Genomic DNA, 56,259 nt, shown 5'->3' on the forward strand with positions numbered 1-56,259 from the left:
TCAGGAAAGCGGCGCTAACTAAACGATTGGCTGTGTCCGGTTATACGGGGGCAAGATCACCCTGCTTCTCGCAGATACTTGGTTTTGAGGGTTGTAAGATAACTGGAAGTAACTTCTGTTTTTAAATCGAATCTCTCTAAATTGTCTCGTAAATCGAGAAGACGTGGGCCATCTTGTACAATCTCGAACGCATGTTGGAAGATTTTAGTGAACACGTCGTCTGGAATCAATGGCGTTAAACCTGCTCCAGAGCTGTTACCACCGCCGGCCAAGACGTCGGCACTTGAATCAATCCAAGGGTGCTGACTCATAGCATCTTGAGTGTAATGGCTTAATTCAAAGACCTTCTCCACTGCAGCGAAGCGTTTGTATAGCGTTGTCGTGGCAACTGTGCGGTTCGAAGGATCGATAGCCCGATTCTTTCCACCGAGGGAGCAAAGTTTAGTACGTGCGAACTGTACATATGCGGAACAGGTCATCGGAGATATGTCGCGTAGCTTCGAAATTCCTAAGCTGTGAACAAAATTCAGAAAGTAGCTGATGTCTGTGAAGGTGGCCGAGGCCGTGGCTGCTTGGGGGCGGCGGGCATTGCGCACGCCTCGTCTTAAATAGCGATAAATTATCGCCTTAGTGACGTCCCGCAGCGGTGAGGGTACGGCTGAGAAGTCAATCTTGCACACTGACTTGCTCGTGCTGGCAGGGCTTCCTGTTAGCCACCATACGTCATCTTCATAGATGCTAATTATCTTAGGGAATCCGTCGATCCGACGCATAGATATAATGAGTTTTTCCCGCTCATCAAGTGATGTTGTTATAACATCATCTGGTTGAGATTGAAACTCATTTGGCGCCTCTGTAGCTTGACTGGCATTCGTCATGGCGAAACCTCCGTAAAGGCATCAAGTTCGGCTAGCAGCGATTCATTGCGCCAGAATGGGTGAGGATTTAGGCGTGCACGTCCACGTTCGCGGTCAACGATTTCACGCGTAAAGGCCCCACGAGCGATGCCTGCGTCCGCAATGTCGCGGTCTATGAGTCGTACAATGTGAGAGAGTTGCCGCCGCCAACGTTGGGCATTCATCTTGGCGCGCTCAGCAAGGATCCGCCAGTAGAAACTGAAAACACGGTAGAGGTCGTCGGCAGTGACAACATAGTTACGACAGCGAATGCAGTTCAAGAAGCTCATGCAGACCTCAGCATTCTTTTTCGGTGCATACTCACCTGTGTGTATATCAGAGCATTGGCCAACAGGTGTTCTTTCAGTTGCACCTAGAGTGGCAGTGAGCAGCTCATGAGTGAGGGCGATTCCAAGAAATCGCCAATTTTTAGTAGCGTTTTCGCTAGGGCGAAGATAGCTTACGTCTGTTACGCGGACAGTGTCTCCTGCTGCAGCGGCAGTGCCCGCCACATCGCCATCAAGAATCTCGTAAATGCGATTCACGAAGGTCTTCCTTAGCCGACTGACGTTGATTTGCAGTGGCTTTCCGTCAGTGTTCTTTAATTCATAACGGTTGACGAGCTTGCGAGTGGCGTTACCCAAAATTTTTACACCTACTGCCGAAACATCACCAACCTTGCCTTTGCCATGTCCGGTGGTTTGCATTCGGAAGAGGAAGACCCGGCCTTTGAATTCCTTAGGCGCAAGGTCTTGAAGTGTTTTTGCATGTTCGATCAGAATTCGAACCAAGTGTGCGACAGTAGGTCGCAGTGTGGGAACAGAGTCGAGATTAGGAGAAGGTTCTTCGTCTCTGATTGCAACCTTGCTAGGAAGGTAACCACGGCGCTTGAACAGAACGAGAAATGAAGTATTTGCCTTGGGATGGGGGACCAGACAGTCCAGTCCCATTTCTAGTAGAGGCGTGGTGTTTCTTCCTGTGTGTAATGCTATGACGAGCAACGCGAAGACTAAGAGATCGGCTGTCACTTTGACGTCTGATCGAAACAGGGGGGCGACTGCATCACGTAGTGCTGCCGAGAATGCTTTGCGCTCCGCTGTAGTCAGAGGTTTGGCCCCTCTGTTTTTCCGATGCTTTCCGGGAAAAGGGTTGGGGGGGAAGGTGGCATTGTCACCTCCGCGTACCTCTTCAATCAGACCTCTGTCGCATAGTGCCTTGAGGACGGCTTTAGCTCCATTGTAACGGCAAGCCTTCGTTGTGAGCTCAAGGTCTTCGCCGTCAAATGAACCTAAGTACCCATCGATTGTATCTCGGTTGATCTCCCTCAGTGTCAGTTCTCGTCTCAACGCCGCGCTGCGTAGCAGCAAGTAGCCCAATAGGTATTTGGCGCCTTGATGGCAATATGCGGCAACAGTCGTTTGGGTCAATTCGGCATCCTGTTTGGCCATGAACCGCTCAATCTGACGCTGATACGCATAAGTGATCTGGTCAATTCCGCATCCATACCATGGGCTGAAGTCAAAAGGCCCCATAGGGGTGCCTTTTTGGAACTTAATCACAGTGTTTGATGGAGGAATTTCTGGTGTACCAATGACCGCGCTTGGCTCCTGGAGCGCGCGCTCAATCATTGGAATTGAAAGATCTGTCTGAACAAAGACCTTGCGCTTGGGCATTGCTCAATCCTCTTTCCAAAAACTCAGTTCTTCGTCGTAGGCAAGAGCTGCATCAGTAGCAATCTGGTCGAGTAAATGAAAATATTCCATTGTTGTGTTAAGTGACGAGTGGCCCAGTTGTCGTTGGAGGAAAACCAGTGGCTGAATGCCCTTTCCACTGGAAGATCGCAGTTGTAAAGCGTGGAGGGTATGAGTCGCGTAAGTATGGCGGAGGATGTGAGGGTAAGCAGAAATGCCAATGCTTTTACCCAAATTGCGGACGATGGCCTCAATACCTTTCCCGCAGTCCGTGAAAGGTTGGCCATCCTTATTCAGAAATAAATTGGAGTGCTGGTCGGATGTCAATGATGAGCGTTCGCCACGATAAAGGGACTTGTACCGATAGAGTCCACGCATCACCTCGCGGTCAATATAGATTACTCGTGGTTTAGATCCTTTTGTTCGCATGCCACTGCCATCGGTCGGATCAAGAGTCACGCTGACATTGTTTCCGACGGCCTTGGACTTCCTAGGGTCGAAGACATACGCAGCGGGGAAGGTCGCAAGCTCTGCTCGGCGCATACCTGTAAGCAGGCCGGTGCGAATGATTGCCGCATGATGGACGTTGGTCGCTGCCCTTAACAGCAGGCGCGCTTGTTCCAAGGACAAAAACTTGATCAAAGAACGATGTCGGCGTGGCACTGCGGAAATACCTAAAGCAGTATTGTTGCTGGATGCCAAATGTGCGAAGAAGCCAAGCGGTCGATTAACGTGATGACGCCGATCATATTGATAGGGCAACGTGTCGAGCCAACCTTGTCGCAGTGCGTATTTGTAAAACTCACAGATGTACGTTATGCGCAGGATAACGGTGTTACGGGCTAGTGATGCTGTTCCAAAGCAATAATCTCTATAAGCAGCCAATAGGTTCTTGGTCTCGCCACGGTTTACATCGTTCCACGATAGTCCGTGGGCCTCGAGGAAACCAAAATAGTCGTAAAGCGACCTACTGATGGGCTCCCAGGAGCCCTTTGACTCTATCTGGGCACGAAGTAGATAAAAGCGCAGGAATTCGTTGACTTCCGAGCAACTACTCATGTCGCTGTTCAAAAGAATTGGGAAGCCCTTCCTCGACCGTCCGGCAATCACATACTCGCTAGTGGCGCTTAACAGAATCATGTCACAAACCTTCCTTTGGGCAAGCGTGCTGCTTGTTCAAAAGGAGGTAGTAGCAAACCAGCCTCTGCCATCGTTTGACGAATTGAGGCTGTCCTCCCCCCTGACTCCAACCGACCGTATGCATCAATAAGCTATGAGGCTGATTCTGCTTATCTTAATACCTAACACTATATTAGCACCATAACGAAGCGGCCCGATTCCTTGGGCAAGTCCGCAGGCGCCAGATTGGCCGTGATGCGCCGCGCCGGCATCTCGAAGCCGCAGTTTTGCAGCGCGGCGCGCACGCGGTCGCGCGATTCCTTCACTTCCGTATCCGGCAGGCCGACTATCGTAAACGAGGGCAAGCCATTGGCAAGGTGGACTTCGACACTTACCTCGGGTGCCTCCATGCCGGCCAGGGCGCGGCTTTTCAGGACGGCCAGACTCATCAGACTCCCCTGTGGCGCGAGCGCGGTCAGGATCAGTCTAGCGCTTGAAGCACTGTCAGGCTTGAGATATGCCAGCAAGGCCGTGTAAATCGCGACCTTGCTGGCGGTACTTTATGCCTTTGCTTCGTTCAGGCGCGTTTCCAGTTCGATCAGGCGCAATTCCAGTGCATCGAGCTTGGCGCGGGTCTTGGCCAGCACTTGCGCCTGGATATCGAATTCCTCGCGCGTGACGAGATCGAGGCGGGCGAAGCCCTGGGTCATCATCGATTTCACGTTTTTCTCGATATCCTTGGCCGGCGAGTTCTCGATGGCCTGGTGAATCTTGCCTTGCAAGTCGTTAAAGAAGGTATTCATGTCCATGGTCAGTCCTTTTATGGTGCGGCATGTGCATCGCACCATTGCGGTGCACAGCGGTGTTAATCTGGTGCGAAAATAGGCAAATCCACAACGCTTCAGCAGCCCATTCCCGCATGCCCAAGGGCTTGCAGGGTATGTATGGACGGAAATGCACCTGTCAAGGCGGCTGAGAGCTGGCACGTATTCTGCTAAAGAAGTGATGAACGCTTTGTGATCTCCAGCCAAGATTTTAAACCTCAACCGCTTTAAAAGTTCAATAAAAGGGAATCGCCATGAAGAATCTGTCCAAGAACATGACTTTAGCAGCAGCGTTGACGCTGGCCATGACCGCCTTGTGCGGTAGCGCCATGGCCCAGGATGCAGTGGCAGCGCCTGCTGCGGCCGAAGCCGTACCTGATAACGTGGTGAGCTACAACGTGGCGCTGACCAGCGATTACCGTTACCGTGGTGTGTCGCAAAGCCGCCTGAACCCGGCCGTCAGCGGCGGTGCCGACTATACCCACAATCCGACGGGCCTGTATGTCGGCACCTGGCTGTCGAGCATCAAATGGATCAAGGATGGCGGCGGCGATACCAGCCTGGAATGGGATATCTATGCCGGCAAGCGGGGCGAGATCAGCAAGGATTTCACCTATGACGTGGGCGGCCTGTATTACTTCTATCCCTCGAATGGGCTGAGCACGAATGCCAACACCTTCGAGCTGTACGGTCAGCTTGGCTATGGTCCGGCCTACATCAAGTACTCGCACTCGACGACCAATCTGTTTGGTGTCGCCGACAGCAAGAACAGCGGCTACCTCGATGTGGGCGCGAATATCGATATGTACGAAGGTTATCTGCTGAACCTGCATGTGGGCCGCCAGAAGGTCGCACATAACGATTCCCTCAGCTATAACGATTACAAGATCGGCGTGACCAAGGATTTCGGCGTGGTGACCGTGGCTCTGGCCGCCGTCAAGGCCAACATCACGTCGCTGGCACCGAATGGCAAGAACCTGGCGAAATCCGGTCTCGTGCTGACCGTGTCCAAAACCTTTTAAGCGAGACTGCCATGAAAATGATTACCGCAATCATTAAACCGTTCAAACTGGACGAAGTACGCGAAGCCTTGTCGGCTATTAATGTGCAAGGCATTACCGTCACCGAAGTCAAAGGGTTCGGCCGCCAGAAAGGTCACACGGAACTCTACCGTGGGGCTGAGTATGTCGTTGATTTCTTGCCAAAAACCAAGATTGAAGCGGCCGTCGACGACGCCATTGTCGACCAGGCCATCGAAGCGATCGAAGGTGCCGCGCGTACCGGTAAAATCGGCGATGGCAAGATTTTCGTCTACAACCTGGAACAGGTCATCCGCATCCGTACCGGTGAAACCGGCAACGAAGCGCTCTAAGGGGAATATTGATGCATAAAAATATAACAAAATTGCTCGCCGGGATAGCCTGCCTGTGTGCGTTTGGCGTCGCCACGCCGAGCTTTGCCGATGCGCCCGCCAAGACGGAGGCGGCCACAACCACGGCCGTCGCCGCCCCCGCCGTGACGCCCGTGCCTGACGCCGCGCCCGCTGCCGCCGCTCCGGCCCCGGCCGCTGCCGCGCCCGCCGCCGCGCCCGTCGCCAACAAGGGCGATACCAGCTTCATGATGATCAGCACCTTGCTGGTGATCTTGATGACCATCCCCGGCCTGGCCCTGTTCTACGGCGGCCTGGTGCGCTCGAAGAACATGCTGTCGGTGCTGATGCAAGTGTTCATGGTGTTCGCGCTGGTGATCGTGCTGTGGTGCATCTACGGCTACTCGATCGCCTTCACGGAAAAAACCGCCTTCTTCGGTGGCTTCGACCGCCTGTTCCTGAACGGTATCTGGGATCCGGCCAAGGGCACGTTTGCCGCCGCCGCCACCTTCAGCAAGGGTGTCGTCATTCCCGAGTTCGTCTTCGTGGCATTCCAGGGCACGTTTGCCGCCATCACCTGCGCACTGATCGTCGGCGCCTTTGCCGAGCGCGCCAAGTTTTCCGCCGTGCTGGCCTTCGTCGTGCTGTGGTTCACGTTCGCCTACCTTCCAGCGGCCCACATGGTGTGGTTCTGGACCGGTCCTGACCTGATCACCAATGCCGCCACCTCGGCCAGCGAAGCCCTGAAGGCGGGCTGGATCTGGCAAAAAGGCGCGCTGGACTTCGCCGGCGGCACCGTGGTGCACATCAACGCCGCCGTTGCCGGCCTGGTAGGTGCCATCATGATCGGCAAGCGCGTCGGCTACGGCCGCGAATCGATGGCACCGCACTCGCTGACGATGACCATGATCGGCGCGTCGCTGCTGTGGGTGGGCTGGTTCGGTTTCAATGCCGGTTCCTCGCTGGAAGCGGGCGACGTGGCGGCCCTGGCCTTCGTCAACACCTTGCTGGCCACTGCCGCCGCCACCCTGTCGTGGGTGTTTGGCGAGTGGATCAGCAAAGGCAAGCCATCGATGCTCGGTGGCGCATCGGGCGCCGTGGCCGGCCTGGTGGCGATCACCCCGGCGGCCGGCTTTGTCGGCCCGATGGGCGGCCTGGTCATGGGCTTGCTGGCCGGTGTCATCTGCCTGTGGGGCGTGAATGGCCTGAAACGCCTGATCGGCGCCGATGATTCGCTCGACGTGTTCGGCGTGCATGGCGTGGGCGGCATCCTGGGTGCCTTGCTGACGGGTGTGTTTGCTGCACCACAACTGGGCGGCCAGGGCATCTTCGACTATGTCACCAACAAGATGTCGGCGGATCCGTACTCGATCGGCCATCAGGTGTGGGTGCAGGCGCAAGCGGTCGGCACCACCATCATCTGGTCGGCTGTGGTCTCCGTCATCGCCTATAAACTGGTCGACATCGTCATCGGCCTGCGCGTACCGGAAGAGGAAGAGCGCGAAGGCCTCGATATCACCAGCCACGGCGAGCAAGCTTACCATGGCTAAATGATAATTATCTGGCATGCCAGCGCCCCGGCGCGGCATGTCCGGCTGGAAAAGGCGCCTCATTGAGGTGCCTTTTTTTCGTTGTGGGAATGGAAAAGGTCTTTAAAACAAGGCTTTTGCCCCGATTTGGGGTACTTACACGGTAATATAGTCGGCAGTTCTGTGTGCTTTTTTGAATACTGCACATAATTTAAGGATGTAACTATGGTTCCCCATCTCGTCACGGCCCTGACCGGACCGCTGCTCGACCTCGAAAAAAAGATTCTGGCCGCGACGCCGGCCATTGAGCGCTGGTTCCGCATGGAGTGGCAAGAGCACACGCCGCCCTTCTATTGCTCGGTAGACTTGCGTAATGCGGGCTACAAGCTGGCGCCCGTCGATACCAATCTGTTCCCTGGCGGTTTTCATAACCTGGCCACGGAAATGCTGCCCTTGTCCGTGCAAGCGGCCATGGCCGCCATCGACAAGTATTGTCCGGATGCCCGCAACCTGCTGATGGTGCCGGAATTGCACAACACCACGCCGCAATACCTGCAAAACGTGGCGCGCCTGATGCAGATCTTCCGCCAGACGGGCCTGCACGTACGCCTGGGTTCCTGGTCGCCCGAGATCACCCAGCCGACGCCCTTGGCGTTGCCAGATGGCAACATGCTCGTCATCGAGCCGCTCGTGCGCCTGAACAATGGCCGCCGCCTGGGCTTGAAGGATTTCGATCCGTGCACGATCTTGCTGAATAACGACTTGTCGGACGGCATCCCCGATATCTTGCAAAATATTCATGAACAAAGCCTGCTGCCGCCTTTGCACGCGGGTTGGGCCTTGCGCCGCAAGAGCAACCACTACACGGCCTACGATGAAGTGGTGAAAAAATTCGGCAAGATGATCGATGTCGACCCGTGGATGCTCAATCCCTTCCACGCCAAGTGCAGCGACGTCAATTTCCAGGAAGGCGAGGGAGAAGACGCGCTGGCCGCCAGCGTCGACGTGCTGCTGGCCAAGATCCGCAAGAAATACAAGGAATACGGCATCAAGGAAAAGCCGTTCGTCATCGTCAAGCCCGATGCGGGCACGTATGGCACGGGCATCATGACGGTGCGCGACGCCAGCGAAGTGCGTGACCTGTCGCGCAAGCAGCGCGAAAAAATGTCGATCGTCAAGGATGGCCAGCTGGTAACCGACGTGATCATCCAGGAAGGCGTGCCGACCTTCGAAAGCATCAAGGATGCCGTGGCCGAACCCGTCGTCTACATGATCGACCGCTACGTGGTGGGCGGTTTTTACCGCGTGCATGCGGAGAAGGGTGTCGATCAGAACCTGAACGCGCCCGGTTCGCAGTACGTGCCGCTGGCGTTTGCCCAGCAGCATGCCGTGCCGGATTTGAAGGCCAAGCCGGGCACGGCCGCGCCGAACCGCTTCTATGTGTACGGCGTGGTGGCGCGTCTGGCCTTGTTGGCCGCGTCGCTGGAAATGGAGCGCACGGACCCGAATCCCGAGGTGTATTGATCCCTCCCTGCGGCTGGCCGGGCGCGGTGACCACTGTGCCTGGCGATCTCGGCTAGAATCAAGCATTCCTTATCAGGCTCCCCGATTGGACGCACCATGAAAATTGCATTCCTTGCCGACCCGCTGGCAGGCTTCAAGACTTACAAAGATTCCACCTTCGCCATGATGCGCGAGGCGGCCAGGCGCGGCCACGCCGTGTACGCGTTCGAGCAGAAGGACATGGCGCTGGAAGAAGGCATCGTCACGGCATTGGTAAAACACATCGAGCTGACCGGCGACGAACACGACTGGTACAAGGTCGTCTCCACCGAGGAAGTGCGTTTGTCGACCCTGGACGCCATCATCGAGCGCAAGGATCCGCCGTTCGACATGGAATACGTGTACGGCACGTATTTGCTGGAACTGGCGGAAAAACAGGGCGCCTGCGTCTTCAACAAGCCGTCCGCCATCCGCGACAACAATGAAAAGCTGGCCATTGCCCAGTTTTCCGAATTCACCTCGCCGACCCTGGTCACGTCGGATGAAGCGCGCTTGCGCGCCTTCCACGCCAAGCACCAGGACGTCATCTTCAAGCCGCTCGACGGCATGGGCGGCACGGGCATCTTCCGCGTCAAGGCCGATGGCCTGAACCTGGGCGCCATCATCGAGACCTTGAGCGAGAACGGCGCGCAGACCATCATGGCGCAGCGTTTTATCGCCGACATCGTCAAGGGCGACAAGCGCATCCTCGTCATCGGCGGCAAGCCGGTGCCGTTTTCGCTGGCGCGCATCCCGCAGGCGGGTGAAGTACGGGGCAACCTGGCGGCCGGCGGCACGGGCGTGGCGCAGCCCTTGACGGCGCGCGACCTGGAAATCGCTGAAAAACTGGGCCCGATCCTGGCCGCGCGGGGCCTGATGCTGGTAGGATTGGACGTGATCGGCGACTATCTGACGGAAGTCAACGTCACCAGCCCGACCTGCTTCCAGGAAATCATGCAGCAGACGGGCTTTGATGTGGCTGCCATGTTTGTCGACGCCGTCGAGCATGGCGTTGCGCAAGCGCAGCAGCGTCAGACGGCGAAATGACCATGGTAGGGATTTTGCTCATGACACATGCACCGCTGGGACAGGCGTTCATCGCCGCCTGCGCGCATGTGTTTCGCGGGCCAACGGAACGTTTTGAAGCCATCGACGTCGTCGCCGACCAGGATCTGGCGGAAGTGCAGAAGCTGGCGTCGGACGCCATCTGCCGCCTCGACGACGGCTCCGGCGTGCTGGTGATTACCGACGTGAAGGGCGGCACGCCGTCGAACTGCTGCAACAAGCTGGCCGATGCGGGCCGGGTGGAAGTGATCGCCGGCATCAGCCTGCCGATGCTGCTGCGCGCCATCACGTATCGCCGCGACACGCTCGACGTGGTGGTGGAGATGGCGCTGGCCGGTGCGCAAAGCGGCGCCGTGCGCGTCGATAACCGCATCCGCGTGGGCGAATAAGGAAATGCATGGCCGCCGCCCCGAAGGCGGCGGGTTTTATAGGCCAAGATTGTCATCAGCGTAGCGCATTCAGGGATAGAGACCATACAAAAATGATTCAAAGAGAACTCGAAATCATCAACAAGCTGGGACTGCACGCACGCGCCTCCGCCAAATTTACCCAGCTCGCCGCCAAGTTCAAGAGCGACGTCTGGCTGACCCGCAACGCGCGCCGCATCAACGCCAAGTCCATCATGGGCGTGATGATGCTGGCCGCCGGCAAGGGCGCGAAAGTGACCCTGGAAGCCGAGGGCGATGATGAGCAGGCATGTGTCGATGCCCTCACAGCCCTGATTAATGACAGGTTTGGCGAAGGCGAGTAATGCCCGCCGAACGTAGCCGCAGCCGCATTCCGACAGGTCACCCCATGGCATCTTTCACGCTCCACGGCATCCCGGTCTCCCGCGGCATCGCCATTGGCCGCGCGCATCTGCTGGCGCCGGCCGCCCTTGACGTCAAACACTACCTGGTCGCCCAGGAACAGATCGAAGCCGAAGTCCAGCGTTTGCAAAACGCCATCGCCGCCGTCCACAAGGAACTGCAAACCCTGTGGAACGAGTTGCCGAAAGACGCCCCCACGGAACTGGGCGCGTTCATCGACGTGCACGCGCTGATCCTGTCGGACCCATTGATCGCCGAAGCGCCGCTCGACATCATCCGCTCGCGCCATTACAACGCCGAATGGGCGCTGCTGACGCAAATCGATGAATTATCGGCGCAGTTCGACGAAATCGAAGACCCGTATTTGCGCGAGCGCAAGGCCGATATCCAGCAAGTGGCAGAGCGCGTGCTGAAGGTCTTGCTGGGCACGGAACAGCTGCTGCCCAAGGCGGCCACCGCGGATGAGCAGGTGGCGCAGATGATCGTGGTCGCCCACGATATTTCTCCGGCCGACATGCTGCAATTTCGCGACCGCTCCTTCATCGGCTTCATTACCGACGTGGGCGGACAGAACTCGCACACGGCCATCGTCGCGCGCAGCCTCGATATCCCGGCCGCCGTCGGCATGTCGCAGGCGTCGATGCTGATCGAGCAGGACGACTGGCTGATCATCGACGGCGACGCCGGCGTGGTCATCGCCAACCCCAGCGCGCTGGTGCTGGAGCAGTACCGCGAGCGCCAGGTGGCCATGCAGCGCGCGCGCAAGAAACTGGGCAAGCTGAAAAAGACGCCGGCCGTCACCAAATGCGGTACCCCCATCACCCTGCTGGCGAATATCGAACTGCCCGAGGATTGTCCGTTTGCGCTGGAGTCCGGCGCCAGCGGCGTGGGCCTGTTCCGCTCCGAATTCCTGTTCATGGGCCGCGCCCACAAGATTCCCACCGAGGATGAGCAGTTCGAAGCTTACCGCAACACGGTGCAGTCGATGAAAGGGCGCGTGGTGACCATCCGCACGCTCGACATCGGCGCCGACAAGCCGCTCGACCAGTCCGACCATACAGCCTTGAATCCCGCGCTGGGCCTGCGCGCCATCCGTTACTGCCTGGCCGAGCCGCAACTGTTCCTGACGCAGTTGCGGGCGATCCTGCGCGCCTCGGCGTTCGGCAAGGTGCGCATCCTGATTCCCATGCTGGCGCATGCGTTCGAGATCGACCAGTCGCTGGCCATGATCGCGCAAGCCAAGGCCAGTCTGCGCGAGGAGGGCGTCAAGTTCGACGATGCCGTCGAAGTGGGCGCCATGATCGAAATTCCGGCCGCCGCGCTGGCCCTGCCCATGTTCGTCAAGCGCATGGATTTCCTGTCGATCGGCACGAATGACCTGATCCAGTACACCTTGGCCATCGATCGCGTCGACTACGAAGTGGCGCATTTGTACAATCCGCTGCACCCGGCCGTGCTGCAACTGATCTCGATGACGATCGCGGCCGGCCACAAGGCGGGCATCGACGTGGCCGTGTGCGGCGAAATGGCGGGCGACGTGAAGCTCACGCGCTTGCTGCTGGGCATGGGACTGCGCGAATTTTCCATGCATCCGGCGCAGCTGTTGGCGGTCAAGCAAGAGATCCTCAACAGCGACCTGGGCCTGATCGCACCGCAAATGCGCAAAATTATGCGTTCCATGGAGCCAAATGTGATCGCGGAAGCCGTGCAACAGTTGCAGCTCATGTAAACTGTCACCTATCAGCATCAGGACACATCGCGCGCGGCAAGAGGTGTCCTGATGCTACAGTTGCAGCACCTATCATCGCGGTGCCGCATCGACCATGGCCCGTGGGGCCACCCCCTTTATAAACCGACACACATGTCATCCATTGGAATCGTTTCGCCGCAAACCATGTATTTTGCGCAACCCCTGCAGCTGCAAAGCGGCGCATCGCTGCGCGACTATATGTTGATGTATGAAACCTACGGCACCCTGAACGCCGACAAATCGAACGCGGTGCTGGTCTGCCACGCCCTGAACGCCTCGCACCACGTGGCCGGCGTCTACGCGGACGAACCGAAAAGCACCGGCTGGTGGGACAATATGGTGGGACCGGGCAAGCCGCTCGACACGGACAAATTCTTCGTCATCGGCGTCAACAACCTGGGCTCCTGCTTCGGCTCGACTGGCCCCATGCACACCAATCCCGCCACCGGCAAGCCATATGGCGCCTCTTTCCCCGTCGTCACGGTGGAAGACTGGGTCAGCGCGCAGGCGCGCCTGGCCGATGAACTGGGCATCGCCCAGTTCGCCGCCGTGATGGGAGGATCTTTGGGTGGCATGCAGGCGCTGGCGTGGAGCATCATGTTTCCCGAGCGGCTGCGTCACTGCGTGGTGATCGCCTCGACGGCCAAGCTGTCGGCGCAGAACATCGCCTTCAACGACGTGGCGCGCCAGGCCATCCTGTCCGACCCTGACTACCGTGGCGGTGACTTTTATGCGCACGGCGTGGTGCCGAAGAACGGCTTGCGCGTGGCGCGCATGGTGGGCCACATCACGTATCTGTCGAATGACGACATGGCCGAAAAATTCGGCCGCAAGCTGCGCGACGCGGCGCAGACGGGCGACTACAAATTCGGCTTCGGCATCGATTTCGAGATCGAATCGTATCTGCGCTACCAGGGCGACAAGTTCTCCGAGTACTTCGACGCCAACACGTATTTACTGATTACCAAGGCGCTCGATTATTTTGATCCGGCGCGCGCGCATGGCGGCGACCTGGCCAAGGCCCTGTCGGGCACGAAAGCCAAGTTCTTCCTCGCCTCGTTTTCCACCGACTGGCGCTTCTCGCCCGAGCGCAGCCGCGAAATCGTCGAAGCGCTGGTGTGCAACCGCCGCCAGGTCACCTATGCCGAAATCGACGCTCCGCATGGCCACGACGCTTTCCTGCTGGAAGATGCGCGCTACATGAACATGGTGCGCGCCTATTATGGCCAGGTCTGGCACGACATCGGGACGGGCTTGCCCGTTCCTGCACCGCATACCGCCGTCCGCCAGGGCGCCAAGGAGACCGCATGACTTTTGACGAATTGAGCGCACTGCGCCCCGACCTGGCCTTCATCGCCCACTGGGTGCCGAACAACGCGCATGTGCTGGACGTGGGCTGCGGCGAAGGCGTGATGCTGCAGTATCTGCAAAGCGACAAGGAATGCAGCGGCTATGGCATCGAGATCGCCGACGACAAGGTGCTGGCCAGCACCCTGCGCGGCGTGAACGTGATCCAGCAAGACATGGAAAAGGGCCTGGCCATCTTTGGCGACAACAGTTTCGATACGGTGCTGTGCCTGTCGTCCTTGCAGATGATGAAGCAGGTCGAGCCGCTGCTGCGCGACATCGTGCGCGTGGGCGCCGAGGCCATCGTCTCGTTCCCCAACTTCGCCTACTGGCCGCACCGCGTGGCGCTGCTGAAAGGACGCATGCCCGTGTCGAAGTCGCTGCCCTACCAGTGGTACGACACGCCCAACGTGCGCTGCGCCACCATCAACGACTTCCGCGAACTGGCCGAGGAATGCGGCCTGGAAGTGATCGACTGCGTGGCCCTGGCCGAAGGCAAGATGGTCTCCGTGCTGCCGAACCTGCGCGGCGACCTGGCCGTCTTCCGCCTGCGTAAAAAAGCGGTGCATTGATGACCACAAGCCCGGCGCCTGGCTGGCGTTCCTACGTCAGCGGCCGCATGCTGGCCGTGCTGGTGCTGGGCTTCAGTTCCGGCCTGCCCCTGTTCATCCTGCTGTACCTGCTGCAGGCATGGCTGGCCAAGTCGGGACTGAACGTCAAGGCGCTGGGGCTGTTCGCCCTGGTGCAGTTCCCGTACATCTGGAAATTCCTGTGGGCGCCCCTGATGGACCGCTACCGCATCCTGGGCCTGGGACGCAGGCGCGGCTGGATGGCGCTGACGCAAGTGGCGCTGTTTTTTGCCATCGGCGCCATGGGCATGCTCGATCCGCTCACGCAGATCGGCCTGATCGCCGCCGCCGCGGGCGGCGTGGCTTTTCTGTCGGCCAGCCAGGATATCGTCATCGACGCCTACCGGCGCGAAATCCTGGACGATAACGAGCAGGGCCTGGGCGCCGCCGTCATCGTCAACGCGTATAAAGTGGCGGGCATGGTGCCGGGCGCGCTGTCGCTGATCCTGGCCGACCGCATGCCGTGGCAGCCCGTCTTCTGGATCACGGCCGCCTTCATGTTGCCGGGCCTCGTCTGCACCCTGCTGATCAAGGAACCGACCGTGTACGGCTCGCCGCCGAAGACCATGCGCGAAGCCATCATCCTGCCATTCCAGGAGTTCATCGCGCGCGATGGTTGGCGTAACGCAATGTGGATACTCGCCTTCGTATTACTCTACAAGATCGGCGACAGCATGGCCACGGCGCTGGCGACGAAGTTTTATCTGGACCTGGGTTTCAGCATGACGCAGATCGGCCTGGCCGCCAACACCACGGGTTTCTGGGCCAGCCTGGCCGGCGGCGTGGTGGGCGGCGTGTGGATGCTCAAGCTGGGCATCAACCGGGGTCTGTGGGTGTTTGGCGCGCTGCAGGCGATCGCGATTCTGGGATTCGCCTGGCTGGCGCAGGTGGGGCCGAACACCATGCTGCTCAGCGCCGTGATCGGTTTTGAAGCGTTCGCCAGCCTGGGCCTGGGTGCGGCCGCCTTTGTCGCGTTCCTGTCGCGCACCACGGACCCGCGCTACACTGCTACGCAATATGCCTTGTTTTCCAGCCTGAGCGCCGTGCCGCGCACCCTGATCAATGCCTCGGTGGGCTTTCTGGTCGCGGAACTGGGCTGGTTTTCGTTTTTCATCGTGTGCTTCTTCCTGGCCTTCCCGGCCATGATGATGCTGCCTAAAATCGCTCCATGGAGGTCTGCCAATGGCACCAATATCCCTTAAACGTTACGCCGTCCTGGCCAGCCTGTGCGCGGCCACCGCCCTGGCCCCCCTGTCCGCCCACGCCCAGCAGGCGACGATGCAGGATGGCATCAAGGTGCGGCCCTTGTCGACCTCGCGCATCTTTGCCGGCGGCGCCGACTTCAATGCAGAATCGAAGCAGCAATATACGCAGCTGGTCAACGAAGCGAAGGAAAAAAACGCGCTGGTGCCCGACAGCGACCCGCAGGTCAGGCGTTTGCGCGCCATCGCCCAGCGCATCATCCCGTTCGCCACGCGCTGGAACGAGGCGGCGGCCAATTGGAACTGGCAGGTCAACCTGCTCAACTCGGACGAGGTCAATGCCTTTTGCATGCCGGGCGGGCAGATCGCTTTTTACAGCGGCATCATCACTAAGCTCAATTTGACCGACGATGAAGTGGCCATCGTCATGGGGCATGAAATTTCGCACGCGCTGCGCGAACACTCGCAGGCGCAGGCCGGCAAGGGCAACCTGGCCGCCGTCGGCGCCAAGCTGGCCGGCGCCGGGCTGTCAGCCTGGCTCGGCGTCGATCCGAACATCACCAGTACCGCCACGAATATGGCGGCGCAGGGCGTGATGCTGAAGTTCTCGCGCGACGACGAACGCGAGGCAGATTTGATCGGCATGGACCTGGCCGCGCGCGCCGGCTTCGATCCGCGTGCGGGCGTGATCCTGTGGCAGAAAATGGCCGCCGTGAGCAAGGGCGCGCCGCCGGAATTCCTCTCGACCCATCCGTCGGGCAAGGACCGTATCTCGCAGATGAACAGCCACATGGCGCAAGTGCTGCCCTTGTACGCGCGCAGCAAGGGCGTCAGCGTGGACGCCTTGCCGCCGTACCGCAGCACCGCCATCGCGCAGCGCTAGGATGGCGAAACGTCACGCCGCCGCACCGTTGCCCCTGCGCGACGGCGTGGCGCCCAGTTATCTGTGGCTGCCGGAAGGGCAATGGCCGGACATGCTCACCTTTCTGATCGAGCGCTATCCGCAGATCGGCGCCGCGCAATGGCTGGACCGCATGGCGCGCGGCGAAGTGCTCAATGGCGACGGCGCCGTGCTCGGTCCCGGCAGCGCGTACAAGCGCGGCATGCGCATTTTTTACTACCGCGAGCTGGAACGGGAAACGCCGATTCCGTTCCACGAAGAGATCCTGTTCCAGGATGAACACCTGGTGGTGGTCGACAAGCCGCATTTTTTGCCCATGACGCCGGCCGGGCGCTTCGTGCAGGAGACCCTGCTGACGCGCCTGAAGAAAAACCTGGACTGCGCCGAGCTGACGCCGATCCACCGCCTCGACCGCGAGACGGCTGGCGTGGTGATTTTTTCGCGCCAGGTAGACAGCCGGGGCGCCTACCAGTCGCTGTTCCAGCGCCGCGAGGTGCGCAAGACGTATGAGGCCCTGGCGCCGCACCTGGATGGCCGCGATTTTCCATTCACCTATCGCAGCCGCATGGTCGAGGGCGAGCAGTTCTTCCTCATGCGCGAGGAGGCGGGCGAGCCGAACTCGGAAACCGTCATCGACGTGATCGAACGGCGCGGCGGGGTGAACCTGTACCGGCTGCACCCGCACACGGGGCGCAAGCACCAGCTGCGCGTGCACCTGGCTGCACTCGGCATCCCCATCGTCAACGATGCGTTTTATCCGCTGGCCCAGCGATGCCAGGAAGACGACATGTCGCACCCGCTGCAGCTGCTGGCGCGGGCGATCGATTTCACGGATCCGTTGAGCGGCGAGCCGCGCCACTTTGAAAGCCGGCGCATGCTGGCGTAAGCCGACACCCCCATTGGCGTGTCAAAGATCAGCCCTTGACCGTGTAATCGATGATCAACGGTGCGTGGTCGGAAAACCGCTCGTCCTTGTAGACGCTGACCGTATGCGCCTGGGCCGCGATGCCGGGGGTGGCGACGTGATAGTCGATGCGCCAGCCCACGTTCTTCGCGTAGGCTTGTCCGCGGTTGCTCCACCACGTGTACTGGTCTTCGCGCTTGTCCAGGCCGCGGTGCACGTCGACAAAGCCCACTTCGTCGAAGACGCGCGTCAGCCATGCGCGTTCCTCTGGCAGGAAGCCGGAATTCTTCTTGTTGCCCTTCCAGTTTTTCAGGTCGATTTCGTGGTGGGCGATGTTCCAGTCGCCGCAGATGACCACTTCGCGCCCCAGCGCCTTCAATGCCAGCAGGTGCGGCAGGAACAGTTCCATGAAGCGGAACTTGGCTTCCTGGCGCTCCGGGCCGGATGAGCCGGACGGGCAGTACACGGAAATGACGGACAGGTTGCCAAAATCACAGCGCACATAGCGGCCTTCGGCATCGAATTCGGGGCTGCCGAAGCCGATATGCACGGCGTCCGGCTCCACCTTGCTGTACACGCCCGTGCCGGAATAACCCTTTTTCTCGGCATAGTGGAAATGGCCATGATAGCCGTGCGGGTTGAGGAATTCCGGCGTCATGTCGGGCAGTTGCGCCTTCAATTCCTGCACGCAGATGAAATCGGCCGTTTGCGTGCCCATCCAGTTGAAAAAGCCTTTTTTGGCGGCGGAACGGATGCCGTTCAGGTTGGCGGAGATAATTTTTGGCATAGGTCGAGAGTAAAAGGACGCTGGGCGGGGCCGGCGGGCGCGGCATGGCGATTGTCTCGCCGCTGCGCGCGGATTAAAATACAGGCACTTTTAAAAAATGAGGCTAATGTGAATAATTTACGCCAGCAGTTTATCGCGTTTTCAGTATCCAAGGGCGTCTTGCGGTTTGGCGAGTTCACCACCAAGGCCGGACGCCAGTCGCCGTACTTCTTCAATGCGGGCCTGTTCCATGACGGCGCCACCCTGGCCGAACTGGCGCAGTTCTACGCGCAGACCCTGCTCGACTCGGGCGTCGAATTCGACATGCTGTTCGGGCCCGCCTACAAGGGCATCACCCTGGCGTCGGCCACCGCCGTGGCGCTGGCCGGCAAGGGCCGCAACACCTCGTTCGCCTTCAACCGCAAGGAAGCCAAGGACCATGGCGAAGGCGGCACCATCGTCGGCGCCAAGCTGCATGGCAAGGTCGTCATCATTGACGATGTGATCTCGGCCGGCACCTCGGTGCGCGAATCGGTGGACATGATCCGCGCCGCCGGCGCCGAGCCTTGCGCCGTGCTGATCGCCCTGGACCGCATGGAGCGTTCGGGCCCGGACGGCCAGCTGTCGCCCAGTTCGGCGGTGCAGGAAGTGTCGAAACAGTACGGCATCCCCGTCATCTCGATCGGCAACCTGGACGACTTGTTCGGCTACCTGAATGGCGCGGGCGCCGATCCGGAACTGCTGAAACATAAAGAAGCCGTTTCCGCCTACCGTACGCGCTACGGCATTTAAGTCGGTTTTTCCAGCAGCGCCCGCAGCCGCGGGTCGCTGCAGGCAGCACCGGCCGATGGGTGGCATTGCAACAGCCGCCGCAACAGCGCGCCACCGATGCCGCGCCGGCGGAACGGCGGTTTCACGAACAGCATGTTTACCGTCACGTCATCCGCATGTTTGCTGATATCGAGCATGGCCACTTGCTGGCCGTCGATCCACGCGCACAGCGCGCTGTCCCCTTGCCAATCGATGTGCATCACGCCAGCCATGGTTTGAGCGCCGCATGCAGGCCCAGGGCGAACAGCCCGACAAAAAAACACCGCTTGAACACCTGCTGCGAGATGCGCCCGCGCAGCCATTGGCCGGCCAGCATGCCGGCCAGCGCGGGCAGCAGCGCATATGCGGAAGCGCCAGCCGCACCGAGGCTGAAGTCGCCGTGCAGCGCCAGGCTGGCCGCCAGCGCCACGGTCGACACGGTAAACGCCAGGCCCAGCGCCTGAATCAGGGCGTCGCGCGCCAGGCCCAGTCCCTGCAGATACGGCACGGCGGGGATGACGAACACGCCCGTGGCGGCCGTCACCAGGCCCGTTGCCGCGCCCATCACGGGGCCCAGCCACGCTTCGTGCCGCGCCGGCACGCGCAGCTGCAGCGAGAACAGGCCCGCCAACGCATACAGCATCAGCGCCACGCCCAGCGCGACGATGGCCCAAATACCGCTATCCTTCGGCAGCAGCGCGCCGCCCGCGAGGGTGCCGCCCATGACGGCGGCCAGCATGGGCCACAGGCGCCGCATCAGCGCGCGCAGGCCGGGGCCGGCCGCCAGTTGCCACACATTCGTCACCATCGACGGCACGATCAGCAGCGCCGCCGCCTGCACGGGCGGCATGACAAGGCTGAGCGTGCCCATGGCCACCGTCGGCAGGCCCAATCCGACTATGCCCTTGACGAAGCCAGCGACGAGGAAACTGGCGCCGACGGCCAGCAGGAATGACGTCTCCATCTTTTGTATCCCACAGTGATTTTGCGTGGATTCTGCGCTTGCCCGGGACTTTCGCCAAGGTGGATTATTTTGAGTCAGCCTCAGTAAAATACGAAGGCTGATAAGATGGCGAAAAGGAGAGCTGCCATGCGTTTTGATCTGGTTGATTTGCAGCTGTTCGTCAACGTGGTGGAGGCGGGCAGCCTGACGGCGGGCGCCGCGCGCAGCCACCTGGCGCTGGCCTCCAGCAGCGCGCGCGTGCGCGGCATGGAAGAGATGTTGGGCATGCCCCTGCTGCTGCGCGGGCGGCGCGGCGTGGAGCCGACACCCGTGGGGCAGACTTTGCTGCATCACGCGCGCCTCGTATTGCTGCAAATGGAGAAAATGCGCGGTGAGCTCGGCGAATTTGCGCGCGGTTTGAAAGGGCAGTTGCGGCTGCTGTGCAATACGGCCGCGCTCAGCGAATTTTTGCCCGAGGCGCTCGGTGCTTTTCTCGACCGCCATCCGAACCTGACCATCGACCTGGAAGAGCGCCTCAGTTACGATATCGTCAAGGCCGTCTCGGAAGGGCTGGCCGACATGGGCATCGTGTCCGACTCGGTCGACATGCGCGGCTTGCAGACATTTTTGTTCCGCCCCGACCGGCTGGTGGTCATCGCGGCGGCCGACGGCGTGCATCACCGCGCGCTCGGACACGATGGCGTCGTCGACTTTGCCAGCGTGCTGGATCACGATTTCATCGGCCTGGCCGATGACAGCGCGATGCAGCAGTACCTGGGCATGCACGCGGCGCGCCTGGGCCGCCCGTTAAAGGTGCGCGTGCGCCTGCGCAGTTTCGATGCCGTGTGCCGCATGGTGGCCAGCGGCGTGGGCATCAGCGTCGTGCCGCTGGCGGCGGCCAGCCGCTGCCAGCAGACGATGGCGCTGCGCTGCCTGGAATTATCCGATCCCTGGTCGGTACGCAATCTGACGATTTGCGTGCGCCAGTTCAGTGAATTACCCCTGTATGCGCGCCAGTTGATCGATCATCTGAAGGCGTGACAGGGCATGACAGGAGCAGCGATGCGTTTTTCAGAAGACAAGATGGCCAGCCTGCTGTGCAGCGACCAGGTCGAGCGGCCCATCCACATCTGGCAGCCGGAGCACCCACGCGCCGTGATCCTGGCGATCCACGGCGGCATGGCGCATGCGGGCGACTATGTCACGCCGGCGCTGTATTTTCGCCAGCACGGCATCGCCACCGTCAGCTTCGACATGGTGGGCCACGATGGCCAGCGCAAGGTCGATATTCCTTCGTTCGAGGCCTTCCTCGACGATGAAGAGCTGTTCCTCGCGTGGGTCAAGCAGGCGTATCCCGGGGTGCCGATTTTTGTCATGGGGCACTCCATGGGCGGCCTGATCGCCACGCACCTGGGGCTGCGGCGTTTTGCGGGCGACCCGGCCATCAAGGGCTTTGTTATTTCATCGCCGTATTACGTGAATGCGATTCCCGTGCCGAAGGTGCTGCAGATGCTGTCCGGCTGGCTGGCGCAGCGCTTCCCGACGATGAAAGTGCCGCTGGGGAATCTGACCATGCTGCTGACGCACGATCAGACCATCACCGCGCGGCATTTCCAGGATGAGCGCGACGGCATCCGCGCCAGTGCGGCGTCGGTGCGCTTCGCCCATGCCTTGATGTCGGCGCAAAAGGAACTGGCGGGCGGCTTGTCGGACTGGCGTTTCCCCCTGTTCGCCGTGGTGGCGGGCGACGACAAGCTGGCCGACAGCCGCGCCACGGAAAGCCTGCTGCGCAGCGTGCCCGATGGCCTGCTCGACTACCATTTTTACCCGGCCAATTATCACGAGAACTTCAATGAGGTGAACCGTGACGTGATCTTCGCCGCCATCCTGGCCTGGATGGAGAAACTGCTCGCACCCGTGCAGGCTTGAGGGCCAGGTATCGTTATAATCGGATTCACTGAATTTACCGTCGGCGCATGCCGGCCCGGTCCCCGCGGCACAGGGGAATACTCAAGGAACGAACGATGCGCTTGCTGATTGCCCTGTTACTCCCGTGGCTGACTTTTTTCACGATCGGCCGTCCGATCGCCGGCATCATTTGCCTGATCCTGCAAATTACCCTGATCGGCTGGCTGCCGGCGACGATCTGGGCCGTATATGCGCTGAGCCAGTACAAGACGGACCAGAAGATCGCCGACGCCATGCGCCGGCGCTAAGCTAAGACTGGCTTAAGCTGCGCTTCCTATCTTGATTCAACCGACATGAGGAGAGTGAGATGGCATTAAACAGACGCGGTACCCTGGGCCTGGCGGCGGCGATGCTGGCCGCCGGGCTGTTGCTGGGAAGTGCGGCGCAGGCGCAGGGCGATAATGCCTTGCCGCCCGTGCAGAAGAACGGGACGGTGGAGTACCTGAGCGGCGGTATCGGCCTCGATGAGTCGACTGCCATCAAGAGCGCCAGCCGGCATTGGCCCTTGAGCCTGGTGTTTTCCGTGCAGGCGGCGGGCAAGGCGGAGTTTGCCTCCGACGTGAAGCTGACAATACGCGACGCCAAGGGCGCGCTGGTGCTGGAAACGACGGCCAGCGGCCCGTTCCTGCTGGCGAAACTGGCGCCGGGCAGCTACAGCCTGCGCGCCATCCTGGCCGGCAAGACCCTGGAACGCAAGGTGCAGGTCAAGGCGGGCAGTTCCGCGCGCGTGGAGCTGGTCTGGCCGGCGGGAACGAACCAGGGCCGGCCTTGATGCTGCGACGGCAGCCCGATCAGCTGACCGCGAGCACGCGCCCTTCGGCGGCGCTTTGCAGCGCCAGTTCGATCAGGCGTATCGTCGCCGCCGCGTCCTCGGCCGCCACGGGCGCCGCTGCGCCGTGGCGGATGGCGTCGGCCATGCCCTGGTAAAAGTCCTGGTAGCGGCCCGCCTGCATTTCCAGGTGTTCACAGTGCCCGTCCGGCTGCGTGCCCAGGTACAGCGCGCCGCGCACGGGGTCCACGCCCCAGCCGGGCTGGCCCGGCCTGGCGCCTGCCTTCAGGGCGTCTTCCTGCGGGTCGAGGCCAAACTTCACGAAACTGCCTTTGTCGCCATGCACGGTGAAGCGCGCCGTCGGCGCTTTTACCAGGCAACCGGCTTGCAGCACCACGCGCAGCCGGTCGTAGTACAGCACAAGGTGGAAATAATCGACAGCCTGCGCGCCATCGCGTTGCAGGACGATATCGGCGTACAGTTTTTCCGGCTGACCGAACAGTTGCATGGCCTGGTCCAGCATGTGCGGACCCAGGTCGTACAGCAAGCCGCCACCGGGTGCGCCGGACTCGCGCCAGCGCTGGCGGATCTCGGGGCGGAAACGGTCGAAATGCGATTCGACGCTGGCGATGCGCCCCAGCGTACCCTGTGCCAGCAGCGCTTTCAAGGTCAGGAAGTCGCCATCCCAGCGCCGGTTGTGATACACGCTGAGCACCAGCTTGCGTTCTTGCGCCAGCGTGATCAGGCTCTGTGCTTCGGCGCTGGAAATGGTGAAGGGCTTGTCGACCACTACGTGCTTGCCCGCCTGCAGTGCCGCCTGCGCCAGGCTGAAATGCGCTTCGTTGGGCGCGGCGATGACGACCAGTTCGATCGATGCATCGGCAAACAGCTGCGCCGCATCCGCATACACGGTGGCGTGCGGCCAATCCTTGCGCACGAGCTCCGGCTTGCTGGAGGCGACGGCCGTCAGCTCCAGGGCATCGATGGTGGACAGCACGGGAGCGTGGAAGGTGGAGCCGGCAAAGCCGTAGCCGACCAGGCCGGTCTTGATCTTGTTCATGGAGGGTTCACAGGTGCGTGGAAGAATCCATGATGATACCTGCAAGCGGGGGACGCATAAAAAAAGGACGCCGCAGCGTCCTTTTTTTTCAAGCGGACGGTCAGCCCGCCAGTTTGGCCTTCAGCAGTTCCGTCAGCTGGGCCGGATTGGCCTTGCCTTTGGACGCTTTCATGGCCTGGCCGATCAGCGCGTTGATGGCCGCTTCCTTGCCGGCGCGGTACTGCTCCACCGATTTGGCGTTGGCCGCCAGCACTTCATCGACGATGGCTTCCAGGGCGCCCGAGTCCGAGATCTGCTTCAGGCCCTTGGCGTCGATGATGGCGTCGACCAGGTTCTCGTCGTTTGACTTCGCTTCCCACATGCCGGCAAAGACTTCCTTCGCCGCCTTGTTCGAGATCGTGCCGTCGGCGATGCGCTTGAGCATGGCGGCCAGCTGCGCGGCGGAGACGGGCGCGTCGTCCAGGTCCACGCCTTCGCGGTTCAGGGTCGACGACACGTCGCCCATCAGCCAGTTGGCGGCGGCCTTGGCGTTTTCCTTGCCGGCCTTGTCCACCACGGCGACGAAATAGGTGGCCATGGCTTTCGATTGCGTCAGCACCAGCGCATCGTAGTCCGGCAGCGCGTATTCGCTGATGAAGCGGGCGCGCATGGCGGCCGGCAGTTCCGGCATCGAGGCTTTGACCGTATCGATCCACGCTTGCGAGATGACCAGCGGCGGCAAGTCAGGGTCCGGGAAGTAGCGGTAATCCTGGGCGTCTTCCTTGCTGCGCATTTCGCGCGTTTCCTTGCGGTCCGGATCGTACAAACGCGTCGCTTGCACGACCTTGCCGCCGTCTTCGATCAGTTCGATCTGGCGGCGCACTTCGACGTGCACGGCTTCCTCGATGAAGCGGAAGGAGTTCAGGTTCTTGATTTCGCAGCGCGTGCCGAATTCCTTCTGGCCGACGGGACGCACGGAGACGTTGACGTCGCAGCGGAACGAGCCTTCCTGCATGTTGCCGTCGCAAACGCCCAGCCACATGACCAGCGAGTGCAGCGCCTTGGCGTAGGCCACGGCTTCGGCGGCGCTGCGGATTTCCGGTTCCGAGACGATTTCCAGCAGCGGCGTGCCGGCGCGGTTCAAGTCGATGCCGCTCATGCCCGCGTAGTCTTCATGCAGCGATTTGCCGGCGTCTTCTTCCAGGTGGGCGCGCGTCAGGTTGACCGTCTTGGTGACGAATTCGCCATCCTTTTCGTAGCCGAAGGTCAGGGCGCCACCGATGACGACGGGGTCTTCGAACTGGCTGATCTGGTAGCCCTTGGGCGAATCGGGATAAAAATAGTTTTTACGGGCGAAGACCGAGTGCGGCGCCACGGTGGCACCCACGGCCAAACCAAAACGGATCGCGCGGTCGACGGCTTGCTTGTTCATCACGGGCAGCACGCCTGGCAGCGCCAGGTCGACTGGGCTGGCTTGCGTGTTGGCGTCGGCGCCGTACTTGATCGGCGAACCGCTGAAAATTTTGGATTCGGTCGTGAGCTGCACGTGATTCTCAAGACCGATGACGACTTCCCATTGCATAGTGTTCTCGCTTATTTTTTGGTGGCGCCGCCTGGGCGGCGCGAATTTTTTTCTTAGATGCCGGCAGTTGCGTTGCCTGGAGCACGCGTATGCCAGTCCGTCACTTGCTGGAACTGGTGGGCCACGTTCAGCAGTTTGGCTTCGCCAAAATAATTGCCGATGATTTGCAGGCCGACGGGGCGCTTGCCATTCTTGTCTCCCGCGCCGAAGCCGCAGGGAATCGACATGCCGGGCAGGCCGGCCAGGCTGGTCGACAGGGTGTAGATGTCGGCCAGGTAGTTCGCCACCGGGTCGTCCGTCTTGTCGCCCAGGTCCCAGGCGACGGTCGGCGCGACGGGGCCCATGATGACGTCGCAGACGGCGTTCGGGCCATTTAATACGGCATCGAAATCTTGCGCGATCAGGCGGCGGATCTTTTGCGCCTTCAGGTAGTAGGCGTCGTAGTAGCCGTGGCACAGCACATAGGTGCCGACCATGATGCGGCGCTGCACTTCCGGGCCGAAGCCCTGGGCGCGCGACTTCTTGTACATGTCCTGCAAGTCCTTGTACTCGGCGGCGCGGTGGCCGTAGCGCACGCCGTCGTAGCGCGACAGGTTCGACGACGCTTCTGCCGGCGCGATCATGTAGTAGGCGGGAATCGACAGGGCCGTGTTGGGCAGCGAGATGTCGACCAGGGTGGCGCCCAGCTGTTCATACTGCGCCAGCGCGCCGCGCACGGCCGCTTCCACGTCCTTGGCCAGGCCTTCGCCGAAGTACTCGCGCGGCACGCCGATGCGCAATCCCGTCAACGGCTGGCCCAGCTCACGTGAAAAATCTTCCGTCACGCCGCCCTGTTCCGGCGACAGGCTGGTCGAGTCGCGCTCGTCAAAGCCGGCCATGGCGCTCAAGAGCAGGGCGCAGTCTTCGGCCGAGCGGGCCATCGGGCCACCCTGGTCCAGCGACGAGGCAAAGGCGATCATGCCGAAGCGCGACACGCGGCCATACGTCGGCTTGATGCCGGTGATGCCGCAGAAAGCGGCTGGCTGGCGGATCGAGCCGCCCGTGTCGGTGCCGGTGGCCGCTGGCGTGAGGCCGGCGGCGACGGCGGCGGCCGAACCGCCCGAGGAGCCGCCTGGCACGGCTGTTTTATCCCACGGGTTCTGCACGGCGCCGAAGGCCGAGTTCTCGTTGCCGGAACCCATGGCGAATTCATCGCAATTGACCTTGCCCAAAGTGACCATGCCGGCCGCCTGGAATTTTTCCACCACGGTGGCGTCAAACGGGCTGGCGTAGTTGGCCAGCATTTTCGAGCCGGCCGTCGTGCGCCAGCCTTTCGTGACGAACAAGTCCTTGTGCGCGATCGGCACGCCCGTCAATGGCGTGGCCGTGCCGGCGGCGATGCGCGCGTCGGCCTCGGCCGCTTGCGCCAGGGTCAGGGCACGGTCGACGTGCAGGAAGGCGTTCGAAGTGTCCGCCGCGATGCGGTCGAGGAAGTGCGTCGCCAGTGCAACGGCGGAAATTTCCTTGTTCTGCAAAAGCGTGGACAGCTGTTTGATGGATTTTGTATGCATGGCGTTTCTATTTTGATATTCGGCAAGAAGGCGGGAACGGCGCAACGGCGTGTTTATTCGATAACCTTGGGCACGAGATACAGGCCATCCTGGACCTTCGGCGCCACGGCCTGATAGGCGTCGCGGTGATTCGTTTCGGTGGCGATGTCTTCGCGCAGGCGCAGGGCGATATTGTCCATATGGGCAGCCAGCGGGTGGCTCAGGGGGGCCACGCCATCGGTATTGACGGCTTGCATTTGTTCCGCCAAGGCAAAAATCTTGTTCAATTGGGCCAGGGACGTGACGGCCTGATCGTCGGCCATTTCGAGTTGTGCCAGGTGGGCGATGCGTTTTACGTCGGAGAGTGTCAGGGACATGGCGAATGGCGCGGAGTGCCGCGCATTAGTATTAAGTTGGCGTTTTGATAAAACGCGAATATTTACTGCTATTTTGCTCACAAAAATCGAGGAATGCCGCGTAACTCGCGGCTGCAAGAGTCGCACTTTTCCATGGTTTTTGAGCAAATCGCATTCAAATTATAAGGTAGAATGGCGGGTTAATGCGTTGCCGGCGCTGATGGACCGCAGCCGCAGCATAGAAAAGATTGCGCAAGCGCCAAGCGAAACCCGGAAAAATCGCCTTCATGGATTTTCAGGGTGCCTGAAAGCGCCCGCTTTGAAACTCCCCATAAACAGCTTTTGCGCAGCTCGATGCGCTACAGGACACTCATGTTTGGTTTTTTACGCAGGTATATCTCCACCGATCTGGCCATTGACTTGGGCACGGCCAACACCCTTATTTATGTGCGCGGCCTCGGTATCGTCCTGGACGAACCGTCCGTCGTCGCCATCCGCCAGGAAGGCGGTCCGAATGGCAAGAAGACCATTCAGGCAGTCGGCAAGGAAGCCAAGCAGATGCTGGGCAAGGTGCCGGGCAATATCGAAGCGATCCGTCCGATGAAAGATGGCGTGATCGCCGACTTTACCGTGACCGAGCAGATGCTCAAGCAATTCATCCGCATGGTGCATGACTCGAAATTCTTCCGTCCATCGCCGCGCATCATCATTTGCGTGCCGTGCGGTTCGACCCAGGTCGAGCGCCGCGCGATCCGCGAATCGGCGCTGGGCGCCGGCGCTTCGCAGGTGTACCTGATCGAAGAACCGATGGCAGCGGCCATTGGCGCGGGCTTGCCCGTGTCCGAAGCGACCGGCTCGATGGTGGTCGACATCGGCGGCGGCACCACGGAAGTGGGCATCATCTCGCTGGGCGGCATGGTCTACAAGGGTTCCGTGCGCGTGGGCGGCGACAAGTTCGATGAAGCCATCGTCAACTACATCCGCCGCAACTACGGCATGCTGATCGGCGAACAGACGGCCGAAGCCATCAAGAAGGCCATCGGTTCGGCTTTCCCGGGTTCGGAAGTGAAGGAAATGGAAGTCAAGGGCCGCAACCTGTCCGAAGGCATCCCCCGTTCGTTCACCATTTCCAGCAACGAGATTCTCGAAGCGCTGACCGATCCGCTGAACAACATCGTCTCGGCCGTGAAGAACGCGCTGGAACAGACGCCGCCGGAACTGGGCGCCGACATCGCCGAAAAAGGCATGATGCTGACGGGCGGCGGCGCACTGCTGCGCGACCTGGACCGCCTCCTGATGGAGGAAACCGGCCTGCCGGTGCTGGTGGCCGAGGACCCGCTCACCTGCGTGGTGCGCGGTTCCGGGATGGCACTGGAACGTATGGACAAGCTCGGCTCGATCTTCTCCTACGAATAATCTGACAGAAGGGCCGGAAACCATTCCGGCCTTTTTTTGGTTTTGGCGCCGGCATTCGACCGGGGCCTGCACGTTGGCGCACTGCGCCTGGCCTGATTATTGGAAGTCATGGAATACAGTCCTCCGCCACTTTTCAAACAAGGCGCCTCCGCCCGCGTCAAGATGATGGTGTTCGCCGGCATTTCTATCGCCCTGTTGCTGGTCGATTCGCGCATGCACGCCTTGACGGCCGTGCGCCAGGCAGTCGGTACCGTGCTGTATCCGGTGCAGATGGCGGCCCTGGTGCCGCGCGATGTGGCGCTGGGCGTCGGCAACTACTTTTCTTCGCTGTCCTCGCTGGAAAAACAGGTGCGCGACCTGAAGCACGAACAAATCGCCTCGGCGCAGATCATGCAGCAGGCGCAGCTCAACATCGTTGAAAACAACCATTTGCGCAAATTGATGGAAGCGCGCGAGCGCGTTCCCGTGAAGACCCTGATGGCTGAAGTCCTGTATGACACGCGCGATTCGGCCACGCGCAAGATCGTGCTGGATCGGGGCATCCAGAATGGCGTCGAACTGGGCCGTCCCGTGATCGATAACCTCGGCGTGGTGGGGCAAGTCACGCGCGTGTTCCCGTTCACCTCGGAAGTGACCTTGCTGACCGATGAAGAACAGGCCATTCCCGTGCAGCTGCTGCGCAATGGCGTGCGCAGCGTGGCCATCGGCCGCGGCAAGTCCGGCACCATGGAGCTGCGCTTTACGGCCCCTACCGCCGACATCCAGATCGGCGACATCGTTATTACCTCGGGCCTCGATGGCCTGTACCCGGCCGGCCTGGCCGTGGCGCGCGTGACCCTGGTCGAGCGCAATGCGCATGGCCCGTTCGGCCGCGTCGTGTGCCAGCCGCTGGCCGGCATCGAACGCAACACCCAACTGCTCATCCTGATGACGTCGCCCGAGATTCCACCGCGTCCGCCAGCCGAAGACGTCAAGACGGGCCGCAAGATCGCCGGCAAGATGGCGCCCATCAAGGACCCGGCGGCCGCCGCGACCCCGCCCGCCGCCACCGCCGCACCGGCGGCAAAACCGCCAGCCACGCCTGCCGCCGTGCCGAAACCGGCTGTGGTACCTGCCGCCGTGCCACCGAAGGAGGCGACACGATGAACCGCCCGCATTACATCCTGCTGCCGGTCAGCCCCCTGTTCATCGGCTTCTCCCTGCTGTGCGCTTTTCTGCTGAACCTGCTGCCATGGGGGCAGTTCGTCGGCGTGCCCGATTTCGTCGCCCTGGTGCTGGTCTTCTGGGGCATCCACCAGCCGCGCAAGGTCGGCATCGGCGTGGCGTTCTTCATGGGCCTGATGATGGACGTGCACGACTCGACCCTGCTCGGCGAGAATGCGCTGGCCTACACCTTGCTGTCATATTTCGCCATCATGATGCACCGCCGCGTGCTGTGGTTCCCCATCCTGACGCAGGCGCTGCATGTGCTGCCGCTGCTGCTGCTGACGCAGGCGCTGCAATTGCTGACGCGCCTGATCGTCTCGGGCCGTTTCCCCGGCTGGCTCAATTTCATCGAGAGCTTCGTCGCCGTGGCCCTGTGGCCCTTCGTCACGTGGGTCTTGCTGGCGCCACAGCGCCGTGCCGTGGACCGCGACCATAACCGGCCGATTTGACGGGCGCCTGCCATGACTGAACTGAAAAATACCGAGCGCGAGCTGCATTTTTTCCGCATGCGCCTGACCATCCTGGGCGCGCTCGTCTTCGTCTGCTTTTCGCTGCTGCTGGCGCGCTTCATCTGGCTGCAGGTGATCAAGCACGAGGACTACGCAACCAAGGCCGAAGACAACCGCATCGCCGTGGTGCCCATCGTGCCCACGCGCGGCCTGATCCTCGACCGCAACGGCGTGGTCCTGGCGCGCAATTACTCGGCCTATACGCTGGAAATCACGCCGTCGAAACTGAGCGCCAGCCTCGATTCGGTGATCGACGAGTTGTCGACCCTGGTGCAGATCGATATCAAGGACCGCCGCCGCTTCAAGAAGCTGCTGGAAGAATCGAAGAACTTCGTCAGCGTGCCGCTGCGCACGCGCCTGACGGACGAGGAAGTGGCGCGTTTCACGGCGCAGCGTTTCCGTTTCCCCGGCGTGGAGGTGCAGGCGCGCTTGTTCCGTCAGTATCCGATGGGCGAAATCGCCTCGCATGTGGTGGGCTTCATCGGCCGGATCAACCGCAATGAAGCCAAGGCGCTCGATGAGGGCGACGACGCGGCCAACTACAACGGCACCGACCATATCGGCAAGGAAGGCCTGGAAAAAAGCTACGAGAAGCAGCTGCATGGCACCACCGGCTACGAAGAAGTGGAAGTGTCGGCCGGCGGGCGCGCCATGCGCACCCTGTCGCGCACGGCGGCCACCCCCGGCAACAACCTGATCCTGTCGATCGATATCGAGCTGCAAAAAGTGGTCGAGGAAGCGTTCGGCGAATGGCGCGGCGCGGCCGTGGCGATCGACCCGGCCACGGGCGACATCCTGGCCTACGTCTCCAAGCCCGGCTACGACCCGAACCTGTTCGTCGACGGCATCGACCAGCAAAGCTGGAATGAACTCAATACCTCGCTGGACCGGCCGATGGTCAACCGTCCCTTGTCCGGCACCTACGCGCCCGGCTCGACCTTCAAGCCCTTCATGGCGCTGGCCGCGCTGGAACTGGGCAAGCGCACGCCGAGCCAGGCGATTTCCGATCCCGGCTTCTTCATCCTCGGCGGCCACACCTTCCGCGACGACAAGGTGGGCGGCCATGGCACGGTGGACATGCACAAGTCCATCGTCGTCTCGTGCAACACCTATTACTATCAGCTGGGCCGCGACATGGGCATCGATGCCATCCACGACTTCATGAAACCGTTCGGTTTCGGCCAGTTGACGGGCATCGACCTGAATAATGAAAAGACGGGCGTGCTGCCGTCGATGGAATGGAAGCGCAACCGCTTCAAGACGCCGCAGCAGAAAAAATGGGTGGGGGGCGACACGATTTCGGTGAGTAACGGCTCCGGCTACAATTCCTATACGCCGCTGCAGATCGCCCACGCGACGGCCAACCTGGCCAATAACGGCGTGGTGATGAAGCCGCATCTGGTGAAGATCATCGAAGACGCGGCCACGCGCGCGCGCACCCTGACGGTACCGAAGGAAAGCTACCGCATCGCGCTCAAGCAGGAAAACATCGACGTCATCAAGCGCGCCATGGTGGGCGTGACCAGCGAGCAGGGCGGCACGGCAGCGCGCATTTTCGCCGGCGTGCAATACACGGTGGGCGGCAAGACGGGGACGGCACAGGTGGTGGGCATCAAGAAAAACGAGAAGTACAATGCCAAGCTGCTGGCCGAACGCTTGCGCGACAATGCCTTGTTTACGGCCTTCGCGCCGGCCGACAAGCCGCGCATCGCCATTGCCATCGTGGTGGAAAACGCGGGCTTCGGCGCCGGCGTGGCTGCGCCGATCGCGCGCAAGGCGCTCGACTACTACCTGCTGGGCAAGCGCCCGAGCGACAAGGAAAAGGACACCACCAAGGTGCCCAAGGAAGATGTCGACGAAGTGCGCACCCTGGAAGAAATCACCGACGAGCAGGCCGCCCCGGCGCCGCCTGCCAGGCAATAAAGGAAGCACATGCCCATTAACGAGAGGCGCTCGCTGTGGCGGCGCGCCAAACCCTATCTTGCGGTGTTCGATCCGCCGCTGATGATCATCATCCTGATGCTGCTCAGCACCAGTCTGCTGACCCTGTATTCGGCCAGCATCGGCATCCCCGGCAAGATCGAGGACCACCTGCGCAACATCCTGCTGTGCTTTTTCGTCATGTGGGTGGCGGCCAACATCACGCCGCAGATGATGATGCGCATCGCCGTGCCGGCGTATACGGTATCGGTGATCTTGCTGGTGGCCGTGGCGCTGTTCGGCACCATCAAGCTGGGCGCGCGGCGCTGGCTGCATATCGGCGTGATCGACATCCAGCCCTCCGAGTTCCTGAAGATCGCCACGCCGCTGATGCTGGCCTGGTTCTTCCAGCACAATGCGGGCGCCCTGCGCTGGAAATCGTTCCTGATGGCGGCCGTGCTGTTGCTGGCGCCCGTCTACCTGATCGCACGCCAGCCCGACCTGGGTACGGCGCTGCTGGTGGTGGCGGCCGGCTTCACCGTCATCTTCCTGGCGGGCCTGTCGTGGAAGGTGCTGGCCGGCTTGCTGATCACCTTTGTTTCCTGCCTGCCGATCGCCTGGTCGCATCTGCATGATTACCAGCGCGACCGCGTGATGATGCTGATCGACCCGACCAAGGATCCGCTGGGCAAGGGCTTCCATATCATCCAGTCCATCATCGCCATCGGTTCGGGCGGCATGACGGGCAAGGGCTGGACGCACGGCACCCAGGCCCACCTGGAATTCGTCCCGGAGCGCACGACCGATTTTATTTTTGCCGTATATTCCGAGGAATTCGGACTGGTCGGTAACTTGATCCTGATGCTGATGTATTTGCTGCTGGTGGGACGGGGCATGATGATCGCCGCCAACGCCCCCAGTTTTTTCACTCGCCTGCTGGCAGGAGCGATAACAATGATTTTCTTTACGTATGCGTTTGTCAACATGGGCATGGTCAGCGGCATCGTGCCGGTGGTCGGCGTTCCCCTGCCTTTCCTCAGCTATGGCGGCACCGCGCTGCTGACCCTGGGCGTGGCCACCGGTATCCTGATGAGCATTCAGCGCCACCGCAAGCTGGTGCAAACCTGATGCGGGCGCCTTTCGATACCTTCGCCATGCGCGGGCTGAGCCTGACGGTCCTGCTGACCCTGGCCGCCTGCGGCACCGCGCCGCACAAGCCCGCATCGAACAACGTGCCGCTGCCGTCAGGCGGCAAGGTCAAGGTGCCCGTGCGCCAGGACCCCACCTTGCCGGCGCTGCCGGCGGCCGGCTCCGGGCGCGGCGGCTACTACAAGGATGACGGCCCGGGCGACAATCCGCCGGCCAACTTGCGCGACGTGCCCGACGCGGAAGTGCGCAACGAGCCGTATTCGACGCGCTCGAACCGTCCTTACGTCGTGTTCGGCAAGACGTACACGCCGATCACCGACAACGAACCATTTACGCAAAAGGGCACGGGCACCTGGTATGGCAAGAAGTTCCATGGCCAGCGCACTTCGTCGGGTGAAATCTACGATATGTACAAGATGACGGCGGCCCATCCCACCTTGCCGATTCCGTCGTATGCGCGCGTGACGAGCATCGACAGCGGCGAACAGGTGATCGTGCGCGTCAATGATCGTGGCCCCTTCCATGCCACGCGCGTGATCGACGTGTCGTACACGGCGGCGCTGAAACTGGGCTTCCTGGGCAAGGGCAGCCACCAGGTGGTCGTCGAACGGCTGCTGCCGGCCGATATCGATGCCATCCTGGCTGCCCGCGCGGCGCCCAAGCCGGCACCGTTGACGCCTTCCGTGGTGGCCATTTCCATCGATACGCCGCCCGAGACGGGCGCCGTGGTGCAGCCGGAAGTGTCGACGCAAATGCTGCCCGTCGATGCGACGGTCGCCATGCCGGCTCCGACGGTGCTGGCCAGCGGCTTTTATTTGCAGCTGGGTGCCTACTCGCGCGCCGACAATGCGGAAACGGGGCGGTCGCGCCTGGCGCCATACGCGGCAGCCCTGGGTACGCTTGGGGTGGTGCAAGCCGGTAACCTGTTCCGCCTGTATGGCGGACCGTTCTCCAGCCGCGCCGAAGCGGCGCGTGCGGCGGCGAATTTGCCTGAGTCGACGGGCATCAAGCCCATCGTGATTCAAAGGTAGAGCGTAGGTCGGATTAGCGCGCAAGCGCTAATCCGACCTACCTGGCTGTACGGCGGACCGTTCTCCAGCCGTGCCGAAGCGGCGCGGGCGGCGGCGAATTTGCCTGAGTCGACGGGCATCAAGCCCATCGTGATTTAAAGGTAGAGCGTAGGTCGGATTAGCGCGCAAGCGCGTAATCCGACGCCATGGTTGGCGTCGCTGGCGTTGTCGGATTACGCGCAAGCGCTAATCCGACCTACCTGGCTGTACGGCGGACCGTTCTCCAGCCGTGCCGAGGCGGCGCGGGCGGCGGCGAATTTGCCGGAATCGACGGGCATCAAGCCTATCGTCATCGAAAGATAAACGTAGGTCGGATTAGGCGTAAAGCGCCGTAATCCGACGCGATTGTCAGGTGTCATTTACAGGAGCGCAGTTCCTGCTCCGGGAACTGCGCCTTGATCTTTTCGAGCCGCGTGCGCGTGGCGGCGTCGAGGTCGCGGAACTGGTAGGCGAACTGCTTGCTGGCGCTGTAGCGCGGCGCGACGCGGGCGCTGTGCACGCCCTGTTTGTTGAGCGATGCCAGCTGGCTTTGCGCGCTGGTTTCCGACTTGAAGACACCCAGGGAAATACCCCAGCGCTGCGGGCTGCTTTCGCTGATGATGAAGTAATTCGTCACGCCCAGCTGCTTCAACTCGCCGGCCTTGCGGTCGGCGCCTTCCTTGCTGCCCTGCGGCGGGATGTACACCATGTAGCTGGAAATGTCCTGGCCGGCCACGTTGCGGCGCGACTGGCGGTCGCCCAGGTCCAGCGCGGCCACTTGCGCCTCGAAGCGGCGCCCGTCAGCCAGCAGGAAATTGCCCACTTCCGTGCAGGCATACGAGGGTGGCGTGGCCGGTGCCGCCGCCAGTGTCGTGCCCTCTTCGGCGGCGGGCGGCGCGGCCGGTGCCGTGGCCTGCTCCTGCGTCAGCAAGGTAAGTTTGGTCGCCTGCAGCTGGTTTTTCAGGCGCGCCGGTTCGCGTGTCTCCGTGCGAAAACTGCCCAGATAGCCCTGGCCGATGGCCAGGACCAGCAGGTTGACGCCGGCCAGCAGCCAGAAGACGAATTTCAGCATACGTGGTTTCCTTGTGTTCCTGCCGCGTCGGCGCGTGCGGATGCCTGCAGGCCGAGCATGACGATATTGTCCACCAGATGCAGCGGTACCGGCAGTGCCAGGGCCGGTGCGATACGCGGCGCGGCGCCGCCTGACAATAAACAGGCGCTGGCGCCGTGCATGCGCACGGCCCGTTCGATGGCGCCCGCCTGGGCCGCCAGGCATCCACTCAAAATCGCGTCGTCCGTGTTGTCGGCAAAGCCGGCCGGCAGCATGGCGTCGCCGGCGATTTGCGGCAGCTGCGCCGTGTTGCGCGCCAGCGAGCTGGCCATCAATCCCAGTCCCGGCAAGATCATCCCGCCGAGGAAAATGCCATCGGCCGTGATGGCGTCGATGGTGGTGGCGGTGCCGCAATTGGCGACGATGACGGCCTGGCCAGGCGCCAGTGCGTGCGCGCCGATGGCGGCGGCAAAACGGTCGCAGCCCAGTTGCGACGGCGTGCGGTAGCCATTCGTCAGTCCGGCCAACTGCGGCAGCGAGACAAAGTCACAGGGTGCTACCGGCAGCATGGCGCGCAGGCGGATGCCGATGACGCTGCCCGCCACGTTCGACAGCAGCGCTTCGCTGATGGCGAGTTTCTCCCATTGCGCCGCCAGGGTGTCGAGCTGCGCATGCGTGACGGCGCCGCTGGCCAGCCATCCGCCAACGGCGCCATCGGCGGCCACGAGCGCCCATTTGATGCGCGTATTGCCGGCGTCGATCAGCAGTAGCATGCGCTTACTCCCCGCTCAGGCGCAAGGACACGTCGCCTGACATGATTTCCTGCAGGCCGCCATCGGTGCGCAGCAGCAGGCGGCCCAGGTGGTCCACGCCGGCCGCCACGCCTTGCTGCAGCAGTTGGCCGTTGTCGAGGATTTTCACGTGCTGGCCCTGCCAGGCGTGCAGCAGGTTCCAGCGTTCGGCAAACGGCGCGAAGCCCGTGTCGTCGAATTCGGCCAGCACGCCGGCCAGGCGGCTCAGGAGCGCCGCCACCAGGGTATTGCGCTCCATCTGCGCCAGCCACGGCACGGCCGAGACGCTGCGGCCGATCCGCCGTTCCAGCGCATCGGGCATCAGCAGATTGATGCCGCAGCCGATCACGGCCCACACGCCGCCGTCCGCTGTCTGCTGCGTCTCGACGAGGATGCCCGCCAGTTTGTGGCCATCCTTGAGCAGGTCATTCGGCCATTTCAGTTGTACCGGCACGCCCAGCGCCGTCATGCTTTCGGCCAGCGCCACGCCGACGGCCAGCGGCAGGCCAACCAGCTGATGCAGCGGCCCCTTGAAGCGCCAGGCCAGCGAGAACATCAGGCTGGCGTCCGCCTGCGATACCCACGGCCGCCCGGCGCGCCCCCGTCCGGCCGTCTGCTGGCCGGCGATGCGCAGGGTGGGGCCGGCCAGGGTGGCGCAGCGCGCCAGCAGGTCGGCGTTGGTCGATCCCGTTTCGTCGACCACTTCGATGGCCACGTGGGAGGCGCCTGTGGCGCAATGGGCGGCGATGGCCGCGCTGTTCAGGTCTGAGTGCTTCGTCATGGTGATTGGTTCAGTTGCGCGCCTTGTGCGGCGCATGCGCGAAGGCCCGGTCGTAGACGGCATTCGGTAGTGCGCGCAGCAGCTTGGCGACGACGCCCATCTGCCACGGGATCACGCGGTAGCTGTCGCCGTCGGCGATGGCGCGCGCGGCGCGCGCGGCGAATTTTTCGGCCGGCATCAGGAAGGGCATGCGATAGGCGTTGTGGCGCGTCATCGGCGTGTCGATGTAGCCGGGCGTGATGGTGACGACCTTGATGCCGGCCGGTTTGAGTTCCAGGCGCAGCGATTCGCAGTAGCTGATGACGGCCGCCTTCGAGGCGCTGTAGGCTTCGGCGCCGGGCAGGCCGCGGATGCCGGCCACGCTGCCGATGCCCACCAGGCGTCCGCTGCCCTGGCTTTTCATGGCGGCGATGAAGGGGACGAAGGTGGCGACGGTGGCCGTGACGTTGATCGCGATCAGGCGCGCGAAGGCATCGAGGTCTTCCGCGTGTTCGCTCAAGGTACCGTAGGACACGCCCGCGCTGGCGATGACGACGTCGATATGCCCGGCATGGGCGATGAAGTCGCCGGCCGCGCTTTTCAGGGCGGCATGGTCGCACACATCGACGGCGTAGGCGCGGTGGCGCTCAGGGTGGGGCAGGGAAGCGATCAGTTGCCGCAGGGTGTCGCCGCGGCGCGCCAGCAAGCCCAGTTGGGCGCCCTGGCGCGCGTACTGCAGCGCCAGCGCTGCGCCCAGTCCGCTCGACGCGCCCGTGATGAAAACGCTGTGCATCAGGCGATGCCCGGGCGCGCCAGGGAGGTGGCCATGCTTATTTCTTTTCCGCTTTGGCTTTCGCAAGCAGCACGTCCATCACGCTGAGCGCCTGGGCGTTCAGCTGCTCTTCGTTCTTGGCCGACTTGCTGCCTTGATCGGCCTGTGAAGGCGAGGTGATGTAGCGGCCGTCGATGGCGATCATGGGCCAGAACGTCACGTTATAGCCCTGCATCATGGCGTCCGCGCGGCGCACGCGGGCCGAGACACCCATCGAACGGTAAGTGTCGATGAACTTCTGGCGGTCCACGCCCTGCTTGGCGACGAAGTCGAAGACGGCGTCGTCGGTGGCCAGGCGGTTGCGCTCCACGTGCATGGCATGGAAGACGCTGGTGTGCAGCTTGTCGAGCAGGCCCATGGCTTGCAGGGTGAAGAACAAACGCTGCTGCGGCGTCACGCTGTCATCGCGCGACACGTGCACGCGCTTGAAGACGATGTTGTCGCCCTGTTTCTTGACCCAGGCCGCCAGTTGCGGTTCGAGCACGTTGCAATGGGGACAGTAATACGCAAAAAATTCCGTCACTTCGATTTTCTTGCCCGCTTCCGTCGCCTGCGGCGCGGGCAGGGTTTCGTACTCGACGCCATTCTTCGGCTCGGCCGGCGAGGCCGACGCGCCCAGGGCAACAGTGCACAGGGCGGCGGCGAACAGGATTTTCTTCAGAAAACGCATGCTGGTTCCTTATTTTTGGTTGCGGACGACGGCGACATCGATGCCGTTTTCAGACAGCTTGGTGCGCGCGCGGTTCATCGCTTCGAGCTGGTTGAACGGCCCGATGCGCACGCGGTGCAGCACGCCGGCATCGGTGCTGCGGTCGCTGATGGCCGCTTCGAAGCCCAGCAGCGCCAGTTTGCCGCGCGTGCTTTCGGCGTCCGACATGTCATGGAAGGCGCCGGCCTGCAGATAATAAATCCATTTGTCGCTGGCGGCATCGGCCTTGGCTTCGGCTTTCACGTCGGCCTTGGCTTGCGGTGCTGGCGCTGGCGCCGCCGGCGTTTTCGGCGTCGGCTTGTCCTTCAGTGTACCGATCAGTTCCTGCAGCGCGTCCGGCGGCGGCGCCTTCGGCTGCTGCGCGGTGGTGGGCGCAGGCGCCGGTGCGGCTGGCTGCGTCGGCGCGGCGATCTCGCGCGGCTCCTTGGAGAAGTCGCGCGCCGCTTCCTTGGCCGCTTCCTTGTTGCCGTACATCGGCTTGTTCGGGTCGGCGATCTGGCCGGCCGTCGGTTCGGCCGACTTGCCGGCCTTGCCCGACTTGTCGGTGAAGGGCGAGGCGCCCTTGGTGATCACCAGGGCGACCACCACGGCGATGCCCAGGCCGATGACCAGGCCGATGATGATGCCGACCAGCGTGTTGCCCTGCTGGCGCCGGGTCGAAGAGAAGCGGGAAGCATGATTCATTGACGGTTAGACCTTCGCGATTACATTTTGTTTGGCGCGGATACGCCGATCAGTGCCAGGCCGTTGCGCAGCACCTGGCGCGCGGCGATGACGAGGGCCAGGCGCGCCATCTTGACGGCGTCGTCCTCGACCAGCACTTTTTCGGCGAAGTAGAAGCTGTGCAGGTTGGCAGCCAGGTCGCGCAGGTAGAACGCGACTTGATGCGGTCCCAGTTCCGCTTGCGCGCGCGCCAGCGTTTCCGGGTAGGCGGCCAGGGTCGCCAGCAGGGTCGCTTCGGTCGGCGCCGTCAGTGGAGATAAATCCACGCCGGCGACCGTGCTTTCATCGCCGCCCCAGTTTTCCAGGATGCGGCAGATGCGCGCATGCGCGTACTGCACGTAATAGACGGGGTTTTCATCGGTGGTTTTCAGCGCCACGTCGACGTCGAAGACGAATTCCGTGTCGGCCTTGCGCGAGATCAGGAAGAAGCGCACGGCGTCGCGGCCTTTGGCGATGTCGCCGCCGCCCGACCATTCGATCAGGTCGCGCACGGTCACGTAGGAGCCGGCGCGCTTCGAAATCTTGACTTCCTCGCCGTCCTTCATGACGGTGACCATCTTGTGCAGCACGTAGTCGGGGTAGCCTTGCGGGATGCCCATGTCGACCGCCTGCAGGCCGGCGCGCACGCGCGCGATGGTGCCGTGGTGGTCGCTGCCCTGGATATTGATGGCCTGCACGAAGCCGCGCTGCCATTTCACCAGGTGATACGCCACGTCCGGCACGAAATACGTGTAGGTGCCGTCCGTCTTGCGCATGACGCGGTCCTTGTCGTCGCCGAAGTCGGTGGTGCGCAGCCACAGCGCGCCATCCTGCTCGTAGGTGTGGCCCGCCTTGATCAAGGTTTCCACCGCGCTGTTGACCTTGCCGTCCGCATACAGCGAGGACTCCAGGTAGTAATTGTCGAATTTGACGCCGAAGGCCTGCAAGTCGATATCCTGCTCGTTGCGCAGGTAGGTGACGGCGAACGGGCGGATCGAATCGATGTCGTCGATGTTGCCATTCGCCGTGGCGGGCAAGCCATCGCTGGCCGACACGGTCTTGCCGGCCTTGAAATCGTTGGCGATATCGGCGATGTAGTCGCCGTTGTAGGCCGGCTCCGGCCATTCGGCGTCGCCCGGCTTGAAGCCGCGCGCGCGCGCCTGCACGGAATTGGCCAGGGTCTGGATCTGCACGCCCGCGTCGTTATAGTAGAACTCGCGCGTCACCTGGTAGCCTTGCGCATCGAACAGCGAGGACAGGGCGTCGCCCAGCGCCGCCTGGCGGCCGTGGCCCACGTGCAGGGGGCCGGTCGGGTTGGCCGAGACGAATTCGAGGATGACCTGCTTGCCGGCGCCGGCCGTGCTGCGGCCATAGCCGTCGGCCTCGCTCAAGATGCTTTTCACCACGGCTTGCTTGGCGGCGTTTGACACGCGCACGTTGATGAAGCCGGGGCCGGCGATTTCCACTGCCTCGACCAGGCCCTTGCCGGCCGGATTGGCCAGCACGGCGCTGACGATGGTTTGCGCCAGTTCGCGCGGATTCTGTTTCAGCTGCTTGGCCAGTTGCATGGCGATGTTGCAGGCGACGTCGCCATGCGATGCGTCGCGTGGTCGCTCGAGCACCACGGATGGCGTCAGCGTAGTGCCGGCCAGGACGGGAGCGAGGGCGGCCTGGAACAGGGCGATGATTTCTTGTTTCTGTTGGGCGAGCATGAGCAGGATGGCGGTGGAACCGCGTTAAGAATGAATAGAATGAATCAAAAAGCAAAACGGACGGCAAGTACCCAAGCCGCCCAGACTGCGTCAATTATACTGGTTTGCCGGCGGGAACAATACGCTTGCCGGCAAGGTCCCCGTGCCGGCGCATTTCACGATATTATCAGGACAACATGCCCATGTTGGTGCGCGAAAACATCAGCATGGCGCATTCTGCTTGTATATATGCAGTTTTTTGCCGCAATTTACATGTATCGCTGCAATCGCTTGGGCCAGAGAGCGCCACAAACGCTACAATCGACCCTTTATTGATAACGCGCGGCCGCGACTTTGCCACCATGCAGCCCACCGCGCGCAGCCACACCGGATAACTATGAACAAGCGCCCCACGCTGAAATTGAAAACCAAGCCGGCGCCAGGCCAGGCGCCTGCCGCACCGAAATTGCGTCCCAGCTACCATCCCGACCTGAAACCGGTCTTGCAGCCAGGCTTCCAACCCGATTTGCGCGCCGACTCGCTGGCGTTTTGCCTGCTGGGCGCTGCCAATGCCGTGGCGCAAGTACGCACGGGAACGGCCCTGCCGCAGGCGCTGGCCAAGGTGTTTGCGCAATCGAACGCCAGCCCGCAGGCGCGCGGCGCCATCCAGGATATTTCCTACCGTACCATGCGCCAACTGGGCCGCAGCGAAACGCTGGTCGGCCTGATGACGTCGAAGGCGCCCGAGCCGCCGATGCTGGCCGCCCTGTTGTGCTGCGCGCTGTCGCTGATGTCGGCCGAGCCGGACGAGCAGCCGTACGAAGAATTCACGGTGGTCGACCAGGCTGTCACGGTGGCCACCTCGCACCCTGACCTGGCGCATGCCAAGGGCATGGTGAATGCCGTGTTGCGACGTTTCTTGCGCGAGCGCAAGTCCTTGCTGGAAGCGGCCCTGCAGCAACCTTTGGCGCAATGGAATTATCCGCAATGGTGGATCGATTCGCTGCGCCTGGCTTATCCGCGTGACTGGCAAGCCATTTTGACCGCCGGCAATGCCGTGCCGCCATTGACCCTGCGCGTGAATCGCCGCAAGAGTACGGTCGAAGCGTATCTGGCCGTGTTGCAGGAAGCGGGTATCGCCGCGCGCCAGGTGGGACCGTTTGCCGTACGCCTGGACAAGCCCATCGGCGTGGCGCTGATTCCCGGCTTCGAGCAGGGCGTCGTCTCCGTGCAGGATGCTGGCGCGCAACTGGCCGCGCCGCTGCTGGACTTGCAGGATGGCATGCGCGTGCTGGACGCCTGCGCGGCGCCGGGCGGCAAGACGTGCCACATCCTGGAACTGGCCGACGTGCACGTGACGGCCATCGATGCGGACGCCAAACGCTTGCCGCGCATCGCGGAAAACCTCGAGCGCCTGGGCCTGGACGCTACCTTGAAGGCGCAGGATGCGCAATCGAGCGCATGGTGGGACGGCCAGCAGTACGACCGCATCCTGGCCGACGTGCCGTGCACGGCCTCGGGCATCGTGCGTCGCCATCCCGACATTCGCTGGTTGCGCCGCAAGGGCGACGCGTTCCAACTTGCAACACTTTCCTCCAAAATTCTGGACAACCTGTGGCAGATGCTGCGCCCCGATGGTAAATTGCTGTTCGTGACATGTTCACTGTGGCCGCAAGAGTCCGAGGCACAGGCGGCGGCATTTGCGATGCGTAATAATGCGACCCGATTGACAGCGCCTGGCCAGCTGTTGCCGACTGGTAGCGCGGAGCAGGACCATGACGGTTTGTTCTATGCGCTATTCCAAAAAAATGCGGCTTGAGCGAGTCGTCGAACCTTTTCCTACGGACACCACCGGCACACTTGTGACAACACGACTCTTCCGACTCCTGGCCCTGCTGCTGATGCTGGCATGTACCATGCCGCGCGCGCAAGCCGCCGACATGGTCGAGATCACCCGCGCCTACATCGAATCGAGCGAAGAGGGCTACAAGTTGGCCGCCACCTACTCCTTTGATCTCAATCACGACCTCGATGATGCCGTGCAGCATGGCGTGCCCCTGTTTTTCACGACAGAAATCGAACTGACCCGGCCCCGTTGGTACTGGTTCGATGAAAAAGCCATCGTGGCGCGCCAGACCAGCCGGCTGTCGTACAACGTGCTCACGCGCCAGTATCATGTGTCGGGCGGCGGCTTGCAGCAAAGCTTCCCCACGCTCGACGATGCGCTGTTCCTGATCCGCCGTCCCAGCCGCTGGCTGGTGGCGCCGCGCGGCGCGCTGAAAGTCGGGCAGACGTATAACGTCACCTTGCGCATGGGCATGGACCGCGACTACCTGCCCAAGCCGATACAGGTGAATGCCTTCAATAACAGCGACTGGCGCCTGGCTTCGAATAAAAAAACCTTCTTGTATACGGCGGAGTAGTGAGTCAAGCATTACGCTATCTGCTGGTGGTGGGCGGCGGCATTGTCAGTATCCTGCTGTTCCTGCTGGCGTCGGCTTCCGACAATTCCGGTTTTTTCGACCGCTATTACACCTGGCTGCTGGGCCTGAACGCCGCCGTGGCCGTGGCCCTGCTGGCGCTGGTGGGCATTTCCCTGGGCCGCCTGTACGCGCGCTACAAGAGCGGCAAGTTCGGCTCCAAGCTGATGACACGTTTGGTGATGCTGTTCGCCGCCGTCGGCATCCTGCCGGGCCTGGTGATTTTTCTTGTCTCTGTACAATTCGTCTCCCACTCCATCGAATCCTGGTTCAACGTCAAGATCGAAGCGGCGCTGGAATCGGGGATTGAGTTGGGCCGCGCCGGCCTCGATGCGGCCCTGGTCGAGCTGGACCACCGGGGGCACAAGGTGGTCGCGGAACTGGGCACCGATCCGGCGGCGGGTCCGGCCGTGCTGACCAGCCTGCTGCGCGAAGAAGGCATGCAAAATGTCATGGTTGTCAGCGGCGACGGCGTGCTGCTGGCCAGCGCCGGACCACACAGCGCGGCTGACTTGCCCACGCCGGCCATGCTGGTGCAGGCCGCCTCTCCGGCCGGCTATGCTTACGCCGAAGGGGGGCAAGAGTTACACGATGATGGCGCGGAGTCGGGCGGTGGTGGTTTCCGTGCGGGCACGCCGGCGTCGCTGGAAACGGCGACCAGCCTGCGTTTGCGCGTGCTGGTGCCCGTGCCCGGACCCTCCGTCTCGCCCCGCTACCTGCAATTGCTGCAATCGGCGCCGCCCAAGCTGGCGACGAACGGCGAGGTGCTGCGGGCCGCCTACAGCGAATACAAGGAACGTTTCGTCGCGCGCGTGGGCTTGCGCAAGATGTACATGGAAATCCTCACCTTGACCTTGCTGCTGGCCATCTTTGGCGCCATCGGCAGCGCTTTCCTGATTGCGGGCAACCTGGCCCAGCCCCTGCTGCTGCTGGCGGAAGGCACACGCGCCGTGGCCGAGGGCGACCTGTCGCCGCGCCCCATCGTCGCCACCAAGGATGAACTGGGTACCCTGACGCAGTCGTTCAATATCATGACGCGCCAGTTGCTCGACGCGCGCACGGCCGTGGAAAGCAACCGCGCCGCGCTGCAAAACGCCAAGGCCCACCTGGAGTCGGTGCTGGCGAACATGTCGGCCGGCGTGATGGTGCTCGACGGCGATTTCAAGCTGGTGACGTGCAATGAATCGGTCGAGCGCATCTTGCAGCATTCGGGTATGAGCATCGTGGGGCAGTCGCTGGCGCATATTGCTGGAATGGAAGAGTTTGGAAGCGCCATCATCAGCGCCTTCACGGCGCAAAGCGCGCAATCGGCGTCGGGCCGCAACCAGCAGCGCCTGCACTGGCAGCGCCAGATCGAGATTCCGCGCCGCCTGGGCAGCAGTGCCGACGAGCATGACATCACGCTGCTGGCGCGCGGTTCGCGCTTGCCGCTGGAGTCGGGCAGCGGCTACATCGTCGTCTTCGATGATATTTCCGACGTGATTTCCGCGCAGCGCTCGATCGCCTGGGGCGAGGTGGCGCGCCGCCTGGCGCATGAAATCAAGAATCCGCTCACGCCCATCCAGCTGTCGGCCGAGCGCCTGCAGATGAAGCTTGAGGGCAAGCTGGAGCAGCCCGATGCGGACTTGCTCAACCGCGCCACCACCACCATCGTCAAGCAGGTCGATGCGATGAAGCGCATGGTCGACGACTTCCGCGACTATGCGCGCACGCCGCCAGCCGTGCTCACGCCGCTGCGCCTGAACGAACTGATCGAAGAAATCCTGAACCTGTACCTGCGCGGCGATGATGGCGACATCATCCACCCGCAACTGGCGCCGAATCTGCCGATGGTGATGGGCGATCCGACCCAGTTGCGCCAGGTGATACATAACTTGCTGCAGAACGCGCAGGACGCCATGGCCGACCTGCCGCCGGACTCGCCGCATCCGCGGATTGACGTAAGGACGGAAGCAATTCATTATCGCAGTGCGGACGGCGGCGTGAATATCGCCGTGCGGCTGGCCATCACCGACAATGGCCCTGGTTTCGCGCCAAAAATCCTGGCGCGCGCCTTCGAACCCTATGTGACCTCGAAGGCGCGCGGCACGGGATTGGGCCTGGCGATGGTAAAGAAAATTATCGATGAACACGGCGGACGCATCGATATCGAGAACCGGGTCGACGGCAATGGCGCTTCGGTGGTCATTTTGCTGTTAAAGTTAGCTCCCGACACTCCTGCCCAGGATTTCCTGGCGTGAGGGTCTGGTTTAGTATTTAAAACACTAATAAAATCATAGCTGTCCGTCGTGTACATCTTGTGCACGACGGCCGGCGAAATGAGGAAGGCAAGACACGAATGGCAAACATACTCGTAGTGGATGATGAAATGGGTATCCGTGAGTTGCTCTCGGAAATTCTGGGCGACGAAGGACATGCTATCCAGCTGGCCGAAAATGCGCAGCAGGCGCGTGAAGCGCGTGCCGCCGGTGCGCCGGATCTGGTATTGCTGGATATCTGGATGCCCGACACGGACGGCGTGACCTTGCTCAAGGAATGGCAGCGCGACGGCTTGCTGACCATGCCGGTGATCATGATGTCGGGCCACGCCACCATCGATACGGCGGTCGAGGCGACGCGCATCGGGGCCATGAACTTCCTGGAAAAACCGATTGCCTTGCAAAAACTGCTGAAAGCAGTCCAGCAAGGCTTGACGCGGGCACAGGAAACCGTGCGCGCACCGAGCGTGGCGCCGCGTCCCGTGGCACCCGTGGTGGCCGAGGAAAGCAGCCACCCCGTGCCCAGCTTTGGCGGCAGCGCACCGCAACAGCTGATGGTGCGCCCGGGCATCGCCGTACCGGCGGTGGCGGAAGGCCATGGCTACAACCTGTCGTTCGACTTGCCGCTACGCGAGGCGCGCGACGCGTTCGAGCGCATGTATTTCGAACACCACCTGGGCCGCGAAGGCGGCAGCATGACCCGCGTGGCGGAAAAAACAGGTCTGGAGCGTACCCATTTGTACCGCAAGCTGAAACAGCTGGGCGTCGAACCGGGCAAGCTGGCCAAGAAAAGCCTGTGACGGCAGCCGTGCGGCGTCCGACGCCGCTGACCCTGGTCAGCGGTGGACGCGCCGCCGGGCGCGAGGCTGCCATCGCGCAAGCCTTGGCGCCTGGCGAACCGGCCGCCGTGATCCTTGAGGGATTGGCTGACGGCAACGCCATCCTGGCCGACCTGGCCGGGCAAGTCTCCCCTTCTCCATCATTTCCATTGCAACTGTTGCGCATCGCGCCCGGTTGCCTGTGCTGCAGCGGCAATCTCGTATTGCGTGTAACATTGAATCGTCTGCTGCGCCATCCTCCCGCGCGCTTGTTCATCAGCCTGGCCGATGCCACGCACATCGAACAATTGCGCGCCTGGCTCACTGCCAGTCCCTACGACGTCCTGCTGGCGCTGCAAGCCGACATCGTGCTTTCCTGACGACTTCCCGATGGAACTGCCGCACTTGCCTTTGCATCTCGTTACAACTCTGTAGCCCGCCGGGTGGCATGGCGCTTGAAATGGCGCCGTATCAGCCCCACCTCTGTTCTGAAACCGCAGGAGGCTCTCCTGCTTGAGCGAAGGATGCAAAATGAACCTGATCTATAACAGCGAACAATACAGCGTCGTGGAATTCGGCGCCGACGGCGACCTGGAAGCCCTGCGCTTTGGCGGCTATGAAATCGTCGACAAGGGCGGCAAACGCGAGACGTTTATCGCCGGCATCCTTGCGCAAAACTTCCGCCGCGACGTGACGGAATTGATCGCCAGCGAACCCAGCATGGAAGAGATCGATGAATTTTTGGGCAGCTACGATTCCCTCATGAGCCAGCCAGTCCTGTTGCACTAGGGTGGTGGCTATCGTCACCATACCAATCCGCCGGGCGGCATGGTATGGTGGCCGTGTTATCCAGCTGCAAACAGACCATGTGCCAACTTCTCGGAATGAATTGCAATGTCCCCACGGACATTGTCTTTAGTTTTACCGGCTTCGCCATGCGCGGCGGCCATACCGATACCCACCATGACGGCTGGGGCATCGCCTTTTTCGAGGGCGCCGGCGTGCGCCATTTCGTCGACCACCAGGCGGCCATCGCCTCGCCCGTGGCCGAACTGATCAAACGCTACCCGATCAAGTCGCGCAATGTCATCGCGCATATCCGCAAGGCTACGCAAGGCCAGGTGGCGCTGGAAAATTGCCACCCGTTCGTGCGCGAACTGTGGGGCCGTTACTGGGTATTCGCCCACAATGGCGATTTGAAACAATTTCATCCCGTGCTGACGGGCAGTTACCGCCCCGTCGGCTGCACGGACAGCGAACTGGCTTTCTGCTATCTGCTGCAGGAATTGCATGCGCGCTTTGGCGATGCTCCGCCGGCCTTGCCGCAACTGCATGCCGCGCTGGCGGAATTGTTGCCCAGCATCGCCGCCCACGGCACCTTCAACATGATGCTGTCGAGCGGCGAGGCGCTGTTTGCCCATTGCTCGACCAGCTTGCACTATCTGGTGCGACAACATCCGTTTCCAACTGCTAAACTCTCCGATGAAGACCTGAGCGTGGACTTTTCCCAGGTGACGACGCCCCAGGACCGCGTGGCCGTGATCGTTACCCAGCCGCTGACGACGAATGAGCAGTGGACGGCGTTTGCGCCCGGTGAATTGAAATTATTTGTCGACGGGATGGTGCAAGACACGCCAGCGGCCTAATTTGTTGACGACAATACGCCGGATTGCTGCCAAAATACCCACAGCGCGGGCGAAATTCAGCTAAAGTATTGTCAATAGTGAACCTTGATGCGGGCACCGCGCGGCCGGTGTCACTCGACCTGATTGATGAAGACTTAATGATCGATATTTCCAGCAATGACATCACCCCGAAACCCTTGCGCGTGCGCGAGTTCTATCTGGGTCGACAACCTATCCTTGACCGCAATCAAGCCCTGTTTGGCTATGAGTTGCTATTCCGCAACGCTCCGGTCGGTCCCGCCAACATCACCAGCGACCTGTCCGCCACGGCTTCCGTGATCGCTCACGCATCCCAGCTGGGGATGGAAAAGGTGATCGGCGACGCGCTCGGTTTCGTCAACGTCGATGCCGACGTGATCATGAGCGACATCTTCGTTTTCCTGCCGCGTGAAAAAGTCGTGCTGGAAATCGTCGAATCGATGCCTGTCACGCCGGAAGTGCGCGCGCGTATCAGTGAACTGGTGGGCCATGGCTTCACTTTCGCGCTGGAAAACGTGGTGGCCGACACGTCGCAAGTGCAGGAACTGTTGCCGCTGGTGCAATACGTCAAGATGGACATGAGCACGGTCGACCCGAAAGTGCTGGCGGCGCTGGCGCCCCGTTTCAAGCAGGAAAGCAAGAAACTGGTGGCGGAAAAGGTCGAGACGCGCGAAGAATTCAAGTCGGGCCTGGACCTGGGCTTCGATTATTTCCAGGGTTATTATTTCGCCAAGCCCGCCATCATGACGGGCAAGAAGCTGTCGCCGTCGCAACTGGCCGTCATGGAACTGATGACACTGGTGACGTCCGACGCCGACAACATGGATATCGAGCGCGCCATCAAGCGCGACGTGTCGCTGGCCCTGAACTTGCTGCGCCTGGTCAATACACCGGCCGTGGGCGCGCGCCAGCGCATCGATTCGCTGAGCCAGGCCGTGACCGTGCTGGGCCGTCGCCAGCTGCAGCGCTGGCTGCAAATCATGCTGTACGCGGAGCCAAGCAAGCGCGGCCATAGCATGACGCCGCTGCTCATGCTGGCCACCACGCGCGGCCGTTTACTCGAATTGCTCGCGCATAAACTGCGGCCGAACCACGCCCATTCGGCCGATATCGCCTTTACGGTCGGCATCATGTCCCTGATGGATACCCTGTTCGGCGTGCCGATGTCGGAAATCCTCAGCCAGATCGAAGTGATCGACGAAGTGGCTGAAGCGCTGCTGTCGCGCGAAGGCTTCTACGGCGACCTGCTGCGCCTGGCCGAATGCATCGAGCGCATCGAAGACATGGAAGGCGAGATCGTACCGACCCTGCGCGACCTGGCCATGTCGCCGGACGACCTGGTGGAGCTGGAAATGGCTGCCTACGAATGGAGCGATAACGTTGTCAGGTATGCGCTGTAGGTCGGATTAGCGCGGCCGTCAGGCCACGCGTAATCCGACAACATTGTTGGCGCGTTCTTCAAAAGCCCTGCACGGCATCGCCGTGACAGGGCTTTTTTACGCCGCTACGCTGCCGCGCCGGGCCAGTGCTTGTGCAGCTCGGGGTCGGTGCGCAGTTCCCACAGGGCCAGCACGACGACGGCGATGCCGACGATCAGCTCGTTCCACATGACGACGCGCTGGTCGGCCAGCCGCAGGACCCATGGCGAGACGGCGACCCAGACGCCCACCAGCAGGTTGACGACGACGGCCCAGAAATAGGTCTTGTACAGGTCGAAGGCGGCCAGCACGGCGATCACCAGGCCCGAGGCAAAGGCGTTGATCATCTGCGGTGAGCCTTCGGAATAGGAAAAAGCCCAGGGCGAAACGAGCAGCCACAGGCCCAGCAACAGGATCAGTTGATCTTGCCAGCGTTTCAGTTTGAAATTGCTTGCCATATATCCTCCTTAGCCAGTCAGGGAACGGGCCGGAGCGGGCATGCAGCATGCCGACCGGCATACTGCGTTAGTGCGCTGCGGCGCGCGATAAGTTCCGCGCGCCTTGTGCTTATATTATGGCATTACGACAGATTCGGCGCCAGCCAGCGTTCCACGTCCTCGATGCTGGCGCCGCGGCGCTTGGCCATGTCTTCCACCTGGTCCATGCCGATCTTGCCGACGACGAAGTATTTCGACTCCGGGTGGGCAAAATAGAAGCCGGAGACGGCCGCGCCGGGGAACATGGCATACGATTCCGTCAGCTGCATGCCGATGTCCTCGGCCTGCATGACCTCGAACATTTCTTTCTTGACCGTGTGCTCGGGGCAGGCCGGGTAGCCGGGCGCGGGGCGGATGCCGACATATTTTTCGCCGATCATGTCGTCATTGCTCAGCTTCTCGTCCGGCACATAGCCCCACAAATCCTTGCGCACGCGCTCGTGCAGGTATTCGGCAAATGCCTCGGCCAGGCGGTCCGCCAAGGACTTCAACATGATGGACGAGTAATCGTCGTGTGCATCCTCGAAGCGCTTTTCGTACTTTTCGATGCCCAGGCCGGACGTGACGGCGAACATGCCGATGTAATCGTTCACGCCCGATGCCTTCGGTGCAATGAAGTCGGCCAGGCACTGGTTCGGCCGTTGCACGCCGTCGACCACGGGTTTGACGCCTTGCTGGCGCATGCCGTAATACGTGAACGCCACGCTACTGCGCGTATCGTCCGTGTACACCTCGATATCGTCGTCATTGACGCTGTTCGCCGGCAGCAGGGACACGACGCCGTTGGCCGTCAGCCAGCGCCCGTCGATGAGTTTTTTCAGCAGGGCCTGGCCTTCCGCATAGACCTTGGTGGCCGCGTCGCCCACCACTTCATCCGTCAAAATGGCGGGGAAGGGGCCGGCCAGGTCCCAGGTCTGGAAGAACGGGCCCCAGTCGATGTAATTGGCCAGGGTGGCCAGGTCGACATTTTTAAACACGCGGCGGCCGATGAACTTCGGTTTCACGGGCGTGCAGGCGCCGTCGAAGGCCACGATCATCTTGTTGGCGCGCGCCTGCGCCAGCGGCAGGATGGGCAGCGCCTTCTTGTTGGCGTGCTGTTCGCGGATGCGCGCGTAGTCGAGTTCGATGTCTTGCACATACTTGTCGCGCTGTTCCGGCGTCAGTAACGATTGCGCCACGGACACGGAACGCGAGGCGTCCGGCACGTAGATCACGGGGCCTTCGTAGTTGTGCGCGATTTTCACGGCCGTGTGGGCGCGGCTGGTGGTGGCGCCGCCGATCAGCAGGGGAATCTTCAGCATGCGGAAATGCTCGTCGCGCTGCATTTCCTTGGCGACATACGCCATTTCTTCCAGCGACGGCGTGATCAGGCCGGACAAGCCGATGATGTCCGCGTTTTCCACCTTGGCGCGGGCGAGGATTTCCGAGCACGGCACCATCACGCCCATGTTCACCACTTCGAAGTTATTGCATTGCAAGACTACCGTGACGATATTCTTGCCGATGTCATGCACGTCGCCCTTGACGGTCGCCATGATGATCTTGCCCTTCGGCTTGGCGACGATGCCCGTGCGCTTTTCTTCCAGCAGCTTTTCTTCCTCGATGAATGGAATCAGATGGGCCACGGCCTGCTTCATCACGCGCGCCGATTTCACCACTTGCGGCAGGAACATTTTACCTTGGCCAAACAGGTCGCCCACCACGTCCATGCCGGCCATCAGCGGGCCCTCGATCACGTGGATGGGACGCCCGCCATTGTGCAGCAGCTCCTGGCGCGCTTCTTCCGTGTCTTCCACGATGAATTGCGTGATGCCATGCACCAGCGCATGCGACAGGCGTGCCTGTACGGTGCCTTCGCGCCAGGCCAGGGTTTGCGCCTCGGCCTTGCCGCCCGCCTTCAGGGTGCCGGCGATCTCGATCATGCGCTCGGTCGAGTCTTCGCGGCGATTCAGCACCACGTCTTCCACGCGCTCGCGCAATTCCGGGTCGAGGTTGTCGTACACGCCCACCATGCCCGCGTTGACGATGCCCATGGTCATGCCGGCCTTGATGGCGTGGTACAGGAAGACGGTATGGATGGCTTCGCGGGCTGGATCGTTGCCACGGAAACTGAACGACACGTTCGACACGCCGCCCGAGATCTTTGCGTACGGCAGGTTTTCCTTGATCCAGCGCGTGGCATTGATGAAGTCGACGGCGTAGTTGTTGTGCTCTTCGATGCCGGTGGCCACGGCAAAGATGTTCGGGTCGAAAATGATGTCTTCCGGCGGGAAGTCCAGCGCATCGATCAATAAATGGTATGCGCGGGCGCAAATCTCGATCTTGCGCTCGAAGGTGTCGGCTTGCCCCTTTTCATCGAAGGCCATGACGATCACGGCGGCGCCATAGCGGCGGCACAGTTTCGCCTGGCGCAGGAATTCCGCCTCGCCTTCCTTCATGGAAATGGAATTGACGATGGCCTTGCCCTGCACGCATTTCAGGCCCGCCTCGATGACCGACCATTTCGACGAGTCGACCATGATGGGCACGCGCGAAATATCGGGTTCCGAGGCGATCAGGTTCAAAAAGCGCGTCATGGCGGCCAGCGAGTCGAGCATCGCTTCATCCATGTTGATGTCGATCACTTGCGCGCCGTTTTCCACTTGCTGGCGCGCCACGGACAGCGCCTCGTCGTATTGCTCGTTGAGAATCATGCGCGCGAACGCTTTCGAGCCCGTGACGTTGGTGCGCTCGCCCACGTTGACGAACAGCGACTCGTCGTTGACGACGAACGGCTCCAGGCCGGCCAGGCGCAAGTCGTGCGACGGGGCCGGCACGGTGCGCGGCGTATTTTTTGACAGCAACTCGCCGATGGCGGCGATGTGCTCGGGCGTGGTGCCGCAGCAGCCGCCCGCCATGTTCAAAAAGCCCGCGTCGGCAAATTCGCGCAGCAGGGCGGACGTGTCGGCTGGCAACTCGTCAAAGCCCGTGTCGCTCATGGGGTTGGGCAAGCCCGCGTTCGGGTAGATGCAGACAAAGGTGTCGGCGATCCTGGCCAGTTCTTCCGCGTACGGGCGCATCAGGGCGGCGCCCAGCGCGCAGTTCAGGCCGATGGTCAGCGGTTTCGCGTGGCGCACGGAATTCCAGAAGGCGGGCACGGTCTGGCCCGACAAAATGCGTCCCGAGGCGTCCGTGACGGTGCCGGAAATCATCAGCGGCAGGCGCACGACGGTCGGATTTTGCTCGTAGAACAGGTCGATGGCGAACAGGGCCGCCTTGCAGTTCAAGGTATCGAAAATGGTTTCCACCAGCAGCACATCGGCGCCCCCTTCCACCAGGCCCTGCGTCTGCTGCAGGTAAGCGGCCACCAGCTGGTCGAAACTGACGTTGCGCGCGGCCGGGTCGTTCACGTCGGGCGAGATCGATGCCGTCTTCGGCGTGGGGCCCAGGGCGCCGGCGACGAAGCGCGGTTTGTCCGGGGTGGAATACTTGTCGCAGGCGGCGCGCGCCAGTTTTGCCGCCTGCACGTTCATTTCATAGGCCAGGTGGGCCATGTGGTAATCGTCTTGCGCGATCGTCGTGGCGCCGAAGGTATTCGTTTCGATCAGGTCGGCGCCGGCCGCCAGGTAGCGCTCGTGGATTTCCTGAATGATGTGCGGCTGGGTGAGCGTGAGCAGCTCATTGTTGCCTTTAACGAACAGTTCGCGCGCGCCACTGTCGGCCGGCGCGGCGAAATCGATGAAGCGGCCGGCGGGGCCGCCACGGTACGCTTCTTCGTCGAGCTTGTATTGCTGGATGATCGTGCCCATGGCGCCGTCGAGGATCATGATCCGCTGCGCCAGAATGGCGCGCAAGGTGGCTTCGGTCGGGGACATGGCGGGGATCACGGTATCGTTCATTTCATGCTTTCAATAGGCAAACGGGCGGCGGCGCGGCGACAAGACAGGTACGGGGCGGTTGCGGGTCAGCAGGATCCGCTGACGGAGAGTGCCGGCCGGGTAGGGCAGGCAGAAGGTGGCAATCGCCTGATTTCACCGGGTCTAAAATTATACGGCATCAGGCTGCTTTGGTTTTAAGCAAAAGCGGCCGTTCGCCCCACGGCAAGCTTTCTTGCAACACATCGCCTTGCGCCGCACCTGTTTCTGAAAATGCCATTCCTGAAAATCTTGCTCAAAACGTTAATTCTTCCACCAAAATTGGCAGAAATGGATGTCGACCAGGCTGTGGAAAAATTTTTACATTATTTGTGCCATATCAGCCTGTTTTTAATGAATCAAAAGCAGCAATAGTTGTCTTTAGGAATCGAATTAACCGATAATATTGGTTCCTCGAAAGTAAATTCTCACCAAAAGTCACCAATATGTCACATTTCTCTCGTGTCCTCCCCTGCATCGCGCTGCATCAGCATGGTTGCCAGCCATGAAAAACCATTTGCTAGTTGCATTGTTTGTCATGTTGGGTCTGTCCGCCTGCGGCGGCGGTGGTGGTGGCGACACGGTGGTGACGACCACCTCGGGCAATCCCGTCGTGATTCCTGCCGTGACGGCCGTCTCGGCGGCGAATGTCGCCGTCGGTGGCAGCCTGGTGGTCACGGGCACGAATTTGAGCCGCGTGACGGCCTTCCAGGTGGGCGGCGTGACGCTTGCCACCAGCGCCGCCAGCGACACCAGCGCGACTCTGGCCATGCCGGGCGTGCCCGTATCGGGCGCCTTGAGCCTGGTCAGCGCCAGCGGCACGGCGGCCACCAGCTATAACGTCAATGTGTACCTGCCATTGAGCGTGGGCAGCATCGCACCAGCGACGGGCGGCGTCGGTTCCAGCGTGACGATCACGGGCGGCGGCATGGGCGCCGTGACGGCGGTGCAGTTTGGCAATGGTGCGGCGACGACGCCGCAAAGCCAGACGTCCGGCAGCGTGACCGTGGTGGTGCCCCTGGGTGCGGCAACGGGGGCACTGACGGTGCGCGGTCCATACAACGATGCCATCAGCAGCGATGCGTACAAGGTCTTGGCGAGCGTGGTCGTGACGTCGATCACGTCCGCCGTCAACAGCGGGACCTTGTCGGTGACGCTGCAGGGCAGCAATCTTGACCAGGTCAGTTCGGCGTCGGTGGGCAAAACGCCAGCCGTGATCGTCAGCGCCAGTGCCAGCCAGCTGGTATTGTCTGCACCAGGCTCGGCAACGGGCGATGTGATGCTGTCAGCCGCTGCGCGCATCGCCGTCAATGCGGGTACGGTGTCGGCCTTTACCCTGGGCAGCATTGATTTCGCGCAGGTACTGAACCTGAACGCCAGCAATACGGCCTTGCACCTGACGCGCGGCAAGCAGGCCGCCGTGCGCGTGTCCGTGCTGGCCTTGCAAGCGGGCCAGGCCAGCCCCGCCGTGACCTTGATTGCGACCGCCGCCAATGGCAGCAACCTGGGCAGCATCAGCATGAGCGGTCCCCAGGTCTTGCCGACGGCGAAAAGCGATTACAGTTTCAACGGCAATTTCAGTGCCGTCCTGCCTGCAGGCTGGATCTTGCCCGGCGTGCGCGTGCGCGTGACGGCCGTGGGCAATGACGGCGTGCAAGTGAGCCAGGAAGCGGCGCCTGCCGTTTCCAGCGCGGCGCGCATCCGCCTGGTACTCGTGCCCTTGAGTACCGATGATGGCGTGGCACAATTGCCTGACGTCAAGGATATCCGCGCGGCGCTGCTGCGCGTCTATCCGTATGCGACGGAAAACATCAGCATCACCACGCGCACTGCGCTGAGCATGCCTGGCAGCAGCACGGCCGACAGCTGGTGGAGCAACGCCCTGGGAGAGCTGGAAAGCAAGCGGGTGCAGGAAGACAGCGGCGCCTATTATTATGGTTTCGTACCGAAAATGTCTGTCACCCGCGCCGCGGGCCTGGCCTATATCAACGGCCGCAGCAGCGGCAGCGACAGCACCTCGGCCATCGGCCTGGACGCCAGGTTCGATACCAGCGCGGCGTTCGATCCCTTCGGCAATGGCTGGCCTGAATGGCTGACCACGCTCGTA

At 61.8% G+C, this 56,259-nt stretch carries 53 protein-coding genes and 2 pseudogenes (1 of these 55 only partly in view); 34 read left to right on the top strand and 21 right to left on the bottom strand.

The genetic code is table 11. The features are described from left to right. Nucleotides 1-56 precede the first annotated feature (56 nt). The 5 genes and pseudogenes from K0F86_RS13895 to K0F86_RS13915 all read right to left on the bottom strand — a co-directional run bounded on the left by K0F86_RS13895 (nucleotide 57) and on the right by K0F86_RS13915 (nucleotide 4,515). Nucleotides 57-878, bottom strand: coding sequence for a hypothetical protein (locus tag K0F86_RS13895; protein ID WP_219134922.1), 822 nt, complete (start codon nucleotides 876-878; stop codon nucleotides 57-59). Next, entirely contained in the window at nucleotides 875-2,569 is a 1,695-nt protein-coding gene (locus K0F86_RS13900) for a hypothetical protein (protein ID WP_219134923.1), read from the bottom strand. Before K0F86_RS13900 ends, K0F86_RS13895 begins: the two co-directional genes overlap by 4 nt. Before the next feature lie 3 nt (nucleotides 2,570-2,572). Then, entirely contained in the window at nucleotides 2,573-3,727 is a 1,155-nt protein-coding gene (locus K0F86_RS13905; RefSeq protein WP_219134924.1) for a tyrosine-type recombinase/integrase, read from the bottom strand. 185 nt (nucleotides 3,728-3,912) lie between these two features. Continuing rightward, nucleotides 3,913-4,155 (bottom strand): annotated as a pseudogene (locus K0F86_RS13910) (magnesium chelatase domain-containing protein); the annotation flags it as partial. A gap of 111 nt (nucleotides 4,156-4,266) precedes the next feature. Beyond that, complete coding sequence (locus tag K0F86_RS13915; protein ID WP_102122177.1) at nucleotides 4,267-4,515, bottom strand: accessory factor UbiK family protein; 249 nt, start codon at nucleotides 4,513-4,515, stop codon at nucleotides 4,267-4,269. Nucleotides 4,516-4,784: 269 nt separating this feature from the next. Here K0F86_RS13915 and K0F86_RS13920 point away from each other — a divergent pair, with 269 nt between their 5' ends. The 13 genes from K0F86_RS13920 (at nucleotide 4,785) to K0F86_RS13980 (ending at nucleotide 17,559) form a co-directional block, all read left to right on the top strand. Beyond that, entirely contained in the window at nucleotides 4,785-5,552 is a 768-nt protein-coding gene (locus K0F86_RS13920; RefSeq protein ID WP_219134925.1) for a TorF family putative porin, read from the top strand. 11 nt (nucleotides 5,553-5,563) lie between these two features. Beyond that, nucleotides 5,564-5,902 (top strand): P-II family nitrogen regulator, encoded by a 339-nt coding sequence (locus K0F86_RS13925; protein WP_010393464.1) that lies wholly within the window; start codon nucleotides 5,564-5,566, stop codon nucleotides 5,900-5,902. An 11-nt stretch (nucleotides 5,903-5,913) separates the two neighbouring features. Further along, nucleotides 5,914-7,449 carry an ammonium transporter gene (locus K0F86_RS13930; RefSeq protein WP_306823201.1) on the top strand — a complete coding sequence of 512 codons (1,536 nt, stop codon included), beginning with the start codon at nucleotides 5,914-5,916 and terminating at the stop codon, nucleotides 7,447-7,449. A 204-nt stretch (nucleotides 7,450-7,653) separates the two neighbouring features. After that, nucleotides 7,654-8,952: a glutamate--cysteine ligase gene (gene gshA, locus K0F86_RS13935; protein WP_219134926.1), complete on the top strand. Its 1,299-nt coding sequence runs from the start codon at nucleotides 7,654-7,656 to the stop codon at nucleotides 8,950-8,952. Between the two features lie 96 nt (nucleotides 8,953-9,048). Continuing rightward, nucleotides 9,049-10,017, top strand: a complete 969-nt coding sequence (gshB, locus tag K0F86_RS13940; protein WP_219134927.1) for a glutathione synthase — start codon at nucleotides 9,049-9,051, stop codon at nucleotides 10,015-10,017. A 2-nt stretch (nucleotides 10,018-10,019) separates the two neighbouring features. Further along, nucleotides 10,020-10,424 (top strand): PTS sugar transporter subunit IIA, encoded by a 405-nt coding sequence (locus K0F86_RS13945; RefSeq protein ID WP_035824452.1) that lies wholly within the window; start codon nucleotides 10,020-10,022, stop codon nucleotides 10,422-10,424. A 92-nt stretch (nucleotides 10,425-10,516) separates the two neighbouring features. Next, nucleotides 10,517-10,786: an HPr family phosphocarrier protein gene (locus K0F86_RS13950; RefSeq protein WP_034749416.1), complete on the top strand. Its 270-nt coding sequence runs from the start codon at nucleotides 10,517-10,519 to the stop codon at nucleotides 10,784-10,786. Between the two features lie 44 nt (nucleotides 10,787-10,830). Next, nucleotides 10,831-12,573: a phosphoenolpyruvate--protein phosphotransferase gene (gene ptsP, locus K0F86_RS13955; RefSeq protein ID WP_219134928.1), complete on the top strand. Its 1,743-nt coding sequence runs from the start codon at nucleotides 10,831-10,833 to the stop codon at nucleotides 12,571-12,573. A gap of 132 nt (nucleotides 12,574-12,705) precedes the next feature. Continuing rightward, entirely contained in the window at nucleotides 12,706-13,905 is a 1,200-nt protein-coding gene (locus K0F86_RS13960; RefSeq protein ID WP_219134929.1) for a homoserine O-acetyltransferase, read from the top strand. Further along, on the top strand, nucleotides 13,902-14,513 hold the full coding sequence (gene metW, locus K0F86_RS13965; RefSeq protein ID WP_219134930.1) for a methionine biosynthesis protein MetW: 612 nt from the start codon (nucleotides 13,902-13,904) through the stop codon (nucleotides 14,511-14,513). Before K0F86_RS13960 ends, metW begins: the two co-directional genes overlap by 4 nt. Continuing rightward, complete coding sequence (locus K0F86_RS13970; RefSeq protein ID WP_219134931.1) at nucleotides 14,513-15,772, top strand: AmpG family muropeptide MFS transporter; 1,260 nt, start codon at nucleotides 14,513-14,515, stop codon at nucleotides 15,770-15,772. The genes metW and K0F86_RS13970 overlap by 1 nt, the downstream gene beginning before the upstream one ends. Then, nucleotides 15,753-16,655, top strand: a complete 903-nt coding sequence (locus K0F86_RS13975; protein ID WP_219134932.1) for a M48 family metallopeptidase — start codon at nucleotides 15,753-15,755, stop codon at nucleotides 16,653-16,655. The genes K0F86_RS13970 and K0F86_RS13975 overlap by 20 nt, the downstream gene beginning before the upstream one ends. 1 nt (nucleotide 16,656) lies before the next feature. After that, complete coding sequence (locus K0F86_RS13980; protein WP_219134933.1) at nucleotides 16,657-17,559, top strand: pseudouridine synthase; 903 nt, start codon at nucleotides 16,657-16,659, stop codon at nucleotides 17,557-17,559. Between the two features lie 28 nt (nucleotides 17,560-17,587). On the opposite strand, the gene K0F86_RS13985 is transcribed toward K0F86_RS13980, so the two are convergent. Beyond that, a complete protein-coding gene (locus tag K0F86_RS13985; protein WP_141171662.1) occupies nucleotides 17,588-18,364 on the bottom strand; it encodes an exodeoxyribonuclease III in 777 nt (258 codons plus the stop codon). A 108-nt stretch (nucleotides 18,365-18,472) separates the two neighbouring features. Here K0F86_RS13985 and pyrE point away from each other — a divergent pair, with 108 nt between their 5' ends. After that, the gene (gene pyrE, locus K0F86_RS13990; protein WP_035824465.1) at nucleotides 18,473-19,135 is read left to right on the top strand and encodes an orotate phosphoribosyltransferase; all 663 of its coding nucleotides are present in this window, start codon (nucleotides 18,473-18,475) and stop codon (nucleotides 19,133-19,135) included. Here the strand turns inward: pyrE and K0F86_RS13995 are convergent. Together K0F86_RS13995 and K0F86_RS14000 are read right to left on the bottom strand one after the other, a co-directional pair. Next, on the bottom strand, nucleotides 19,132-19,374 hold the full coding sequence (locus K0F86_RS13995) for a GNAT family N-acetyltransferase (RefSeq protein ID WP_219134934.1): 243 nt from the start codon (nucleotides 19,372-19,374) through the stop codon (nucleotides 19,132-19,134). The two genes, pyrE and K0F86_RS13995, sit on opposite strands and share 4 nt — an antisense overlap. After that, on the bottom strand, nucleotides 19,374-20,117 hold the full coding sequence (locus K0F86_RS14000; protein WP_219134935.1) for a sulfite exporter TauE/SafE family protein: 744 nt from the start codon (nucleotides 20,115-20,117) through the stop codon (nucleotides 19,374-19,376). The genes K0F86_RS13995 and K0F86_RS14000 overlap by 1 nt, the downstream gene beginning before the upstream one ends. A 126-nt stretch (nucleotides 20,118-20,243) precedes the next feature. On the opposite strand from K0F86_RS14000, the gene K0F86_RS14005 reads away from it, so the two are divergent. The 4 genes from K0F86_RS14005 (at nucleotide 20,244) to K0F86_RS14020 (ending at nucleotide 22,836) form a co-directional block, all read left to right on the top strand. Further along, nucleotides 20,244-21,137, top strand: a complete 894-nt coding sequence (locus K0F86_RS14005; RefSeq protein WP_219134936.1) for a LysR substrate-binding domain-containing protein — start codon at nucleotides 20,244-20,246, stop codon at nucleotides 21,135-21,137. Nucleotides 21,138-21,158: 21 nt separating this feature from the next. Continuing rightward, complete coding sequence (locus tag K0F86_RS14010) at nucleotides 21,159-22,025, top strand: alpha/beta fold hydrolase (protein ID WP_219134937.1); 867 nt, start codon at nucleotides 21,159-21,161, stop codon at nucleotides 22,023-22,025. Between the two features lie 95 nt (nucleotides 22,026-22,120). Then, nucleotides 22,121-22,312: a YqaE/Pmp3 family membrane protein gene (locus tag K0F86_RS14015; RefSeq protein ID WP_070222801.1), complete on the top strand. Its 192-nt coding sequence runs from the start codon at nucleotides 22,121-22,123 to the stop codon at nucleotides 22,310-22,312. A 59-nt stretch (nucleotides 22,313-22,371) separates the two neighbouring features. Beyond that, nucleotides 22,372-22,836: a carboxypeptidase regulatory-like domain-containing protein gene (locus K0F86_RS14020; RefSeq protein ID WP_219134938.1), complete on the top strand. Its 465-nt coding sequence runs from the start codon at nucleotides 22,372-22,374 to the stop codon at nucleotides 22,834-22,836. A 19-nt stretch (nucleotides 22,837-22,855) separates the two neighbouring features. Here the strand turns inward: K0F86_RS14020 and K0F86_RS14025 are convergent, their stop codons facing one another. The 4 genes from K0F86_RS14025 to gatC form a co-directional block, all read right to left on the bottom strand. After that, on the bottom strand, nucleotides 22,856-23,893 hold the full coding sequence (locus tag K0F86_RS14025) for an oxidoreductase (RefSeq protein WP_219134939.1): 1,038 nt from the start codon (nucleotides 23,891-23,893) through the stop codon (nucleotides 22,856-22,858). A gap of 100 nt (nucleotides 23,894-23,993) precedes the next feature. Beyond that, entirely contained in the window at nucleotides 23,994-25,469 is a 1,476-nt protein-coding gene (gatB, locus tag K0F86_RS14030; protein WP_257572165.1) for an Asp-tRNA(Asn)/Glu-tRNA(Gln) amidotransferase subunit GatB, read from the bottom strand. Between the two features lie 38 nt (nucleotides 25,470-25,507). Next, complete coding sequence (gatA, locus tag K0F86_RS14035) at nucleotides 25,508-27,004, bottom strand: Asp-tRNA(Asn)/Glu-tRNA(Gln) amidotransferase subunit GatA (protein WP_219134941.1); 1,497 nt, start codon at nucleotides 27,002-27,004, stop codon at nucleotides 25,508-25,510. A gap of 53 nt (nucleotides 27,005-27,057) precedes the next feature. Continuing rightward, complete coding sequence (gene gatC / locus K0F86_RS14040; protein ID WP_096233767.1) at nucleotides 27,058-27,360, bottom strand: Asp-tRNA(Asn)/Glu-tRNA(Gln) amidotransferase subunit GatC; 303 nt, start codon at nucleotides 27,358-27,360, stop codon at nucleotides 27,058-27,060. Between the two features lie 351 nt (nucleotides 27,361-27,711). Between gatC and K0F86_RS14045 the strand changes: the two genes are divergently transcribed. The 7 genes and pseudogenes from K0F86_RS14045 to K0F86_RS27945 all read left to right on the top strand — a co-directional run bounded on the left by K0F86_RS14045 (nucleotide 27,712) and on the right by K0F86_RS27945 (nucleotide 34,912). Next, a complete protein-coding gene (locus K0F86_RS14045) occupies nucleotides 27,712-28,755 on the top strand; it encodes a rod shape-determining protein (protein ID WP_010393186.1) in 1,044 nt (347 codons plus the stop codon). A 108-nt stretch (nucleotides 28,756-28,863) separates the two neighbouring features. Then, complete coding sequence (gene mreC, locus K0F86_RS14050) at nucleotides 28,864-29,901, top strand: rod shape-determining protein MreC (RefSeq protein WP_219134942.1); 1,038 nt, start codon at nucleotides 28,864-28,866, stop codon at nucleotides 29,899-29,901. Next, entirely contained in the window at nucleotides 29,898-30,410 is a 513-nt protein-coding gene (mreD, locus tag K0F86_RS14055) for a rod shape-determining protein MreD (protein WP_071079524.1), read from the top strand. The genes mreC and mreD overlap by 4 nt, the downstream gene beginning before the upstream one ends. Nucleotides 30,411-30,422: 12 nt before the next feature. Beyond that, nucleotides 30,423-32,393: a penicillin-binding protein 2 gene (mrdA, locus tag K0F86_RS14060; RefSeq protein WP_219134943.1), complete on the top strand. Its 1,971-nt coding sequence runs from the start codon at nucleotides 30,423-30,425 to the stop codon at nucleotides 32,391-32,393. A gap of 9 nt (nucleotides 32,394-32,402) precedes the next feature. Then, the gene (gene rodA, locus K0F86_RS14065) at nucleotides 32,403-33,518 is read left to right on the top strand and encodes a rod shape-determining protein RodA (RefSeq protein ID WP_219134944.1); all 1,116 of its coding nucleotides are present in this window, start codon (nucleotides 32,403-32,405) and stop codon (nucleotides 33,516-33,518) included. Then, nucleotides 33,518-34,708 (top strand): annotated as a pseudogene (locus tag K0F86_RS14070) (septal ring lytic transglycosylase RlpA family protein). The gene rodA and the pseudogene K0F86_RS14070 overlap by 1 nt, the downstream one beginning before the upstream one ends. A 66-nt stretch (nucleotides 34,709-34,774) precedes the next feature. Continuing rightward, nucleotides 34,775-34,912 carry an SPOR domain-containing protein gene (locus K0F86_RS27945; protein WP_219134946.1) on the top strand — a complete coding sequence of 46 codons (138 nt, stop codon included), beginning with the start codon at nucleotides 34,775-34,777 and terminating at the stop codon, nucleotides 34,910-34,912. Nucleotides 34,913-34,964: 52 nt separating this feature from the next. On the opposite strand, the gene K0F86_RS14085 is transcribed toward K0F86_RS27945, so the two are convergent. Genes K0F86_RS14085 through argS form a run of 7 tightly spaced genes read right to left on the bottom strand, consistent with a single transcriptional unit; the run spans nucleotide 34,965 to nucleotide 41,145 of the window. After that, the gene (locus tag K0F86_RS14085) at nucleotides 34,965-35,660 is read right to left on the bottom strand and encodes an SPOR domain-containing protein (protein ID WP_219134947.1); all 696 of its coding nucleotides are present in this window, start codon (nucleotides 35,658-35,660) and stop codon (nucleotides 34,965-34,967) included. Next, the gene (locus K0F86_RS14090; RefSeq protein ID WP_219134948.1) at nucleotides 35,654-36,412 is read right to left on the bottom strand and encodes a type III pantothenate kinase; all 759 of its coding nucleotides are present in this window, start codon (nucleotides 36,410-36,412) and stop codon (nucleotides 35,654-35,656) included. Before K0F86_RS14090 ends, K0F86_RS14085 begins: the two co-directional genes overlap by 7 nt. 4 nt (nucleotides 36,413-36,416) lie before the next feature. Further along, the gene (locus K0F86_RS14095) at nucleotides 36,417-37,211 is read right to left on the bottom strand and encodes a biotin--[acetyl-CoA-carboxylase] ligase (protein WP_219134949.1); all 795 of its coding nucleotides are present in this window, start codon (nucleotides 37,209-37,211) and stop codon (nucleotides 36,417-36,419) included. A gap of 10 nt (nucleotides 37,212-37,221) precedes the next feature. After that, nucleotides 37,222-37,983, bottom strand: a complete 762-nt coding sequence (locus K0F86_RS14100; RefSeq protein WP_219134950.1) for an SDR family oxidoreductase — start codon at nucleotides 37,981-37,983, stop codon at nucleotides 37,222-37,224. Between the two features lie 37 nt (nucleotides 37,984-38,020). Next, nucleotides 38,021-38,692: a thiol:disulfide interchange protein DsbA/DsbL gene (locus K0F86_RS14105; protein WP_219134951.1), complete on the bottom strand. Its 672-nt coding sequence runs from the start codon at nucleotides 38,690-38,692 to the stop codon at nucleotides 38,021-38,023. Nucleotides 38,693-38,701: 9 nt separating this feature from the next. Further along, a complete protein-coding gene (locus K0F86_RS14110) occupies nucleotides 38,702-39,415 on the bottom strand; it encodes an SPOR domain-containing protein (RefSeq protein WP_219134952.1) in 714 nt (237 codons plus the stop codon). 20 nt (nucleotides 39,416-39,435) lie between these two features. Continuing rightward, nucleotides 39,436-41,145: an arginine--tRNA ligase gene (argS, locus tag K0F86_RS14115; RefSeq protein WP_219134953.1), complete on the bottom strand. Its 1,710-nt coding sequence runs from the start codon at nucleotides 41,143-41,145 to the stop codon at nucleotides 39,436-39,438. A 376-nt stretch (nucleotides 41,146-41,521) separates the two neighbouring features. Between argS and rsmB the strand changes: the two genes are divergently transcribed. The 8 genes from rsmB (at nucleotide 41,522) to K0F86_RS14155 (ending at nucleotide 49,744) form a co-directional block, all read left to right on the top strand. Then, complete coding sequence (gene rsmB, locus K0F86_RS14120) at nucleotides 41,522-42,943, top strand: 16S rRNA (cytosine(967)-C(5))-methyltransferase RsmB (RefSeq protein ID WP_219134954.1); 1,422 nt, start codon at nucleotides 41,522-41,524, stop codon at nucleotides 42,941-42,943. A 97-nt stretch (nucleotides 42,944-43,040) separates the two neighbouring features. Continuing rightward, entirely contained in the window at nucleotides 43,041-43,547 is a 507-nt protein-coding gene (locus K0F86_RS14125; RefSeq protein ID WP_257572158.1) for a DUF4390 domain-containing protein, read from the top strand. Then, nucleotides 43,547-45,844: a PAS domain-containing sensor histidine kinase gene (locus K0F86_RS14130; RefSeq protein ID WP_219134955.1), complete on the top strand. Its 2,298-nt coding sequence runs from the start codon at nucleotides 43,547-43,549 to the stop codon at nucleotides 45,842-45,844. Before K0F86_RS14125 ends, K0F86_RS14130 begins: the two co-directional genes overlap by 1 nt. 98 nt (nucleotides 45,845-45,942) lie before the next feature. Next, on the top strand, nucleotides 45,943-46,662 hold the full coding sequence (locus K0F86_RS14135) for a response regulator (RefSeq protein ID WP_034784724.1): 720 nt from the start codon (nucleotides 45,943-45,945) through the stop codon (nucleotides 46,660-46,662). After that, on the top strand, nucleotides 46,659-47,060 hold the full coding sequence (locus K0F86_RS14140; RefSeq protein WP_219134956.1) for a GTPase: 402 nt from the start codon (nucleotides 46,659-46,661) through the stop codon (nucleotides 47,058-47,060). The genes K0F86_RS14135 and K0F86_RS14140 overlap by 4 nt, the downstream gene beginning before the upstream one ends. Before the next feature lie 151 nt (nucleotides 47,061-47,211). Beyond that, a complete protein-coding gene (locus K0F86_RS14145) occupies nucleotides 47,212-47,469 on the top strand; it encodes a DUF3567 domain-containing protein (RefSeq protein ID WP_219134957.1) in 258 nt (85 codons plus the stop codon). A 77-nt stretch (nucleotides 47,470-47,546) separates the two neighbouring features. Beyond that, nucleotides 47,547-48,326, top strand: coding sequence for a class II glutamine amidotransferase (locus K0F86_RS14150; protein WP_219134958.1), 780 nt, complete (start codon nucleotides 47,547-47,549; stop codon nucleotides 48,324-48,326). Nucleotides 48,327-48,463: 137 nt separating this feature from the next. Continuing rightward, nucleotides 48,464-49,744, top strand: coding sequence for an EAL and HDOD domain-containing protein (locus tag K0F86_RS14155; RefSeq protein ID WP_219134959.1), 1,281 nt, complete (start codon nucleotides 48,464-48,466; stop codon nucleotides 49,742-49,744). A gap of 104 nt (nucleotides 49,745-49,848) precedes the next feature. On the opposite strand, the gene K0F86_RS14160 is transcribed toward K0F86_RS14155, so the two are convergent. Both K0F86_RS14160 and metH read right to left on the bottom strand, forming a co-directional pair. Then, nucleotides 49,849-50,220, bottom strand: coding sequence for an SPW repeat protein (locus K0F86_RS14160; protein ID WP_219134960.1), 372 nt, complete (start codon nucleotides 50,218-50,220; stop codon nucleotides 49,849-49,851). A gap of 122 nt (nucleotides 50,221-50,342) precedes the next feature. After that, a complete protein-coding gene (metH, locus tag K0F86_RS14165) occupies nucleotides 50,343-54,137 on the bottom strand; it encodes a methionine synthase (protein WP_219134961.1) in 3,795 nt (1,264 codons plus the stop codon). Nucleotides 54,138-54,690: 553 nt separating this feature from the next. Here metH and K0F86_RS14170 point away from each other — a divergent pair. Beyond that, on the top strand, nucleotides 54,691-56,259 hold the 5' portion of the coding sequence (locus tag K0F86_RS14170) for an IPT/TIG domain-containing protein (RefSeq protein ID WP_219134962.1). 867 nt of this gene lie beyond the right edge of the window; 1,569 of the gene's 2,436 nt are visible here — the first part of the coding sequence; its start codon is at nucleotides 54,691-54,693; its stop codon lies beyond the right edge, outside the window.

The organism is Janthinobacterium sp. UMAB-60 (genome assembly GCF_900095235.1).
GTDB lineage: Bacteria > Pseudomonadota > Gammaproteobacteria > Burkholderiales > Burkholderiaceae_D > Janthinobacterium.

Excerpts from the sequence above, each read along its gene's own strand:
- K0F86_RS13895 (WP_219134922.1), bottom strand. The coding sequence starts at position 878 with ATGACGAATGCCAGTCAAGCTACAGAGGCGCCAAATGAGTTTCAATCT.
- K0F86_RS13900 (WP_219134923.1), bottom strand. The coding sequence starts at position 2,569 with ATGCCCAAGCGCAAGGTCTTTGTTCAGACAGATCTTTCAATTCCAATG.
- K0F86_RS13905 (WP_219134924.1), bottom strand. The coding sequence starts at position 3,727 with ATGATTCTGTTAAGCGCCACTAGCGAGTATGTGATTGCCGGACGGTCG.
- K0F86_RS13915 (WP_102122177.1), bottom strand. The coding sequence starts at position 4,515 with ATGGACATGAATACCTTCTTTAACGACTTGCAAGGCAAGATTCACCAG.
- K0F86_RS13920 (WP_219134925.1), top strand. The coding sequence starts at position 4,785 with ATGAAGAATCTGTCCAAGAACATGACTTTAGCAGCAGCGTTGACGCTG.
- K0F86_RS13925 (WP_010393464.1), top strand. The coding sequence starts at position 5,564 with ATGAAAATGATTACCGCAATCATTAAACCGTTCAAACTGGACGAAGTA.
- K0F86_RS13930 (WP_306823201.1), top strand. The coding sequence starts at position 5,914 with ATGCATAAAAATATAACAAAATTGCTCGCCGGGATAGCCTGCCTGTGT.
- gshA (WP_219134926.1), top strand. The coding sequence starts at position 7,654 with ATGGTTCCCCATCTCGTCACGGCCCTGACCGGACCGCTGCTCGACCTC.
- gshB (WP_219134927.1), top strand. The coding sequence starts at position 9,049 with ATGAAAATTGCATTCCTTGCCGACCCGCTGGCAGGCTTCAAGACTTAC.
- K0F86_RS13945 (WP_035824452.1), top strand. The coding sequence starts at position 10,020 with ATGGTAGGGATTTTGCTCATGACACATGCACCGCTGGGACAGGCGTTC.
- K0F86_RS13950 (WP_034749416.1), top strand. The coding sequence starts at position 10,517 with ATGATTCAAAGAGAACTCGAAATCATCAACAAGCTGGGACTGCACGCA.
- ptsP (WP_219134928.1), top strand. The coding sequence starts at position 10,831 with ATGGCATCTTTCACGCTCCACGGCATCCCGGTCTCCCGCGGCATCGCC.
- K0F86_RS13960 (WP_219134929.1), top strand. The coding sequence starts at position 12,706 with ATGTCATCCATTGGAATCGTTTCGCCGCAAACCATGTATTTTGCGCAA.
- metW (WP_219134930.1), top strand. The coding sequence starts at position 13,902 with ATGACTTTTGACGAATTGAGCGCACTGCGCCCCGACCTGGCCTTCATC.
- K0F86_RS13970 (WP_219134931.1), top strand. The coding sequence starts at position 14,513 with ATGACCACAAGCCCGGCGCCTGGCTGGCGTTCCTACGTCAGCGGCCGC.
- K0F86_RS13975 (WP_219134932.1), top strand. The coding sequence starts at position 15,753 with ATGGCACCAATATCCCTTAAACGTTACGCCGTCCTGGCCAGCCTGTGC.
- K0F86_RS13980 (WP_219134933.1), top strand. The coding sequence starts at position 16,657 with ATGGCGAAACGTCACGCCGCCGCACCGTTGCCCCTGCGCGACGGCGTG.
- K0F86_RS13985 (WP_141171662.1), bottom strand. The coding sequence starts at position 18,364 with ATGCCAAAAATTATCTCCGCCAACCTGAACGGCATCCGTTCCGCCGCC.
- K0F86_RS13995 (WP_219134934.1), bottom strand. The coding sequence starts at position 19,374 with ATGCACATCGATTGGCAAGGGGACAGCGCGCTGTGCGCGTGGATCGAC.
- K0F86_RS14000 (WP_219134935.1), bottom strand. The coding sequence starts at position 20,117 with ATGGAGACGTCATTCCTGCTGGCCGTCGGCGCCAGTTTCCTCGTCGCT.
- K0F86_RS14005 (WP_219134936.1), top strand. The coding sequence starts at position 20,244 with ATGCGTTTTGATCTGGTTGATTTGCAGCTGTTCGTCAACGTGGTGGAG.
- K0F86_RS14010 (WP_219134937.1), top strand. The coding sequence starts at position 21,159 with ATGCGTTTTTCAGAAGACAAGATGGCCAGCCTGCTGTGCAGCGACCAG.
- K0F86_RS14015 (WP_070222801.1), top strand. The coding sequence starts at position 22,121 with ATGCGCTTGCTGATTGCCCTGTTACTCCCGTGGCTGACTTTTTTCACG.
- K0F86_RS14020 (WP_219134938.1), top strand. The coding sequence starts at position 22,372 with ATGGCATTAAACAGACGCGGTACCCTGGGCCTGGCGGCGGCGATGCTG.
- K0F86_RS14025 (WP_219134939.1), bottom strand. The coding sequence starts at position 23,893 with ATGAACAAGATCAAGACCGGCCTGGTCGGCTACGGCTTTGCCGGCTCC.
- gatA (WP_219134941.1), bottom strand. The coding sequence starts at position 27,004 with ATGCATACAAAATCCATCAAACAGCTGTCCACGCTTTTGCAGAACAAG.
- gatC (WP_096233767.1), bottom strand. The coding sequence starts at position 27,360 with ATGTCCCTGACACTCTCCGACGTAAAACGCATCGCCCACCTGGCACAA.
- K0F86_RS14045 (WP_010393186.1), top strand. The coding sequence starts at position 27,712 with ATGTTTGGTTTTTTACGCAGGTATATCTCCACCGATCTGGCCATTGAC.
- mreC (WP_219134942.1), top strand. The coding sequence starts at position 28,864 with ATGGAATACAGTCCTCCGCCACTTTTCAAACAAGGCGCCTCCGCCCGC.
- mreD (WP_071079524.1), top strand. The coding sequence starts at position 29,898 with ATGAACCGCCCGCATTACATCCTGCTGCCGGTCAGCCCCCTGTTCATC.
- mrdA (WP_219134943.1), top strand. The coding sequence starts at position 30,423 with ATGACTGAACTGAAAAATACCGAGCGCGAGCTGCATTTTTTCCGCATG.
- rodA (WP_219134944.1), top strand. The coding sequence starts at position 32,403 with ATGCCCATTAACGAGAGGCGCTCGCTGTGGCGGCGCGCCAAACCCTAT.
- K0F86_RS14085 (WP_219134947.1), bottom strand. The coding sequence starts at position 35,660 with ATGCTGAAATTCGTCTTCTGGCTGCTGGCCGGCGTCAACCTGCTGGTC.
- K0F86_RS14090 (WP_219134948.1), bottom strand. The coding sequence starts at position 36,412 with ATGCTACTGCTGATCGACGCCGGCAATACGCGCATCAAATGGGCGCTC.
- K0F86_RS14095 (WP_219134949.1), bottom strand. The coding sequence starts at position 37,211 with ATGACGAAGCACTCAGACCTGAACAGCGCGGCCATCGCCGCCCATTGC.
- K0F86_RS14100 (WP_219134950.1), bottom strand. The coding sequence starts at position 37,983 with ATGCACAGCGTTTTCATCACGGGCGCGTCGAGCGGACTGGGCGCAGCG.
- K0F86_RS14105 (WP_219134951.1), bottom strand. The coding sequence starts at position 38,692 with ATGCGTTTTCTGAAGAAAATCCTGTTCGCCGCCGCCCTGTGCACTGTT.
- K0F86_RS14110 (WP_219134952.1), bottom strand. The coding sequence starts at position 39,415 with ATGAATCATGCTTCCCGCTTCTCTTCGACCCGGCGCCAGCAGGGCAAC.
- argS (WP_219134953.1), bottom strand. The coding sequence starts at position 41,145 with ATGCTCGCCCAACAGAAACAAGAAATCATCGCCCTGTTCCAGGCCGCC.
- rsmB (WP_219134954.1), top strand. The coding sequence starts at position 41,522 with ATGAACAAGCGCCCCACGCTGAAATTGAAAACCAAGCCGGCGCCAGGC.
- K0F86_RS14125 (WP_257572158.1), top strand. The coding sequence starts at position 43,041 with ATGCCGCGCGCGCAAGCCGCCGACATGGTCGAGATCACCCGCGCCTAC.
- K0F86_RS14135 (WP_034784724.1), top strand. The coding sequence starts at position 45,943 with ATGGCAAACATACTCGTAGTGGATGATGAAATGGGTATCCGTGAGTTG.
- K0F86_RS14145 (WP_219134957.1), top strand. The coding sequence starts at position 47,212 with ATGAACCTGATCTATAACAGCGAACAATACAGCGTCGTGGAATTCGGC.
- K0F86_RS14150 (WP_219134958.1), top strand. The coding sequence starts at position 47,547 with ATGTGCCAACTTCTCGGAATGAATTGCAATGTCCCCACGGACATTGTC.
- K0F86_RS14155 (WP_219134959.1), top strand. The coding sequence starts at position 48,464 with ATGATCGATATTTCCAGCAATGACATCACCCCGAAACCCTTGCGCGTG.
- K0F86_RS14160 (WP_219134960.1), bottom strand. The coding sequence starts at position 50,220 with ATGGCAAGCAATTTCAAACTGAAACGCTGGCAAGATCAACTGATCCTG.
- metH (WP_219134961.1), bottom strand. The coding sequence starts at position 54,137 with ATGAACGATACCGTGATCCCCGCCATGTCCCCGACCGAAGCCACCTTG.